Raw genomic sequence first — 57,671 nt, forward strand, 5'->3', positions numbered from 1 at the left:
CTGTTGCCGGACCAATCCGCGTAAAATATTGAGATAATTTAATCATCATATAACAGTTATGTCAATACTTCACTAAAAAATTACCGAAGTATTGTTATGGTGGACTGTCGGCTGAAAAAAGGCTCTCCGGCTAATTACTTTATAATTGAGGCGGTACAGTGTTGGATGAATAAAGAGGGCAAGACAGAAACGCTGTCTTTGCTGCGAGGCATGTCTATATTTTATTATGATGCATGGATATATGGAAGTTCTTTGGAATTGCGTAAGCGGAATGTGCATCATGACCGTATTTATGATATTTGCCCGGCGGTTATCTATCCGAGAATGAAAGTGATACCCGAACTTACGAGGAATGGATTTAAGGGTGCCTTTTATGATATTTGTCCGAGTTCCTTCTTTATGACATTATTAACTGATAATCGGATGGAGATATTATATAAGGCAGGGCAAATGAATTTGTTCTTGAGATTTTTAGAGAGAAAATACGGTATGGATAAGTATTGGACATATATAAAAATCTGTTTAAGGCATAACTATGTGATACATGATGCGGACTTGTGGCTGGACTATGTGGATATGCTGATAGAAAATAAATTAGATGCGAGAAATCCTCATTATTTGTGTCCGTTAAATGTAGAAGAAGCGCATGATTGGGTGATGGGGAAATGTAAGAAAAAATATTCTGAAAAGGATGAAAAAGACTATATTGCTGCCAAATCACGTTTCTTTAATCTTTCGTTTGCGGATGGAAATATTATGGTTCGGGTATTGGAAAGCCTTTCGGACTTTTATAAAGAGGGAAAGTTGCTGCATCATTGTGTATTCAGCAACGCCTATTATAAGAGAGAAGATTCGTTGATAATGTCGGCAATGGTGGATGGAAGGCGCATGGAAACGGTGGAGTTTTCACTTAGCAGGATGGAGGTGTGCCAGTGCCGTGGAAAGTCTAACCAATTATCAGCCTATCATGATCGGATTCTGAATTTGGTACGGGATAATATACCGTTGATAAGAGAAAGGATGGTAGTGTAATGAATAGCCCACACATTTAAATGTGTGGGAGTTCTTTTTGGGAATACGCCCCAAAAAGAACCCAAAAAACGTTGTCGCTACAACACATCGTTACGCTCGGATTATTTGCTTGCCGACTTTAGTTTTCCGATACATTTTTCCTTGTCGGGGGACAATAGGAAAGAAGCCGTCTTTTTCTGCTGCACCCCTGAGTGTGGCTGGATGATGGCATACCTGCATTTTAATATCTTGCCGATAACTTCCGTACTGTCACGGTGCAGGTAGTTGGCTTTCATGGCATCCGTTGCTTTCAGGCTTTTTTCGGCTTCCATATAGGCGGAAAAGGACGGTTTGAATAGGGCACGGGGACTTTCCGCTTTCTGTATGACAGCGGATAATTGTGCGCTTTTGTTGTTCAGATAGCGCAGGCTGTCCGATACGGTGACATCTTCTGTTTCCAGCACTTCCAGTAGTTCGAACTTTAAATCCGTCCAGGTACCGTGAGAATCTGTCTGAATCCATTCTGCAATGGCTTTCTCATAGCCGGGTTTGCTGCATGAGGAAAAGGCAATGAGCAGCATATAAAAAAATAAGTGCTTGATATTCATATTGACCTGATTTTATTGGTTGTTGTATTTATGTGATTGAGCAAATCTATGAGGTTACTGGCCGCCATCCGTGGAGGTATAGATACCACACGAGACTTTCAAATCATCGTTCCAATCCTTGTTTTCCGAAAGTTCGACGTTCTTCAGTTCCTGTACCTTGTTGCGGAGTTCATCGTTGCTCAGGCTTTCGACATCAGTCGTATCGCCATGAAAGTAACGATGCAGCCATAGGGTGTATTTGTGTCCTTGCTTGTCGTTGTCAAAGATGCTCCGAAGCTCCTTTACCTGGTTTTTGTCAAGAATCAGGCGTAATAGCCTCATTTGTCCTTCCGTGAATGTCCCTTCCGTAGATACATATACGAGATTGAGGTCGCTTCCGGAATGGCATAGCTGATAGTGGGAGATACAGTCGATAAATGACTCCCCGATGTATAGAATGTCTATCGGGCGGCTTTTGTCATGGTTGCTGGTCGCCAGACAGTCGAACTTGCCACCGAGAATACCCTTGAACGCCTCATTCCGCTGTGAAATGGCTTGTACACCGTTTTCATTGTACATCTTGATACACACGTTTCGGTAAACACTCCCTTTGTTCTTTACTTCACGGATAAAGAAAGTGTCTTTGAAGAACCGGCTTTCGATGCTTTCTTTCAAGATACCTCTTTTTGAGAGATAGTTTCCTTTGTAAGTTTGCAGTTGGCGTAGGTAGAAATGCAGTTCGTCCGTTCCCATGCTTGTGTTACCGACTTCATACCGGCTTTTTTCGGGTGTCGTGATGCGGTTGGTGTTGATGTAGTTCTGAAGGATCTCTCCCACCTCGCGCAAGGTCGGCATTTTTCCGGTTGTTTCAAATAGATGTTCCTGCATCAGATCCATGATGCTTCGGCCACGCACGCTGTCGCTATGCACGTCCCAATAGGTATATTGGTTCTGTGAGTTCCGCTTGATGACGATGGTATGCGTTCCGTTGCTCATTTTGGGACAAGAGTTGGAAGAGCCTTCCACGATTTTCCATCCCAGCTCCAGCAGGAAATCGGGCAGAGAAATGGTTGTTTTTATCTGATTGAAATCGACTTTCATACGATTGACTGGATTAGTTGAATCTCATTTTATCTGAGTTTAGATTATAAATGAGAAAGATTATCTTTCATAAAGATAATAAATATCATCTAAATACGAAAGAGAAAATATATGTTTTTTTGATTTTATTTCACGGTACTGTAAACCAAATCTACCGTGTTGTCTATACTGGGAACGGCCTCTAGCTGTTTACTCTGGTTGAACACGCTTTCACCGTCTTTCTTTACTTGCAGGGTGATGGTTGCGTTCTCTTTGGAATAGAGGATGCCTTGGACGGTAATTTGGCTGACTGGCTTTTCCGTACTGTATTCCACTTTATCGGTGAAGGTCTGATCTACGGAAAATGCGGAGGTGCCGGTGCGTTTGTTCCTGAATTTCACGCCGTCAAGATTGTATATATGTACACTGCCTTTGGGTGAGGTGCCGGTTACGGCTACGGTGATGTGATACATACCGGCTTTGTCTGTTTCCGGTTGGATTTCCTCTCTGTTGCATGAAGCCGCCAATAAGCAGGCTGCCACTAATAATGAATGGATTTTTCTCATGGTAGGATTCTTTTGTTGAATGTTATCGGATGATTTTTTGTTCTGTCTTATGTGTCCCGGCTGCCGGAACTGCTGACTTTTCTTTTAATTTGTCCTCTATCTTTTTAAGGATAGCGTTGACATCTTCAATGATTTTAATGTAGTTCTGCTGGATAATCTCTTCCAGGATTTCCAGTTCCATCTCTTCTTTGCCGTTGCCTAGTTTGACCGGCAAGGAGAAACGGGGTATCTCCTTCTCTTCAAAACGGCACATATCCATCTGCACGTTGAAGAATGGCGGCTTGCCTCCGGCAATCTTGCCGATGAAGTGCCCGGCTGCTTGCCCGGCAATGTCCCTTGCCTTTAAGACCTTTTCTTTTTGCAGGCTTTCCGTTACGCTGCCGCTTCCACTTGTCTGGTGGGAATAGGATTCCTGTGCCTCTTTTTTCTCGCCAAGCAGGTTCTCAATGTCCTTGGCCGTCTTCTCGTTTCCGGTCATGCCGTAGGCTTGTGTTCCGCAAGAGGCTTTCAGGATGTTGGCACTCTTCTCTCCATAGTCCCTGACCGCTTGGTTGAAGTCCTGGACGGCAAGGATGGTGGCGACATTGTGTTTTCGGGCGGTACCGATGAAGGTGTCGATGCCTTGTAACAGGATGGTCGGAAATTCATCTACCATGAATACGCTGGTTGCTTTGCCGGGATTGTTCATCTGCGACATCAGTACGCTGCCGATGCAGGAAATGGCGGGAGATACGGCCTCCTTGATGGTGGGCGCATTGCCTACGCATAACAGCGTTGGGTGTTCCTTGTTGGTTATATCCAAAGAGAACTCTTCTTCGGGAAGTGGTGACAACACCCAGAAGATGTATTTGTTGTTCAGGAGTACCAGCGGAGTCTGTGCGGATGATACGGCTCCGGCTGTCTGCTGTTGTGCGCCCAACTTCCAGGCGGTCAGCATCGAGGACATGTTCAATGCGATTTCAGGATCTTCCGACAGCCAATGGAATACCAGGTTGCTGTCCGAAAGGGCAAGGGCTATCACATGGGGCAACGTACAGATGCCAAGCTCCCTCTCCTTGAAACATTTGTAGGCGATTGAATAGACGTAGTTAATGGCATTGTTGGCCCAAAAGTCTGTTTTTTCTTTCCAACTGGCTTCCAGATTTTTCATCAGCGTGATGATGATGTTACGGATGAATAGCGATTCGTTGCCCTTTGACATATATTTCGGAGAGAGTACGTTTACCCTGACCGTGCGTGACATATCCACGAAATTGATATAGGCGAAACGGGGTGTATCCACTCCTTTAGCCCGGAAGTATTCAATGCTTCCGTAGGCGATACGTGAGAGGATGGGTGACTTGTCCTTGGTGGGATCACCCTCCCAGTCGTACACGAATCCGGCATAGTTGCGCTCGGCGCACTGGTAGATGATTCCCTTGATCCAGCTTTCCGATTTACCGCTTCCCGGACCGCCGTCAATATAGACATTCTGCTGCGGCTTATGGATGACCAACGGCCCGGAGGCGGTCTCAAAGCGGAAGTAGAAAGCTGATTCTTCCCGGCTTAACCCGAAAATGCTGTCATCGGATTGGGCATGGCGCCGGATGAAATAAGGCAGAGTCTTGATGACAAGCAGCGTGTACGCCACAAACACAGTAGGAAACACAAATAGGTTATACCACGCTGATAACCGGCTGAATCCGATAACCAGCATGGATGCCGAAACCAATGTCATACTGGTGTAACCCCATTTCTTGTTTTCGTCTTTCACCTTGCCTACCGGGAAGAGAAAAGCAAGACCGCCGATCAGGATGACGTAGAGAAACCGGAATAGGGCATCCTTTTCCATCAGCCTTTCCCACATGGCCGGATTACGTAGTGGAGCGTATAATCCCGTAACGATAGCCCACTGAAACAGTACGGCTGTCCCGATGAGCGTGGATAGCAGGATCAGGATGAATGACAGGTCTTTCTTTTCTCTTTCCATGGCCGTTGCAGTTATTGGGGTTGTCCGGTTGCCGTTCCGTCACCGTTCTCTTTTTTCTCAGCCTTTCCCAGTAGCTCAATGCGTGAGACGGTCAGGCTGACGGATGGGATGTGGCTACCGTCATCCTTCTGGAATACATCGGCATACACATCGCCGCAGACATATACCTGTGTCCCTTTTTTCAGATACTCAAAGACCTTACTCTCGTAATTTACGAAGCAGCATACCCATAGGGTCTGTTCCTCGTTGTTCACGTTCTTGTACTTGGTGGATACATGGAAGTTGAATCCTTTTCCGTTCTTGTTCTGCCGGGCATCCGCACCGACATAACCGATAATTTGTCCTGTAAACATAATGATGGTTTTTAAAAGTTTATAATCCGAGCTGTGGCTCATTCGTATTTTTCATGGCCGGTTCCGCTTCCATGACAGGCAGCGAAATGCCGAAAGTGCCGTATAGTGTTTCAAGGTTGCTTGCCGTGGGATGGTTGGCGGCGAGGCTTTCCAATTGTCGGGATGAAGGAATAAAACCTTCATTCTTCATCTGCTCCAATACCGGACGGTTGTCTTGCAGGACGGCCAGCGTAAACCGTTCCTCCGGTGTGAGGTACTGTTCCATCCGTGAGGCGTGTTCCTGAATCATATTACTGGCTTTGCCTACATCGGCAAGGATGTTATAGATGAATTTGGGATCTTCTTTCAAGGCTCCCAGCCAGTGCTTCAGATACATGGCATTCTCTTCCCGGATATAGGTGGATATGCCCAGGCTTTGCCCGACGGTAGCGGAGGTGAGTTCGGCAACCAGTTCCTCTTTGGCATATTGCGTGTCTCCGAAAATCACGCCTTTTTCCCGGTTCAGATGCTCAGGCTCTCCAGTCGAGTGCGCCATCTCATGAAGTAGTGTGGAGTAAAAATTCTCTCCGTCCTTAAACTGCCCCTTCAGGGGTACGACAATATGGTTTTCTTCTCCCCTTGCATGGTAAGCACTATTTCCTTCCTTGGAATAAATGGGGCAGATCCATTGCTGTTCCCGTACCATCGCATCGATCAGAGGCACGGTGAGCATCCCTTGCTCATCCTTGATGGCCGGTATCTTGAATTGCTCCTTCAATGCTTCCCATTTCTCCGGTTTCGTTTCCTGAAGATTGGTCTGCTGTACGTTGAACACATTGTATGTCTTCAGAAACGGCGTGACCTTATATTCCTGCTGCTCGTTTTTATCCAGGTTCTTATATACGTCGAAAGGTATTTTCTTTCCGTTCTTGTCTCTTACTGAGAAATTCCAGTAAATGACCGGGAATGACTTTTCTCCTTTCAGTATGTTAAGGCCGCTGTCCTTGGCTTGCATGAAGGTCATATAGACCGGCAGGCTGTACTGCTCTTTTTCCGAAAGTAGAAACAACATGAAGGAATTTACTCCGTTGTAGGTTCTTCCCTCGATATTTTGCGGAAGTCCCCCACCCTTTATCCCGAACCAAGGCTTCTGCCAGTTATCTTCCACCTGCTTTATCTTCTCGATCATCAGTTCGGCGAAACGCTGTAATGCTTTGTCATTTGCTGTATCCATGATTTATTGGTATAGATTTCTGTTCTCGTAATCAAGCAGCCATTCTCTGGCCGTTTGGTTGTTTGTCTCTTGATGCTTGGCGGCCATCTCTTCTTGATAGGCCTGTGCAAGCTCTTCCTGTGTAAGTAGAAACTCTAAGTCACTGATTTCTCCTGCAATGTTTTTCTGTACTAATTCATCGTAATCCATAATTCCTGATTTTTTAGGTTATAAGTCATTGAAAGCCCGGTTGATGGTGCTGGCTATCGGACGGGCCATTTCCTTGCTGTTGTCGGGTTTGGGTGTGCTGGCCAGTTTGACATCTCCCAGTGTCTTTGTGCTGCCTTCCATCCCGAAAATCTTTTGTACGGCTATCAGCGTGTTGGCTTGCACACCCGTTTCACGCATCCGGGTAAGGTCTTGTTGGGTGAGCCGGTACTCTTCTTTCTGTATCTCTTGGATGACATGAAAGTTGTCGGTCTGTGCGGCATCCAACAGACGTGCGGCCTGCCTTTCATGTTCGCCCTGTTCTTCCGGCTTGGTGCCGAACAGCTGGATGACTTCATGGGTTTGCCTTTCATCCAGACCGTGTTCCTTACCGATTCCTTTGATAAACTCTTCACTGGGTTTATATCCTTCCTCTTTGAGCTTCCCGATTTTTTCAAAGTCATGTTTGCCCACCGCTTCCTTAAACTCGGCTTCCATATTGCGCCCCTCTTCGTGTTTTTGCTCTTTTGCAGCCTCTATGTTGGCCGCATGGGCTTCCAGTTTGGGGGGCATGGCCTTGATCAGCTCTTGTGCCTTGCCGGGAGTGATACTCTGTATGTTCTGTATCATGACTCCTTTCCTGTCATCCGTCAGTTGGATGTCGGCAATGAAGTAGCCTTCCGGACTGTGCAGCAGCTTGTTCTCCAGTGCATGGCCGTTGGCGAGCAGGTATTTGTCGGCTTTGGTTAACTTGTAGCCGCCATATTCGCTGGTCTGCCCGATGATGTCGGGAATCTTGATTTCCTGGTTGGTGCGCAGGATGACGGAGTTCAGATCCCGGTCAACTTGCAGCAGGATGTCCTTCTTATTTACGGTGATGGGTACGATGTCACCGGCAAGCAGCTGTTCTTTCTCTTTCTTGCCCAACTTCTTTCCCAGCACCTTGTCCGGGATAATCAACGCCTCTTTGCGGTAGAATACGGAGATTCCGTCATCGTTGAAACGGAGCTTCCCCGGTTTGCCGTGTATCTCCATCAAATCAGACATGACACCCTTTTCCTGCTTGGTGCCTTTCCCGTCGAAGATGTTCCCTTGCTTGTAGGCGTATTCATAGAGCGACTGTCCGGTGTAGCATACCTTCAGGCGATGGTCGATGACGGTAAAGCCGTCCTTGTCATGTCCCTTCAGGTTCTCCCACCGCTTGATGCTGATGCCCTCCTTCTCCAGCTCGGCGACATATTTAGGATCATTGGCACGTTCCTTGTCAAAAAGGGCGGATACACGTTCTTTTGATTGGTCACGAAGGCTTTCATCGTACTTTGCTCCGGCTTTTTCCCTGATTTCGCTTACGCTCATGCTCAGCTCTTCCCCGTCTTTGCGGAACCGGAAATATCCGTCCCGGTATTCGGTCTGATAGCCCAGTGATTCGGCGATGCCGCCGAACTGTCCCACGTTGTCGAACATATAGGTGTCTAATGCTTCTCTCAGTTTCATGGCTGTGGCTTGTATAAGGGTTCTGCGGAAAGGATGTATTCGTTCAACACGGCCAGCTTGATGTGCCGCCCCCCGTTTCGCTCGTAAATCTCGATCTCGAATACCTTATCATCGGGTATCGTGAATTTGTCGAAACCAAGTATCAGCCGGTTCTGGCTCTTGCCCTTGATTTTCGTGTCAAAATCTTTCTGATAGATAGGTTCGATGGTCGTTTCTTGCTGGATGACGTTCTTGCTCTTCTTCTGGTCACGCTGGAAACATTTGACAAACTCGATGTCGTAGTCGATGTATGATTTGTTTTTCAGGTCAAAGATGAAAAACATGAAGCCCTCATGCACATACAGATTGGCCATTGACAACTCAAACTTGTTCTCGATGACCCCCAGGCTGTAGATGTTGCGCTTCTTGGTGCGCAGCTCTTGGATGCATCTTTCCATTTCCTCACTGTTCACATCCACATGGGCGGTATATTTGCGCTGGTCATCGAAATTGTAGGTGAATACGGAGGTGTTGCCCCGTTTGATGGTGATGTGGTAAGTGTTCATGGCCTTATCCACCACAAACAGGTTGGAATATGCCACGGCATCTTTGGCGGTTGATACTTTCAACTGGTTGTTGTAGGTGGCCAGAGTGAAGGACACCTCGTTGCCGGGCGTTCCGTAAGCGATGTCCTCCGGAAAGAAGAACTCGGCCAGATGGAGGTCGCTGACTTCTGCTTGATAGTCATGGTGCTGCCATTTCCTGTTGTCCTCGTAAATGTTCGGGTGTGAATCCGTGCCGCTTTCGGGAAGGTAGCGGATGTGATAGGTGTAAACGCTTCCGTCGATGCAGACTACGGTCAGGTTGGTCTCTTCGGTGAATCCTTCCGCTTGCGCCGAGAGCCTGACGATATGGGGTGCCTCTTCTACCCGGCTGGCCATGACAAGCTCCTGCTCGCCAATGGCGATGTCCGAGACCTGTGCGGGAAAGACCAGGTGCTTCACGCAATCGAAAGTGATGTGTATCTCTTTCTGGCTGATGGCTTGTTGCCGGGGTTTGACGCTTTCCTGAGCGGAGAGCGACAGGCTGCACGCAAGGCAGCAGAACAATAGGCGAATGTATTTCTTCATGTTGTCGATATGTTAAACGGTTCTTGAAAAAAAGGCTGTGAATACGGTGATGCACCATAACAGAAGCAGGGTGATACCGAAAGAAACGGTCAACGGACGTATCTCCTTGAAGGATTTCCCGCTACAGCGCGATACATAGATGCGATAGCCGAAAAAGACCGCAGACAAGGCAAGCAGGTAATTGAGAATGTCTATCATAATTTGTCTATCAATGTTTGAAGGGGATGATTTTTCTTGTTCGTTTTCTCTTGTTCCATTTGCTCATAGAGCTTCTGTAACTCCGCTTGCACGGCTTGCCTGCGCAACTTCGATTCCTGACTCTCTTCCTGGATATACATTTCGTAGTTGGACTTGAGATGTACCTTCACTTGTGAGAGGCTCATGTTCAGGATTTGCTTGGCTACCTGGGTGGTGGCGTTGACTACGCTGGTCACTTCGCTGGCCATCGTGCCGATGGAAGAGAGCGGCATGTCGATGTTCTGTACAAGACCTTGTTCCATACGCTTGGCTGCACTGGCCTTCAGGTTATTGGGCAGGTTCAAACCTTCCATGGCATCATTGTCGAAGACAACCACCGATACGGGATTAAGGTTGTCTCCTACCTTCAGGTTGCTGACCACCACATCTAGGCGGTTGGCTCCCAAAGTGGCGACACCGTAAAACAGCGTGTTGGCCGGTATCTTCATGCCGGATAGGGTTACGTCCTGAAGCAACCGCATCCGTACCGTACTGCCCGTGACTACGGTCTGGTCGCCGTGGATGCAAGCCCTGAAGAGGTTGCTGTTTCCCGGTGCGGAGGTCGGTTGGCGGCGTACACGCTTGCCGTTTTCGGCACGGTAGATCGGGCCTTTTTGCATCAGGCTGTCGGTGGATGGATGGCCGGAAGGGTTGGAGGCGGCTTTCTCCGTTTTTCCCTCTTGGTCATAATTGACAATCCGTTCATACATGCGCTTGCGGTATTTGTCGGATTCTTCCAGCTCTTTACGGATGCGTGAGTTCTTCTTGGCTTCCCGGATAATCTCGTTGAGCGCCTGCTCGTCCTCCAGTCCGTCCAGTTGGCTTTCCAGCTGATGAGAGAAGCGTCCGTTCCGGCCACCTCCGTATTCTGCCATGACTTCGCTGTACGGATCGTTCTGCATACGGCGGATGCGCTCCAGTGTGGCACGGTCATACCGTTCCTGCTGGTTTTGTAGCTCGAAGTAAAAATCAGATCCTTTGACCTGAGACTCTTTCAAGATGCGTGCCTTCTCCTGCTCTTCCAGTTTGTCCTGCTTATAGGCTTCCATCTTGTCGTTCACCTTGTCGGCCATTTCCGACTGTGGCTCCAGAAAGGCTTGCGAGGCGGCCTGTTTGTCACTCCCTGACATCCCGTTCCCGTTCTCACGGATGAAGAATACATAAAGGAAGAGGATGCCCAGGATTACCGGGATGGCCATCAACAGCTTGTTCTTGTCTTTGATAAGTTTATTCGGTTCCATGGTCGGTTGGTTTAGAGGTTTCTGACTGGTTTTCATTCTTGCCCGGAGAAGTTGCCTGCGATGTGTTGGCGCCGTTGTTTTCCACGGGTTCGGAATAGCGGACAATCCAATCTTCTATCTTGGCTCCGTGCACATTTTCCTCGCTGCGGGACAGCATATCATAGATGGTGAACTCCGCTTCGATATTACGTGAGATGCTTCCCCGTGCCCGGTACCCGGTTTGCGTGAAGATTATCTTTCCGGAAACGGGTATCGTTTGGGTGTTAATCTTTACATCCTTGATGCGTACCCCGTAACGGATATTCTTTTGTATGAGTGAGTTCAGCATATTCACATCGTTGTACTCATTCAACAGCTCCTTCCCCTTGTTGCCTATGAGGTTGAGCGCAAGCGAAATGTTCTTCTCGTAGCTGCTCTCGTCAAAGGCATACCAGTGGGTTACGAAGGTCTTTACATGGTTCATGTATTCGTATTGCCGCATATCGCTGGCAGACAGGCTGCTTGCCTCATAGACTTCTCCCTGCCTGTCGATGACGAGAGCCTGGCCGTATGCTTTTTCTATTTTGTTGATAAGGAAGATGATACTGCAGGCAAAAGCGATAGTCAGGATGATGCAGTACCCGGCTGAAAGCCGGATAGTCAGCTTGACCGCATCATCTGCTCCTTTGAATTTCATCAGATTCATAGTTCTATTTTTTATTGTTGTCGTTTATGAAACTTGCCCCGATAGAGGCGGCACCGCCTACGTTGGTCAGCTTGTCGCCTGCCGCTGTGCCTCCCATCAGGGCGATGGTGGCCGCCGTGGTGACAATTGACACGGTTTTCGAAATGATTTTCCCGGCATCGTTGTGTCCTACGATTTTGGAGGATAGCCAGAAACAGCTGCAATAAGCACCGATCAGGGCGAGATCCATTCCTAAATATTGTATCTGCTGCGTAGCTGCGTCCACCATGTCGGCACTTTCCGTATAGATGGCCTTGAAGGTCTGCCACATGATTTGGTTCAGGATATTGATGACGGTGAATACCATACAGGCGGAGCAGAGCGTACCGAACCAGATACTCAACTGTTTCTGAAAGACCGGCAGCATGCTCACGGCAAATACGAACGGGCCGAGAATGACCAGTAGCTTGACAATGACCACGCCGATACCTAAGATGACTACTTGTATGATTCCTACCAGTAGGGCGGAAATGCCATGAAGTACAAGGGTGGCGAGGTTGGCGGGATTGAGCAGCTGCACAATCTTCTCCACGCTGGAGCGTACACCGGTCATTTCGTCCTCTTCCATCTTTTTATCCAGTTCGTACTGCATGGCGCCGGTGTTGTCTTCTCCGGCTGCTACCTCCGACTGGAGGCTGTGTTTGTCGTATTCGGCAATCATCTCTCCTTGTTCGGTGGCTGATTGTGCCATGAACTGGGCAAATTCCTGCGCACGCTCGGAGGTCAGCGAGGTGGCTTCGTTAATTACTTCCATCGTGCCTACGATGGTTTGGGCGATGGGGGTGTACATACTCAGGCAGAAGAACAGTACCAGGCAACGGGTGATTTCCATCATGTCGGGAAATTTGTCCTCATTCGGGCTTAACAGCTGGCTGGCTCCGTGATAGAGATAGTTGTATGCCAGGTTACAGATAAAACATATGACACCAACACCGAAGGCGATGACCGTCATTTGCGAAACGAGTTCCATTGTCAGGCCGTCCGTGATCTGGAGTCCCCAGAGAAAATTGTCTTGATTCATAACGCTTTAATTGGTGTGTCGTGTGAAAGCGGCCAGCCGTCCCTGATAGTAGGTCTTCCGGTTATGCCCTTTCATGGATTTGTAAATGACCGTGGAACGCACGGATTCGTTAAACTCTCGCATTTCTTCAGCTGCCTTCTCTACCGATTCCTTCACTTGCTCGATGAATGACATGCGTCCTTCCGAGTTCATCGAGAAGTAACTGGTCACGGTGGCTACCTTGAACAGCAAATCGGTACTCAGGCTCAGGTTGACGGTTACACGCTGAAAATTAAGAAATTTCAAACAGTGGTAATTTGAACCTACATTCAGGTAAAAACTGTAGTCACTGCTTAGGCAGGCTACATCGTCAAGTAAATCGGCCAGTTCTTTCAGTGACTTGAGTTCCTTCAGCTGGTCGATTTTTTGCAGGCCAAGCCTCAGTTCCTGGGCGTCTATCATTTCATTGATTTGTGCGACCCATTTATTGACATTGGTGATCCATTCCGTTGAATTCAGCAGGGTGTGTCCGGGATCATGCACGACAAACTGGGCATGAACGCTGCCGGTTCCCATCAACCCCATCGAGACGGAAAGTCCGAGTATGAGAATGATTCTTTTCATGACGGTTATTTGTTGATGATGAATAATAGGGTGAATATGACACATACCAGCCAGGCTATCAGATAGCTTTTGGCGTTCTCTTTTTTCATGGCCAGTGCCCATACCACGAAAATGAGCGCAACGCCTAAAAGTGCGGCGGCAATGCTTCCGGCAAGATTGTATGCGCTGCCGTTGAAGTCGGTTGACCAGCTTAGAAGGGCGGTCAGCCCTTGGGTGGCGTCATCCATACTTTTTCCTCCTTTCCTCCAGATAGCGGTTGATGGCCGTATAGGTCGAGCCGCTTTCGTTGAACAACTGCTTCAGCCGTACTACCGTCGCTTGGCGCGAATCGAAGGCTACGGCGGCGAAGTCGGACACCTCGTTGCGGAAGATGAAGGCATCGTTCGACATCTTGATGAAAAACTCTCTCCAGCGTTCCGTGCGTTGCAACGACTCGATCATATAGGCCTCTTCGTCCGTGATGGAAAGCACGGCTTTCACTTCCGGCAGGTTCTGCCGGTGTTCCGAATGGTCGAGGATAATCTTGGTTGCGCAGTTGATGATGATGGAGTCCTTGATACTGGACGGCATGTTTTTCAAAAACAGGATGTTCTGTGCGGCCAGCGTGATGCTTCCCTCCTTTTTACGGAAGGTACGGTACAGGTAGGCGATGAAGTCTCCGAATTTCTCGTCTTGCAGGAAGTCGAGCGCTTCGTCGATGATCAGTTCTTTGGCAAATCCCTGGCGTTTCTTGATTTTATCCACGATCATTTGCAGGGTGATGATGGCAACGAGTGGAAAGTACTCTTTCTTAGAGGCATCTTCCATATCGAAGGCTATCAGCCGGTCATGCACGATATCCACGTTCTCGGTGGCGTTCAGCAGGAATGACAGCTCTCCGTCCGTATAGGGTTCCAGCAAAAGCAACAGCTCCTCTATCTCGAATTTCTGTTTCTCAAACTCGGTCATCCGTTTGCTGAACACTTCCTTCAGATAAGCCCGGTAAGTTATCAGCGTTGGGAAGATACGCTCATGCTTCTCTCCTATTGAAGAGTTGTTCACATAGTCGTAAAATCCGATGACGGATTTCCTGAGAATGGCGTTCTCGGCAGGCAGCATGGGTTCACGTACCTTCCAAATGTAGCTGATAATGGCGACGATGGTCTTTATCTGGTCATCGGCGGACTCGGCATCCGTGGTGTCGATGTATAGGTATTTGCCGTTCTTGTCACGGTCACACAAGAAGGGGTTGAACGCAAATTTCTTCTGCTCGGTAGAGTCGAAGTATTTGCCCCGGTTCAAGGCTATCATCGAGCGGTAAGAGCCGCCGATGTCGATGATCATCACATCCCGGCCCAGTTCATAGCTTTGCAGGATGTAATTGTTCAGCCAGAAAGATTTACCGGAACCGGACGGGCCGATAACGATGCGGTTCTTGTTGTTCAGCGCCGGATAATCCCAGAGGTTTATCTTGGCGGGAGTACCGAAACGGTCATGGTAGATATGTCCTTTCTCGTCCGAAAGGTACATCCCCTCTTTTTGCAGATAACAGATGGCCTGCTTGGTCGTGTTGACGAGGCCCCGGTAATTGGCCCTGGCATTGCCGGGTATGTTGCAGAAGAACAGGTTGCACAGCTCGGCGTTCTCCACATAGCACGAACTTTGGTTCATAAAACTGAAGCCTTGCTGTACCAGTGCGGTTTTCCGCATGAGCGAGGTACGGTCTGTATCGTTCAGCACGACATTGAAGGCGGTATAGGCGGTCTGGTAGTCGAACTGGGTAATCTCATCGCAGAAAGCTGCCTGCTCGCGTTGCTTCTCCGCTGCGGGCGGATAAAAGTTGGTGATGTAGTTCAGCGCGTCTTTCTCCGCACCGATGGCCGTTACGGTGGCATCGGGATCGGTTATCTCTATCACGATGTTTACGATGTGGTTGAACGGCAGACCAAGTCCTACGGGGTACAGCATCGAGCATTTGCTCCGTATGCTGTCCGGTATCTCTATGTTTCCCCCGTATGCCTTCGACTTGCCGGTGTGCGGCACGGCCAGTTCTTGAAGATGCTCGCCTTCATTGGTCAGCGAAAGGATGGAAACGTGCTGTTGCCCTACTTTCATGCTTCCGCTTTCACTGACGGCCATAGGGTTGACGCTCTTCTGCGTGGCATCGTTTTCCGGTGTCTCGTAAGAGAGGTTGACGTAGTCGTAGATGGCGTTGTTCAGTTCCGTATCATCCATCTTGCGTATCTCAAACTGCTGGATGGATGACAAGCCGTTCTCAAAGTTCATCAGAAAGGCTTCCATTTCTGTCAGCCGTTGCTGATATTCCTTATAAGGTTGCTTGAACGGGTAGTGCAGCTTTCGCATCAGCGAGGTGCCCGATGCGCTTTTGCGTATCTTACCGTTTCGGTTGCCGTTCGTGAACGTCACATACAGGTTGGTGTAGCTGTTCAGTATCTCCTTGCCGTTGAAATGACGGTTGTTCTCCGCTATCAGGGCATTGGAAGAGTATTCTGCATGATGGTATCGCCCCGTATAGTAGAAATTCTGCTGATGGATGACCGTGCCTGCCGGAAGCATCTTCAAAAGAGCCTCCAACCGCTCATGGATGTATTGCGCCTCGCTTTCCGACAAGGTGAACACTTCGGGCAGAAGCAGCCGGTAGCCGACGGTGATGTCACCGTTCCCGTTGATGACGGCGTTCTCCGTGATGGTCTGGATAGGCAAGACACTTTCCAGATCCACGGATTTGTCCTTCACCTCTATCTCTGTCTGCCGGATATACAGCAGAGCAATCAGCAGGCACAGCGCACAGATTAGCAGTGATATGAGTATGATGATTCCTATCATGGTTGCTGTTTTAGGATGAATTTGAAAATCTGCCGTTTGTCCGTTATCTGCCGGGGGGTGGCGTTCTTGATCTGGAGGCCGGTCAGGTAGTCCGGGTTACCGGCCTTGTGTTCCTTTTTCAAGGTTTGGAACAGCAGACCGGATAGAAACAGAATGGCGGAAATGATTCCGATGATGAGTATCGGGTGCAGCTGCTTGAATATGCTCACGATGATGATGATGGCCGTCAGCAGCATGAAGATGGCGAACTGTCCCGATGACAGACCGAAGAACTTGATCGGCTTGTTGATTTTACGCATGGTTCTCATGGCTCTTCGTTTTTAGATAATCAGGAAGGCCACCATGATGACTACCACGGCGATGATCCAGCCGAGCAGGTATTCCTTGGCATGGGGATTGTTCGTGGCAAGCGAATAGATGACAAAGACCAGGGCGATGCCGAGTACCGCCGCCAAAATGTATTTGGCTACGTCCAGAATGGTGTCCGTACCCTCTTTGGCTTTGTCTGTCACTTCGGATAGGCTGTTGATCTTCAGGCCGCTTTGTGCCTCCGCCACTTGTGCCGTTCCCAACAGCGTGAAGAATATGAGAAAGGTGAAGATAACCTTTCCGTAGCGGTTAATGACTTGGTTCGCTTTTTCTTTTACATTTTCGATTGCTTTCATTTTGTTCCTATTTTTTAATTAAACATGAATCGTTTTCAGTCTCTCCCATTGCACATCCTTATACTTGATGGATATGGGCTCTTCTTTCGGCTGTTCCGGCAGGGGTTTGCCTGAGTAGTAGTAGGCTCTTCCATGCAGATACATATCGGCTATCTCGGCGGCCAGTTCCTCTTCTTCCAGCTCAGGCTGAAATACCACGCAGATGACCGGATAGGCTCTCTCCTGCCCTTCCTTGCGCACCGCCCCCCTTATCGGCTTCTCTTTCTCCTTTCCGGAAGAAAGGGCTTTCTTCTTTTTCCGGAAGTAAAAGTGAAGCGTGACACAGGCGAGTATGGCAACCAGTATCAAATCCACTACGTTCATAAGAGTTGCCAGATAATGAGCCAAGTGACCAATGCCGTGATATAGGTGATGATGGCCTCTTTGGTGCGCTCGTGGTTGCTTATCAGCTTTTTAAGTACCGCTAGTCCGGCACATAGAAAGCCTACCCCTATCAGCATGGCGCCTATTTCACGGTATAAGGAGATCAGGCCGGATACATTTGTATCGGCTAACAATATGATAATAAGCATGGTGATATGATTTGTCGGTTAGTAGAGCAGTATCTTTATTCCTACGTTCCAGACAGTGTTCCACTTGTCAATGGATAGGGGATTCCAATGTTGTTGTATGCGGGCAAGCAATGCCGTTCGGGGCAGGATGAATATTTCCAGTTCCGTTTCCAGTTTCGGGCCGATGATGAAGTTGTATTCCTTATCGGGGTGGCGGACGTATTCTGTACCGATGAATCCTCCCAGGGCGATGCCCCAGTAAACGGATTTCAGGTTGCTGGCCAGGGTTCTGTAATAACCGCCGTCCACATAAAAGTCCTTACCCTTATCATGTATCGTTTCGGGAATCGTTTCTTCCGGGTTCAAGGTAGAGACTTGCGGTAGGTTGGGTGTGTATTCGTAAGGCTTCTCAAAATAGCTAAGCCCGGCTTTCCAATAGCTTGTCCGGTTGATGTATCTGGAAAAGGACAGGTTGTAATAGTTGCCTGCATTGCCGAACAGGTTAGTGCCGTAGTTCAATTCAAGTGCCGGGATGTTCTCATAATGGCGTTGCGCAAAAGCGCTTACGGTGCATAACAGCAGGCTAAGGCTGATAGCAGTCAGTCTGATGTGTTCCATGGGAATTACTCTTTAGGTTATTAATGTTATATATTTTTCTATTTGTCTCATACGGTGTTTCCAATTTACGCGGATTCCTGTCGCCAGAACCGAATCAAGGTGCTTATCGCGTTGTTTTCGCTCCAAACATATAGATTATATACGGGAGAGCAAATTTTATGAAGGGCTTTTAAAGGGCCTTTCGTGTTTATTTAATGTGCATTAAAAAATACATGTGCCGTAAACCGGCAGGTGTGGAATAATTCTACAGAAAAAAGCCGGATAGGATTAGTTGTGTAAAACTGTCCTGCCCGGCTTATAGGGTTTGGTTTATATGCGCTTTCGGATGTTGCTCAATGCTTGTGGCGTGATGCCGATATAACTTGCTATGTCTTTTAAGGGTATTGAACGTAACAGCCATTTTTCATTGGCCAAAAGCGCTTTGTAACGCGCTTCGGCATCCAGTGTGTAAAACTCCTCTTCCCTTATTATTTTGCGGTTGATGGATCTTACCAAATGTATTCTGGCCAGCTTGTTGAAGTTGATGGATAACTCATATAGCTGATGAAGGTCTTTTTTGGGCAATCTCCAGATCTTGCATGGCTCCAATGCCTTGATATTGTAGTGGGCATGGTGTTCTTCATGTGAAAGGAAAAAATTGATGAACTCTTTGGCTTGGATAAACCGTGCTGAAATCTCTCTATTCTCTTTGTCCGGAAACCATAACCGGACGATGCCGGATTCCAGATAATAGAGGTAGCATACTTCCTCGCCCCTAGTGACGAGGTGTTCTCCCTTCTTGATATGGATAAGTTCGAAATGAGCATCAAGATACGCCTTTTCTTCGTCTGTCATCCGCACGTGAAGATGGGCGTCCATTACCATGAGCGTCTCATCTATCAGGGTGGCAATTGTTTGAACCATTGAATTTGTTTTATGTTTATATAAGGGTACGGAAACGTACCCTCTAACATGGACGTGGCGTTTCAACAACAAAGGCACGCCCCGTACCAGTTTCATACTGGTACAGGCATGCGCCTGTTGTTGTTAATTCCTTAACGATAGATGCCACTCTTTTGTTAGACAGACGGACGTATGTAAAAAGCAGACTGCCAATTTCCTGACAATCCGCTGCAAAGATACTATTTTATGATTTTTGTTCCAACTTTTAGGGATTTAAGTTGACGGCAAGGTCTTCTGGACGAATGCCTACTACCTTTATATAGATATCCCGGTAGATGTTCTCCTTAATCTCCTTGTCCTCTTCAGAATAAAGCCATGCGGTAAATTCATGATAATATTCGCCGGTTCCCAATTTAAAGAAATCCTTATATTGATAATGTCTGCTCACGGGAATGCCTTTCTTGTTTAACAAGAAGGATGATTTGAGCGCATCGTAATATTGCGAGGTCAATATCGCCTTTATCTTTTCATCGAAATATTCCAATGTTTCCTTGTCAAAGAAAAACTGTACGGTGTAGGGCCACTTCTCCCCTTTTCCTTTGATGTACTGGTATTGGAATTTGGTTCTTTCCAGCTTTTTGTTGATACCGTTTAAGATGCTGGTCACCTTCTTCTTCCGGTCATGGTTGTCCTTTACCATTACATCAAATTCCTTGGCAAGTTGGTCAACCGTAACGGTGAAATAAGGTGCTTGTCCTTGGTCAATCTTATACTTGATCAGGTAAATCATTTTCGCCAGGTTCAGATAAAACTTGCGGTAGCCTTTGCGGTTGGGCAGGTTACGGTAGTCTTTCAGTTCCAGCAGATTGTATTCGGTAAGCAAAGTATTCATCAGATCTTTGCTCAGATGCACGTTGTAATTCCGCTTGGTGCGCTTTTTCGTGCTGAAGTCATCCTTTATCTCAAAGCGATCCAGTATTTGAATGAACTTATATTGCGTCTTGCCGTTCATGGCGTATGCTACACTGAGGTTGGATGTCCCTAAACGGTATAACGCCGCTTCAAAGGTGTTCTCTATCGGATGCTCTATCTTTTGCCCGTTCTGTTCGGTGATATATACCGGACGTTGGTTGCTGAACAGGAAATCAAGCTGCTTCTCGGTCAGTTTCCGTTGCAGCTTGGTTCGCTCATACCCCATGACCTCACAAAAATCGTTGATGGAGAACCAGCAGTCACCGAACAGGTCTTTCATTTGTGAAGATGCCACGTAAATGATAATGTCAGACATGACAGTGCCGCCTGCATCAAATAGAGCTTCCAATACTTTCGTGTTGGAAGACTCGCTGAGAGTCCTGGGGACTCTGCTCAACTCTTTTTGCGTATTGCTTTCCTTCATAGGCGGACACTTGTTGTTTAAGTCTGCAAAGTTACTACAAAAAAGTGAAATGCGGAAAGATATAGTGATAGAATTGAGTTACAAGGGTTTTGGTTGAAGTGGCGATAATCCGTGAAGCCATTACAATCCCTGCCGAAGCCAAATCCTGACGCCGCTACGTTACTTGTTCGTAACCATGCCCGAAAATGCGACAAACGGGTACGAATAGCGAAACAAGGCTCTAAGGAATAGTGAGTTATCCATAACTCATGCGAAAAATCAGGTTACGGAAAAAGATTGCGCCGTTCCTCCCCGTTTTGCGTACCAACACCGGACTCTTCACCAACTAATTTTGAAACCCCAAAATTAAGGACAATGAAGAGTACATTTTCAGTAATCTACTACCTCAAGCGTCAGGTAGTGAAAAAGGACGGGACAGTTCCCGTCATGGGACGCATCACGGTGGACGGCAGCCAGACGCAGTTCAGCTGCAAACTGACTGTCGATCCGAAACTGTGGGACACCAAAGGTGGACGTGTCACGGGCAGAAGCACGGCGGCACTCGAAACGAACCGTATGCTTGACAAGATGCGGGTACGCATCAACAGGCATTATCAGGAAATCATGGAGCGTGACAACTTCGTCACGGCGGAGAAGGTGAAGAACGCCTTTCTCGGACTGGAACACCGCTACCACACGCTGATGCAGGTGTTCCGCCAGCACAACGAGGACTACGAGAAGCAGGTGGAGGCAGGCATGAAAGCCAAAGGCACGCTGCTGAAGTACCGCACCGTTTACAAGCACATGCAAGAGTTCCTCGACATCCGCTACCATGTGAAGGACATCGCCCTAAAAGAGCTTACCCCGGCTTTCATCTCCGACTTCGAGATGTTCCTGCGCACGGACAAGCACTGCTGCACCAATACCGTGTGGCTGTACGTCTGCCCGTTACGGACGATGGTATTCATCGCCATCAACAACGAGTGGCTGACGCGCGACCCGTTCCGCGAGTATGAAATCAAGAAGGAGGAAACAACACGCAGTTTCCTGACCAAAGATGAGATCCGCCTGCTGATGGAGGGGAAACTGAAAAACGCCAAACAGGAATTGTACCGCGACCTCTACCTGTTCTGCGCCTTCACGGGGCTGTCGTTCGCGGATATGCGCAACCTTACGGAAGAGAATATCCGCACCTACTTCGACGAACACGAGTGGATAAACATCAACCGCCAGAAAACGGGCGTGGTGTCCAACATCCGCCTGCTCGACATCGCCAACCGCATAATCGGCAAATACCGGGGACTGTGCGGGGACGGCAGGATATTTCCCGTTCCGCATTATAACACGTGCCTTGCCGGTATCCGTGCCGTCGCCAAGCGTTGCGGCATCACCAAGCATATCACGTGGCATCAGAGCCGCCACACGGCAGCCACGACGATATTCCTCTCCAACGGTGTTCCCATCGAAACGGTCAGCTCCATGCTCGGACACAAGAGCATAAAGACGACGCAGATTTACGCAAAGATAACCAAAGAGAAGCTCAATCAGGACATGGAGAACCTTGCCGCAAGATTGAACGGCGTCGAGGAATTTGCAGGTTGCACCATCTAAAAAGAAAAGCCATGAAACGTGACACAATCATCATCGAGGACAAGGCAGTCAGCGTAACCGGTAACGACGTGTGGATGACCGCCACCGAAATAGCCGGATTGTTCCATACGACCGTCCCGGCAGTGAACGCCGCCATCAGAGCCGTCCGCAAGTCGGACGTGCTGAACGACTACGAGGTGTGCCGCTACATGCAGCTTGAAAACGGGCTGCACGCGGACGTGTACGCCCTTGAAATCATCATCCCGGTCGCTTTCAGGGTGAATACCTACAACACCCACCTGTTCCGCACATGGCTGGTGGGAAAGGCACTCTCACAAGAGAAACGGCAGACATACGTGATGTTCATACAGAACGGAAAAGCCGGGTATTGCTGATTGCACATACCCCATAAGACAAGTAAACGGGTAGCACCACAAAAGGTGTCACCCGTTTACTTTTTCATGAAACCGCCTCACTCCAGCGGCTTGCGGTAGTTCGCTTCCAGTACCCCGCGCAGCCCCGTTTCCGGGTAAAGCACCTTCCCTCCCAAAAGTATGAAGGGCAACACGCGGTTGTTGCGGTATTCCTGCAAGGTGCGCCGGCTCACACGGAGCAGTTCCGACACCTCGCCGTCCGTCAGGTAACGTTCCCCGTCCAGCGGAGGACGGTAGCTTTCCAGAAATGCGGACAGCCATTTCGAGCCTTTGCGCATATCCTGCACCACAGAGGCTATCGGCTCGTCTTCCATCGTAAAAACATCGTTGTTCTCGTTCATCATAACTTCGGATTCAGTGGGTGAATAAATCAAATCATCTGCCGTGCGGATAGAGCGTGCCGACAAGCGGTATCAGCCGCTTCACCTCCTCTGGCTTGTAATAGAACCTGCGGTTTATCTGCGAGTAGCCGATAAGCCGCCTGTCACGCAGCGTCTGCAACGTGCGCGGGCTTATTCTCAACTGCCCGCAGACCTCCTCGCCCGTGAGCCATCTTTCCATGCGCCCCGTGTCGCTTTTGCGCCTCAGGGCGGCGACCTTCTCCGAGAGTGCGCCGAATGCCGCCACCATCATCTCGAAAGTCTTTTTCTCGATAGATACTATTTCCATATTCATGTCATTTAGAGTTTGCCGCAAAGGTAACGAAACGGCATACAAGACGTATCGTTTTCCGCTGAAAGGCTGCCTGTTGCGCCGTTTGACCGGGTTACGGAGCCATCTTCCGCAAAAATCTTACGTGAGTCACGTAGTGAGTTGTTAAAGCCCCTTTTGTTTATTGCCGAATTTTGTCGCAGAAACAAAAAGAAAGGACTGAACATGAAAGTGATAACAATGGAAAGTTCCGCCTACAAGGAGATGATGGCGCAGATTGCGAACATCGCAGGGTACATCCGCGAGGCAAGGGACGAGAAGAAACGGAAGCGGGAAACCGAAGACAAGCTGCTTGACACGGCACAGGCGGCGAAGATGCTCAACGTGAGCAAGCGCACCATGCAGCGTATGCGCACCGACCACCGTATCGAGTATGTGGTGGTACGCGGAAGCTGCCGCTACCGCCTTTCCGAGATACTGCGGCTATTGGAGGACAACACAGTAAGGAACGAGGAAGGGACAATAGACACCCTGTTCCACAACCACACGCTGCGCACGGGCGGCAAACCAAAAGGAAGGAGGACATAGGTCATGGAACTGCTCACACGAAACAACTTCGAGGGCTGGATGCAGAAGCTGATGGAACGGCTCGACCGTCAGGACGAACTGCTGCTGGCGATGAAGGCTGAGGGGAAACAGCCCACTATCACGGAAAGCATCCGCCTTTTCGACAATCAGGATTTGTGCATGTTGCTCCAGATAAGCAAACGCACCCTCCAACGCTACCGCAGCGTAGGCGCATTGCCCTACAAGACGCTGGGCAAGAAGACCTATTACAGCGAGGAGGACGTGCTGACATTCCTTTCCAACCATATCAAGGACTTCAAAAAGGAAGATATAGCCTTCTACAAGGCTCGTATCCATAATTTCTTTCATAAATAACCCATTAAAACATTTTTCAGATGGCAAAGAAAAAAGACGAAAAGGACGTGCTGGTAGTCCGTGACGAGAAGACAGGCGAGATCAGCGTGGTAGCCGGGCTGAACGCGGACGGCACACCCAAGCGCACCCCCGCAAAAGCGGAGAACGCGCAGAGTTTCCTGCAATTCGACCGACATGGCGACGTGCTGGACAACTTCTTCAAGAACTTCTTCCGGCAGTGCAAGGAACCCAGCCGCTTCGGTTTCTACCGCATTGCGGCAGACCAAGCTGAAAATCTCTTAGAGGTGATGAAGCAACTGCTGAAAGACCCCGAAGCGAACAAGGAGCTGCTCGCCCCTCACAAGGTGGACACCTCCGACTATGAGAAGAAGGTGCAGGAAGAGATGGCAGCACAACAGACAGAGAAACAAGAACCTCAAAAACAGGAGAACATGGAACAACGGAAAGAACAGCAACAGGACAAATCCGAACAGATGCAGGGCAAACGTGGCTACCAGCCCATCGACGAGAGTAAAATCAACTGGCAGGAGCTGGAGGACAGATGGGGCGTAAAGCGGGACAACCTTGAAAAGTCCGGCGACCTTACGAAGATGCTCAACTATGGCAAGTCCGACTTGGTAAAGGTCAAACCGACCTTCGGCGGCGAATCATTCGAGCTGGACGCCCGCCTCTCCTTCAAGAAGGACGGTGAGGGAAACATCAGCCTCGTGCCGCACTTCATCCGCAAGGAGCAGAAGCTGGATGAGTACAAGGAACACAAATTCTCCGACAATGACCGGAAGAACCTCCGCGAAACGGGCAATCTCGGTAGGGTCGTGGACATTGTGGACAGGGAAACGGGCGAGATCATCCCCTCCTACATCAGCATCGACCGCAAGACGAATGAAATCACGGACATTCCGGCAAGCAGGGTGCGCATCCCGGAGCGCATCGGCAAGACGGAAATCACCACGCAGGAGCGGGACATGCTCCGCGCCGGACTGCCCGTGCGCGACAAGCTCATCGAGCGCAACGACGGCAGAAAGTTCGTCACCACCCTGCAAGTGAACGTGGAGCAGCGCGGCGTGGAGTTCGTGCCGGGAACCGGCAAGTCGCCCCGTACCGCACAGACACAGGAAACCAAAGGCGACACATCGAAAAGTCAGGCGCAGGGCGGGGAAAATGCCGCACAGACCAAGAAGGAGCAACGCCGCAACACGTGGACGAACGAGGACGGCAGCATCCGCCCCATCAGCAAATGGAGCGGCGTGAGCTTCACCGACCAGCAGAAAGCCGACTATGTGGCGGGTAAAGCCGTGAAGCTGGAGAACGTGACCGACAAGCAGGGCTTCCATGCCACGATGTATATCAAGTTCAACCCGGAGAAGGGACGCCCGTACCGCTACGACACGAACCCTGACAATGCACAGCAGGTTGCTCCGTCCAACGAGAGCCGCACGCAGGTGGCGGTGAACAACGATGGCAAGACCAACGAGGCTACAAAGAATCTGAGAGAGCCGTTGCAGAAAGGTCAGACCAACCCGAAGGACGCCCGCCAGCAACAGCAGCAGGAGAAGCCGCAGAAGAAAACGGGCAAGGGCATGAAAATGTAATCCCGTGTCCGCCACTGAATCCAAAATAAAATCCAAAGTATCAACAAAAAAGAAGAAGACATGAAGACAATCATTGCAGAAAAGCCCTCCGTGGCACGTGAAATCGCCCGCATCGTGGGCGCGACAAAGAGAGAGGAAGGATATTTCGAGGGAGGCGGTTATGCCGTGACATGGGCATTCGGACACCTCGTCCAGCCCGCCATGCCCGACGGCTACGGCGTACGCGGATTCGTCCGTGACAACCTTCCGATTATCCCCGACACCTTCACGCTCGTCCCCCGTCAGGTCAGGACGGAGAAGGGCTACAAGCCCGACAACGGAGTGGTGTCGCAGATAAAAGTTATCAAAAAACTGTTCGACGCAAGTGAACAGATCATCGTGGCAACCGATGCCGGGCGCGAGGGTGAGCTTATCTTCCGATACCTCTACCACTACACGGGCAGTACCACCCCGTTCGTGCGCCTGTGGATAAGCTCGCTCACCGACAAGGCTATCCGCGAGGGACTGCGGAAGCTCGAAGACGGCAGCAAGTACGACAACCTCTATCTCGCCGCCAAAGCGCGGAGCGAATCCGACTGGCTCGTGGGCATCAACGGCACGCAGGCTCTCTCCATCGCCGCCGGACACGGTACGTATTCAGTCGGACGGGTGCAGACACCCACGCTGGCGATGGTGTGTGAACGCTATTGGGAGAACCGCCGTTTCACACCCGAAGCCTTCTGGCAGCTCCATATCGCGACAGACGGTTGCGACGGCGAGGTCGTGAAGTTCTCTTCCTCCGTGAAATGGAAAGAGAAAGATCCGGCGATGGAACTATACAATAAGGTAAAGGCGGCAGGGTGTGCCACCGTCACGAAAGCCGAGCGCAAGGAGAAGACGGAAGAAATTCCGTTACTGTACGACCTGACCACGCTCCAGAAGGAAGCCAACGCCAAGCACGGTTTCACGGCGGAACAGACGCTTGAAATTGTACAGAAACTCTACGAGAAGAAGCTGATAACCTATCCGAGAACGGGTAGCCGCTACATCCCCGAAGACGTGTTCGCTGAAATACCCAAGCTGCTCGCCTTTATCGGCACGCAGCCCGAATGGAAAGACAAGGTGCGGGCGAAAGCCGCCCCAACACGCCGCAGCGTGGACGACGGCAAGGTGACGGACCACCATGCCCTGCTCGTCACGGGCGAGAAGCCGCTGTTCCTTTCCAAAGAGGACGGCATCATCTACCACATGATCGCTGGGCGCATTATAGAGGCATTCTCTGAAAAATGCGTCAAGAACGTGACCGCTGTCACGGCGGAATGTGCCGGAGTGGAGTTCACCGTGAAAGGCAGCGTCATCAGGCAAGCCGGATGGCGTGCCGTCTATGGCGAGGAAAACAAGGAGGAAACCACCATTCCCGGCTGGCAGGAAGGCGACACGCTGACACTGAAAGCCTCTTCCATCACGGAAGGGAAGACCAAGCCCAAACCGCTGCATACCGAAGCCACCCTGCTGTCCGCAATGGAAACAGCGGGCAAGGAAATCGAGGACGACGCGCTGCGTCAGGCGATGAAGGACTGCGGCATCGGCACTCCCGCCACACGAGCGTCCATCATCGAGACGCTATTCAAGCGCGGTTACATGGAACGCTGCAAGAAATCGCTTGTCCCCACCGAAAAGGGGCTTGCCCTCAATTCCGTGGTGAAGACGATGCGCATCGCCGATGTCGCCATGACAGGCGAATGGGAGAAGGAACTGGCACGCATCGAGCGCGGGGAACTGTCCGCCAATACCTTCCGCAAGAAGATAGAGGCATACACGCGGGAGATTACCTCCGAACTGCTTTCGTGCGACAAACTCTTCGGCAGCCGTGATTCCGGTTGCGCGTGTCCCAAGTGCGGCACGGGCAGGATGCGGTTCTACGGCAAGGTGGTACGATGCGACAATACGGAGTGCGGACTGCCCGTGTTCCGGCTGAAAGCGGGACGCACCCTATCCGACGATGAAATCAAGGAACTGCTCACAGAAGGACACACCAAGCTGCTCAAAGGCTTCAAGAGCAAACAGGGCAAGAACTTCGATGCCGTCGTCGCCTTTGACGGAGAATATAACACGACGTTCGTGTTCCCGGAGGCTAAAAAGGGTAAAAAATTTTCAGGACGGAAGAAATAGTATTAACTTTGCCACTTGTTCAGAGTAATGAATTGTTTTTCGATACAGGATTACACTCATACTTTGGATTTAGTGGCGGCACTCGGAGGGATACCGAGTGCCTTTTTCTTCCTTTTTACATCCATTATCCCGTTAATTATCAATCCACTAAACTCCAAAGTGATGAACAACAAGAAGAACAACGAGGGGCAGGCCGACTTTTCCTATTACGGTCTGTACCTGCTGGACTACCTCCGCACGAACAAGTTTGAACAGGCGACTGACACCGCTTTCATACGGGAACGGGCCGACCGTGCCGCCGAAACGTATGAAAAGGCGCGGCTCGAAGGCTATCCCGCCAATGGCGCGCAGGAGCAGGCGATGGACACGCTGCTGCGCGGGCTGCGCTATTCCCGGTACGCCATTCTCCGCGAAGTCGTGGAGAGCGAGTTTTTCGACGAAGTGCCGGAAGAGAAACAAGAAGCCTTTATTCTGAAACTCATGCCGCTTGTCGGCAACGTGTTCTCTGTCTATGACCTTTCGGACGACAACTTCGCCCTGTCTTCCGATTACGACCTGCTCTACACGGAGCTGACGGGGGCAACCGTCCTTTACATCGGGGAATATGGCGTTTAACCGCAAACAGAAACTGCGGGACAACATCGAGGCGATACGGACGGCATTCATCCTTGACAGTGAACGGAGAACGGCGACAACCGAAGAGCGTGCCATACTTCAAAGGTACTGCGGTTTCGGCGGTCTGAAATGTATCCTGAACCCTGCAAAGGAACTGACGGATGCCGTCCTGTGGGCGAAATCCGACCTCGAACTGTTCGCCCCGACGGTGGAGCTGCACAGGCTCATCCGTGAGAACAGCAAGGACGAAACGGAGTACAAGCGGTTTGTGGATTCGCTGAAAGCATCCGTGCTGACCGCTTTCTACACCCCCAAAGAGATAACCGACACCCTCGCGGACGTGCTGGCGGATTACAGTGTCCGCCCCGCCCGTATACTCGAACCGTCGGCAGGTGTCGGCGTGTTCGTGGATTCCATGCTGCGGCACAGTCCTGATGCGGACGTGATGGCTTTCGAGAAGGATCTGCTCACGGGTACAATCCTGAGGCATCTCTATCCCGACAAGAAAACGCGCACCTGTGGTTTTGAGAAAATCGAAAAGCCTTTCAACAATTATTTCGACTTGGCGGTGTCCAACATCCCGTTCGGTGACATCGCCGTGTTCGACGCGGAGTTTCAGCGGAGCGATTCCTTCGGCAGACGCTCCGCCCAGAACGCCATACACAACTATTTTTTCCTCAAAGGGCTTGATACCGTGCGTGACGGCGGTATCATGGCGTTCATCACCTCGCAGGGGGTATTGAACAGCACCAAGACCTCCGTGCGTAACGAACTGTTCAAACAGGCTAATCTGGTATCTGCGGTACGTCTGCCCAACAACCTGTTCACGGACAACGCGGGCACGGAGGTGGGCAGCGACCTGATTGTCTTGCAAAAGCACCTGAACAAGAAGGAAATGTCGCAGGACGAGCGGCTGATGACCGTGATACAGACGGACACGGCAACCGGACTGACAGATAACGCCTATTTCATCCACCACCCGGAGCGCATCGTGCATACAACTGCGAAACTTGACACCGACCCCTACGGGAAACCCGCTATGGTCTATCTGCACGAGGGCAAGGCAGCAGGCATAGCCGGGGACTTGCGCCGTATGCTTGACGAGGATTTCCATTACAGGCTCGCCATGCGCCTATATTCGGGAACAATCCGGCAGGTGGGAACGGAAGAAAAAGTTGCCGTACAAAAGGAAATGGAGCGTCCTGCCATAAAATTGGAAACGGCACCTCCGGCACAGGCGGTGGAAACTCCGACGGAGAAACCGCAATCCGCAGAGGAAAAGCCGGAGATAGAACTGCGTCCGAAATATTCCGCCGGAGTGCAGCTCACGTTGCTAGACCTTTGGGGCATGACGGAAGAAGTCAGCCAGCCGAAAACCGCCAAAAAGAAAAAAGCGGCTAAAAAGGAAAGCCCGGCAAGGCGCGTTACGCCCAAGCTGCAAGTACAGACCACACAGAATGTTACGGCTGTGCCGACGGCTACCACCCCTAAGACCATCACTGAAAACAAGGAAGCGAAAGCGGACAGTGCCACCAAGCCTGCCGACCCAGACGACATCTATGCAAAGCTGGACTGGGAAACCAATCCTCCCATCAACGGCTTCTACGAGATGATGATGGAACTCACACCGGAGCGCAGGAAGGAACTTCGGGAGCTGGCAAGGCAGCATAATGAGAAGCAGGAAAACAGAACGGTTGCGACGGTCACGCCGGAAGTCCCCGGTGAACAACCCCGGCAGGAGGAAACACAGCCGGAGGTTGCCGCCACACCTGCCGATGCCGATGTTCCACCGGAAACGGTGGCGACTTCCCTTTTTCCCGACATCGAACCTGAAAAGCCGAAGGAGGAAACAATCGACCTTTCGCCCCGTCCTTACCACCGCACGCCGGAGATGCACCTGCGCGAAGGGTCGTTAGTGACAGATTGGGGACGTCATAACATCGGCTATCTGAAGGACATCACGCCTTACGGGGCTACATTCCAGCCGCTTGACCTGAAAGGATACCAGAAGGAGAAGGCGTTACAGTATGTTTTACTCCGTGACGCCTACGAGCGGCTGTACCGCTATGAATCGAACCTGCACGAAGCAAATGTACCGTGGCGTGAACATCTGAACACTTGTTACGATGAGTTCGTCATGCGTTACGGCAACCTCAACGCCAAGCAGAACGTGAAGCTGGTGATGATGGACGCGGGCGGGCGTGACATCCTTTCGCTGGAACGGGCGGAGAACGGGAAGTTTATCAAGGCAGACATCTTCGAGCGTCCCGTTTCCTTCTCCGTGGAGAGCCATGCCAACGTAGGCTCTCCCGAAGAAGCCCTGTCCGCGTCGCTCAACAAGTTCGGCACGGTCGATCTCGACTATATGCGGGAGATAACCGACAGTACGGCGGAGGAGTTGCTTACAGCCCTGCAAGGACGCATCTATTACAATCCGCTCGTAACCGGTTACGAAATCAAAGACCGCTTCATAGCCGGGAACGTGATAGAGAAGGCGGAACGCATAGAGGCTTGGATTGGTGACAATCCCGAAAATGAGCGTATGCCGGAGGTGAAACAGGCGTTGGAAGCCTTGAAAGATGCCGAACCGCCGCGCATCGCCTTCGAAGACCTTGATTTCAACTTTGGGGAACGATGGATTCCGACGGGTGTCTATGCCGCCTACATGAGCCGTCTGTTCGACACGGAAGTGAAAATCGCCTACTCCGCAAGCATGGACGAGTTTTCGGTGGCGTGCAGCCACAAGAACTTCAAGATATGGGACGAGTTCTGCGTAAAAGGCTATTACCGCAGTTATGACGGTATGCACCTCCTGAAACATGCCCTGCACAACACCTGCCCCGACATGATGAAGTCCATCGGCAAGGACGAGCATGGCAACGACATCAAGGTGCGCGACAGCGAGGGAATACAGCTCGCCAACGCCAAGATTGACGAGATACGCAACGGCTTCTCCGAATGGCTGGAAGAGCAGTCGCCGCAGTTCAAGGAGCGGCTGACGACGATGTATAACCGAAAGTTCAACTGTTTCGTGCGCCCGAAGTATGACGGCTCGCACCAGACCTTCCCCGACCTCAACCTGAAAGGGCTGGCAAGCCGTGGCATCAAGAGCGTCTATCCCTCGCAGATGGATTGCGTATGGATGCTGAAACAGAATGGCGGCGGAATATGCGACCATGAAGTGGGAACCGGCAAGACGCTGATAATGTGTATCGCCGCGCATGAGATGAAGCGTCTGAACTTGGCGCACAAGCCGATGATTATCGGACTGAAAGCCAACGTCGCGGAGATTGCGGCCACCTATCAGGCGGCATATCCCAACGCACGTATCCTGTACGCATCGGAAAAGGACTTTTCGACCGCCAACCGCGTGCGTTTCTTCAACAACATCAAGAACAACGAATACGATTGTGTCATCATGTCGCACGACCAGTTCGGCAAGATACCGCAGTCGCCGGAGTTGCAGCAGCGCATCCTGCAAGCGGAACTTGACACGGTGGAGGAAAACCTCGAAGTGTTGCGCCAGCAGGGACGGAACGTGTCGCGGGCGATGCTGAAAGGGCTGGAGAAGCGCAAGTACAACCTCGTGGCGAAGCTGGAAAAGGTGGAACACGCCATAAAGTCACGCACGGACGACGTGGTGGATTTCAAGCAGATGTGCATTGACCACATCTTCATAGATGAGAGCCACCAGTTCAAAAATCTGACGTTCAACACGCGCCATGACCGTGTGGCGGGACTGGGCAACAGCGAGGGAAGCCAGAAGGCACTGAACATGCTCTTTGCCATCCGCACCATACAGGAGCGCACGGGCAGGGATTTGGGAGCGACCTTCCTTTCGGGTACTACCATCAGCAACTCGCTGACGGAATTATACCTGCTGTTCAAGTATTTGCGTCCGAAAGAGCTGGAACGGCAGGACATCAGGTGTTTCGATGCGTGGGCGGCGATATTCGCCAAAAAGACGACCAACTTCGAGTTCAACGTTACGAACAACGTGGTTCAGAAGGAGCGTTTCCGCTACTTTATCAAAGTGCCGGAGCTTGCCGCCTTCTATAATGAAATCACGGACTACCGCACGGCGGAGGATGTGGGCGTGGATCGTCCCAACAAGAATGAGATACTGCACCACATACCGCCCACGCCGGAGCAGGAGGACTTCATACAAAAGCTGATGCAGTTCGCCAAGACGGGTGACGCCACCCTGTTAGGTAGGCTGCCGCTTTCGGAAACGGAGGAAAAGGCGAAGATGCTCATCGCCACGGACTACGCCCGGAAAATGGCACTCGACATGCGCATGATAGACCCGCATTACGAAGACCACCCCGATAACAAGGCAAGCCATTGTGCCAAGATGATTGCGGAGTATTACCAAAAATACGACGCGCAGAAAGGCACACAGTTCGTTTTCTCGGACTTGGGGACATATCAGCCGGGCGACGGGTGGAACGTCTATTCGGAAATCAAGCGCAAGATGACGGAGGATTACGGCATACCGCCAAGCGAGGTACGATTCATTCAGGAGTGCAAGACCGACAAGGCGCGGAAGGCGGTGATAGATGCCATGAACGCCGGGACGGTGCGCGTGCTGTTCGGCTCCACCTCCATGCTCGGCACGGGTGTGAACGCGCAGAAAAGGTGTGTCGCAATCCATCATTTGGACACGCCGTGGCGACCGTCCGACCTGCAACAGCGTGACGGACGCGGAGTTAGAGCCGGAAATGAGATTGCCAAGCATTTCGCCGGGAACAACGTGGATGTAATCATCTATGCGGTGGAAAAGTCACTGGACAGCTACAAGTTCAACCTCCTGCACTGCAAGCAGACTTTCATCTCGCAGCTCAAAAGCGGCGCGATGGGTGCGCGTACCATCGACGAGGGGGCTATGGACGAAAAATCGGGCATGAATTTCTCGGAATACATGGCGTTGCTCTCCGGTAACACCGACCTGTTGGACAAGGCGAAACTTGAAAAGCGCATCGCATCACTCGAAGGGGAACGCAAGTCGTTCAACAAAGGCAAGCGTGATTCGGAGTTCAAGCTGGAGTCGAAGACCGGTGAGCTGCGTAACAACACGGCTTTTATAGATGCCATGACGGAGGACTGGAACCGTTTCCTGTCGGTGATGCAGACCGATAAGGAGGGCAACCGCCTTAATATAATAAAGGTGGACGGAGTGGATTCCGCCGATGAGAAGGTCATCGGAAAGCGTTTGCAGGAGATAGCCAAGAATGCCACGACCGGAGGGTTGTACACGCAGGTCGGTGAACTTTACGGTTTTCCGATAAAGGTGGTGAGCGAAAGGATACTCAAAGAGGGATTGGAGTTCACCGACAACCGCTTCGTGGTCGAGGGGAACTACAAGTACACCTACAACAACGGGCATCTGGCGATGGCTGACCCGTTGGCCGCCGCCCGCAACTTCCTCAACGCGATGGAGAGGATACCCTCCATCATCGACCAGTACAAGGCGAAGAACGAGGTGCTGGAGATGGAGATACCGCAGTTACAGGAGATAGCGGGTAAGGTGTGGAAGAAGGAGGATGAGCTGAAGCAGTTGAAGTCCGAACTTGCCGCCCTTGACCGAAAAATTCAGCTGGAGCTTGCGCCACCCACGCCCGAAGTCGCAGAAAAGGAGAATGAAGGGCAACAGCTCAAGCCGGAAGCGGAAGATGTGAGGAACAGGCAGGCGCAATATCCCGAAAATGCACCGCCGCAGATACGCAGTCCGGCGGATAGTATCGTTGCCAACCATGTCATAATCGGGCGTCCGGGACTGTATGCCAAGGAGGAAACCCGGTCCAAAGGATTGAAAATATAACCTAAGGAATTTTATCTGAAGTATTAATAAGGGCTATCCCAAAAGGTCTAAAAGTAAATTTTATCCTTTCTGCAAGTATCTATAGGATGGCAACTGCATTTTTTTCTTTTTGGGCAGCCCTTATTAAAATTTATTCTTATTTTAGGTTATATACATTCATGTCCATTTATGTAAAAAATTCCTGCTGACCTTGTTTATGTCTTGTCAGTCACCATTTGCAAAACCATATTTGACCCTCAAAGAGGCTGAATTTGATAAGTAACTTGCTACATACTCATAATAAGGAGCTAAATAGAACACGAATGGGAAATACACAAATGCTAAACTAAAGAAGATATTGGCCAAAATAAACGCTATACCGAGAGAGAAACTTGATTTTTCAACTTCCTAAAACGGTGTTGTTCAAACATTTCTACTTATTTGTACTTGCCAGTTGAACCTACGCTTCCCTAATAAAATGTCTATGGTAAAAAGTTAAAAAATCCTCCCACTTTTGTTAGATATATTTTTTTGTGTAATTTTGTAATCGTTATGCGGCAGTAATAATATACATATTAATACGAGTTAGTAATCCTGTAGTTCTCATATGCTACGAGGAGGTATTAAAAGGTGCGTTTCGACAATGCATCTACTGTAGTATATTATTGCTTAATCCAAATGAATATTATAAATTTAGGAATTCTTGCTCACATTGATGCAGGAAAAACTTCCGTAACCGAGAATCTGCTGTTTGCCAGTGGAGCAACGGAAAAGTGCGGCCGTGTGGATAATGGTGACACCATAACGGACTCTATGGATATAGAGAAACGTAGAGGAATTACTGTCCGGGCTTCTACGACATCTATTATCTGGAATGGAGTGAAATGCAATATCATTGACACTCCGGGACACATGGATTTTATTGCGGAAGTGGAGCGGACATTCAAAATGCTTGATGGAGCAGTCCTCATCTTATCCGCAAAGGAAGGCATACAAGCGCAGACAAAGTTGCTGTTCAGTACTTTACAAAAGCTGCAAATCCCGACAATTATATTTATCAATAAGATTGACCGTGCCGGTGTGAATTTGGAGCGTTTGTATATGGATATAAAAACAAATCTGTCGCAAGATGTCCTGTTTATGCAAACTGTTGTCGATGGATCGGTTTATCCGGTTTGCTCCCAAACATATATAAAGGAAGAATACAAAGAATTTGTATGCAACCATGACGACGATATATTAGAACGATATTTGGCGGATAGCGAAATTTCACCGGCTGATTATTGGAATACGATAATCGCTCTTGTGGCAAAAGCCAAAGTCTATCCGGTGCTACATGGATCAGCAATGTTCAATATCGGTATCAATGAGTTGTTGGACGCCATTTCTTCTTTTATACTTCCTCCGGCATCAGTCTCAAACAGACTTTCAGCTTATCTCTATAAGATAGAGCATGACCCCAAAGGGCATAAAAGAAGTTTTCTTAAAATAATTGACGGAAGTCTGAGACTTCGAGACGTTGTAAGAATCAACGATTCGGAAAAATTCATCAAGATTAAAAATCTAAAGACTATTTATCAGGGCAGAGAGATAAATGTTGATGAAGTGGGTGCCAATGATATCGCGATTGTAGAAGATATAGAAGATTTTCGAATCGGAGATTATTTAGGTGCTAAACCTTGTTTGATTCAAGGATTATCTCATCAGCATCCCGCTCTCAAATCCTCCGTCCGGCCAAATAAGCCCGAAGAGAGAAGCAAGGTGATATCCGCTCTGAATACATTGTGGATTGAAGACCCGTCTTTGTCCTTTTCCATAAACTCATATAGTGATGAATTGGAAATCTCGTTATATGGTTTGACCCAAAAGGAAATCATACAGACATTGCTGGAAGAACGATTTTCCGTAAAGGTCCATTTTGATGAGATCAAGACTATCTACAAAGAACGACCTATAAAAAAGGTCAATAAGATTATTCAGATCGAAGTACCACCCAACCCTTACTGGGCCACAATAGGGCTGACTCTTGAACCCTTACCGTTAGGGGCAGGGTTGCAAATCGAAAGTGACATCTCCTATGGTTATCTGAACCATTCTTTTCAAAATGCCGTTTTTGAAGGGATTCGTATGTCTTGCCAATCTGGTTTACATGGATGGGAAGTGACAGATCTGAAAGTAACTTTTACTCAAGCCGAGTATTATAGCCCGGTAAGTACACCTGCTGATTTCAGACAGCTGACCCCTTATGTCTTCAGGCTGGCTTTGCAACAGTCAGGTGTGGACATTCTCGAACCGATGCTCTGTTTTGAGTTGCAGATACCCCAAGTAGCGAGTTCCAAAGCTATTACAGATTTGCAAAAACTGATGTCTGAGATTGAAGACATCAGTTGTAATAATGAGTGGTGTCATATTAAAGGGAAAGTTCCATTAAATACAAGTAAAGACTATGCCTCAGAAGTAAGTTCGTACACTAAGGGCTTAGGCATTTTTATGGTTAAGCCATGTGGGTATCAAATAACAAAAGACGGTTATTCTGATAATATCCGCATGAACGAAAAAGATAAACTTTTATTCATGTTCCAAAAATCAATGTCATTAAAATAATGGAGCGGTCAGGAAATTTCTATAAGGCAATACGGTTGGGATATATACTTATCTCCATTCTTATCGGATGTATGGCATATAATAGCCTCTATGAATGGCAGGAGATAGAAGCATTAGAACTTGGCAATAAAAAAATAGACGAGCTCCGAAAAGAAATAAACAATATCAATATTCAAATGATAAAATTTTCTCTATTGGGTGAAACAATACTGGAATGGAACGATAAAGATATCGAGCATTACCATGCACGGCGTATGGCAATGGACAGTATGCTCTGCCGTTTCAAGGCCACCTATCCAGCAGAGCGCATCGATAGTGTGCGCAGTCTTTTAGAGGATAAGGAACGACAGATGTTCCAGATAGTCCGGTTAATGGATGAACAACAATCTATTAACAAGAAGATAGCCAATCAAATTCCGGTTATTGTACAGAAAAGTGTGCAGGAACAGTCCAAAAAGCCAAAACGAAAAGGTTTCTTAGGCATATTCGGCAAAAAAAAGGAAGTAACTCCAGCAGTATCAACCACTATCCTTCATTCGGTCAATAGAAACGTAATCAGCGAACAGAAAGTGCAGGATCGCCAATTGTCGGAACAAGCCGACAGCCTTGCAGCTCGTAATGCAGAACTTAACAGACAACTGCAAGAATTGATTTGCCAAATAGAAGAAAAGGTACAAACCGAACTGCAAAGCCGGGAAAACGAAATAGTTGCCATGCGTGAAAAGTCATTTATGCAAGTAGGCGGTTTAATGGGATTCGTTCTTCTATTGTTGTTAATTTCCTACATCATCATACATCGTGATGCAAAAAGCATTAAACAATACAAGCACAAGACAACTGATTTGATAAGGCAACTGGAACAATCCGTACAACGGAACGAGGCACTGATAACGTCAAGGAAGAAGGCGGTACATACTATCACCCATGAACTGCGCACACCGCTGACAGCAATAACAGGCTATGCCGGACTGATACGGAAAGAACAGTGTGAGGATAAGTCCGGGCAGTATATCCAAAACATACTGCAATCCTCCGACCGTATGCGGGATATGCTTAACACTTTGCTTGACTTCTTCCGCCTGGACAACGGCAAGGAACAGCCCCGTCTGTCACCCTGCCGGATTTCAGCAATCACGCACACACTTGAAACGGAGTTCATGCCTGTTGCCGTGAACAAAGGGCTGTCCTTGTCCGTGAAGACTGGACACGATGCCATTGTATTGACCGACAAAGAGCGAATAATACAAATCGGGAATAACCTGCTGTCAAACGCTGTCAAGTTCACAGAAGAAGGCGGTGTTTCTTTGATTACTGAATATGATAATGGAGTTCTGACACTGGTCGTTGAAGATACAGGTACAGGCATGACAGAAGAGGAACAGAAACAAGCGTTCGGTGCGTTTGAACGTCTATCAAATGCCGCCGCAAAGGAGGGTTTCGGGCTTGGGCTTGCCATAATGCGTAATATTGTGTCGATGCTTGGCGGAACAATCCGTTTAGACAGCAAGAAAGGGAAAGGCAGTCGTTTCACAGTTGAAATTTCTATGCAGGAAGCTGAAGAACAGCTTGGATATACAAGCAATACACCTGTTTATCATAACAATAAATTCCATGATGTTGTCGCCATTGACAATGATGAGGTATTACTTCTGATGCTGAAAGAGATGTATTCCCAAGAAGGAATACACTGCGACACTTGCACCGATGCTGCGGCACTGATGGAAATGATACGCCAGAAAGAATACAGCCTGTTGCTGACAGACTTGAATATGCCCGATATAAACGGTTTCGAATTGCTGGAACTGTTGCGTTCGTCCAACGTGGGCAATTCACCAACAATCCCGGTGGTTGTGGCAACCGCTTCGGGCAGTTGTAACAAAGGGGAACTATTGGCAAAAGGCTTTGCCGGATGCCTGTTCAAACCGTTCTCCATATCGGAACTGATGGAGGTTTCCGACAGGTGTGCCATAAAAGCGACACCGGACGGGAAACCGGACTTTTCCGCCTTATTGTCCTATGGCAATGAAGCCGTCATGCTGGAAAAGTTGATAACTGAAACAGAAAAGGAAATGCAGGCGGTACGGGATGCAGCAAAAGAAAAAGACCTGCAAAAGCTGGATTCCCTGATCCACCACCTGCGCAGTTCGTGGGAGGTGCTCCGTGCCGACCAACCGCTGAATGTACTTTACGGATTGCTTCGTGGCGATGCTCTCCCGGATGGTGAAGCGTTAAGCCATGCCGTGACTGCCGTGCTGGATAAGGGAGTGGAAATAATACGGTTGGCAGAAGAGGAAAGGAGAAAATACGAAGATGAATAAGACAAAAATAATTGTGGTGGAAGACAACATCGTGTATTGCGAATATGTCTGCAATATGCTGTCACGGGAGGGCTACCGCAATATGAAGGCTTACCACCTCTCAACCGCGAAGAAACATCTGCAACAGGCAACAGATAATGATATCGTGGTTGCCGACCTGCGTCTGCCTGACGGCAGTGGCATAGACCTTTTGTGCTGGATGCGAAAGGAGGGAAAGATGCAGCCCTTCATCATTATGACCGACTACGCCGAAGTTAATACCGCCGTGGAAAGTATGAAACTCGGCTCGATAGACTATATTCCCAAACAGCTTGTGGAGGATAAACTTGTCCCCCTGATCCGTTCCATACTGAAAGAACGTCAGGCAGGACAACGCCGTATGCCTATATTCGCCCGTGAAGGTTCCGCCTTTCAGAAAATCATGCACCGCATAAGGCTGGTAGCCGCCACCGATATGAGCGTGATGATATTTGGTGAGAACGGCACGGGCAAGGAGCATATTGCCCACCTGTTGCATGACAAGAGCAAACGTGCAGGCAAGCCATTTGTGGCGGTGGACTGCGGTTCACTCTCCAAAGAGCTTGCACCGTCGGCTTTCTTCGGACACGTCAAAGGTGCATTTACAGGTGCGGACAATGCCAAGAAAGGATATTTCCATGAGGCGGAAGGCGGCACGTTGTTTCTGGACGAGGTAGGAAACCTCGCGTTGGAAACCCAACAGATGTTGCTCCGTGCCATACAGGAGAGGCGGTATCGCCCGGTCGGAGACAAGGCAGACCGGAATTTCAATGTCCGCATCATCGCTGCTACCAATGAAGATTTGGAGGTATCGGTGAATGAAAAGCGTTTTCGGCAGGATCTTCTGTACCGCCTGCACGACTTCGGGATAACCGTTCCTCCGTTGCGTGACTGTCAAGAAGACATTATGCCGCTGGCAGAGTTCTTCCGTGATATGGCAAACAGAGAGCTGGAGTGTAGCGTGAGCGGGTTCAGTTCCGAAGCACGTAAAGCGTTGCTGACACACGCATGGCCGGGCAACGTGCGGGAACTTCGGCAGAAAGTTATGGGTGCTGTATTGCAGGCGCAGGAAGGTGTTGTCATGAAAGAGCATCTGGAACTTGCCGTGACGAAACCGACCTCTACTGTCAGCTTCGCCTTGCGCAATGACGCGGAGGATAAGGAGCGGATATTGCGTGCGTTGAAACAGGCAAACGGCAACCGGAGTGTCGCCGCAGAACTGCTCGGCATAGGCAGGACAACACTATACAGCAAACTTGAAGAGTATGGACTTAAATATAAATTCAAGCAATCATAGCCCGTAATTCACTGAATTTGGCTATCTTTGCATAACATTTGAGAAAAACGGCGATTGGCAGGAGCTTTTCGCCGCCAACATATTAGGATAAGACCGCAAGGCGTTTCAAGCGAAAATCTGGTAAATTGGAACTACGGAGACGATTGCGTGATGCTTATGCTATGCTTACGCATAGCGTGCATTCACGTACTCTCCGTAAAGGCTTTACCAGAGCCATCGCTTGAAGGTAGTGTGAATTGCACGCTACTTTTTTACCCTTGCCTAACGAAAGGAAACGATTATGGGTAAAGTTCAGATTCTCGCCGTACTGACGATGGACGGATGTCTTTCTTCAGAGTTATATGATAAAGCACATCAGGATTTGTGCCTTGACCGTTGCGGTCTTGATGAAATCAGGAAGAAAGCCTTTTACCGTGTGACACCGGACTATTCCATTTCAATGCTGCACGAATGGAGAAAAGACTGCACAAACATCCGTTACCTCGCGGAAGCCACACCGGACACGGCAGACTATATAAACGGACTGCTGCGGATGCACGCTGTGGATGAAATCATACTATACACCGTTCCTTTCATATCCGGAAGCGGACGACATTTTTTTAAGTCGGCTCTGCCAGAGCAACACTGGACGCTTTCCTCTTTGAAAAGCTATCCCAACGGTGTATGTCGCATTATCTATATCCTTGATAAAAAGCAAGATAGCCAAAATGTGCGGCAAGCATACATTTCTATTTTCAGGAATAGAATAAATGTTCCGATTACAAACAATTTAAGTCGGAGATAATTTGTCCTTGTGAAAAAATACTGAATTTTATACCTCTGAAATCCAGCACTTTGTAAAATTGAGTGTTGGATTTTTTATTTTCTGCCGCGTTTTTTGCCAATTATATTCATGTGCGCACGCAGAAAACAAAGTGTAATTTTCAAAATTGACAGAACCATGAATTATTTCTTGCTGGCGGAAACCGACTTTTTCCGCCTGATAAACGAAGCCGGCGACTGCAATATGGAAACGGCATACACGGCTTTCGCCACCCAAGTGATCGAACTGTGCAACGGCGGCATGGACATGAACCTTACCGTCATCGCGCTTGCCTACATCGAAATCGAGTTGCAGCACCATCCCGTACGTAATCTGTCAGAAGAAAAAAGAGAGATTGCCGCCTACGTCAGCAAGGCTCTGTCTTTCGTAAGAAAGATGCAGAAATTCCTTGCCACGCCCCAAGTGCCACCACTAATATCCGCCAACAACGCAACAGAAACCACCGCCAGCCTTCTTCAATGGACGGGCAATGCCATCGACCTCGTGGAACTTATCTACGGCATAGACGTGATGGGCTGCATCAACAACGGCAATATGCCGCTCAAACAGCTCGCCCCACTTCTCTATAAGATATTCGGGGTTGATTCTAAAGACTGCTACCGCTTCTACACTGATATCAAACGCCGGAAGAACGAAAGCCGCACCTATTTCATTGACAGGATGCAGGAAAAACTGAACGAGAGAATGTTGCGTGATGAGGAGTTGGAGCGGATGAGAAAATAAAAAAATATCCATTACATATGAGAAGACAGGAATACTCGTATCCTGTCTTTTTATTTTCATTTAATTATATATTAATTAGCACAATATATGTGAGTTTTTCATTCCTATAAGGACAAATTTCAGAAACGTATGTCTGGTAAATTATTGAGTCATCATAGTATGAACATATATCATTACTAAAAACAATGAAACAACTTCCATAAGATTGTGGTTGTAAAAATCGCCATTTAACAGCCCGTTTTTTTTGTAAAATTCGCCAATTAAAAAAATATGATTATCTTTGCATTATATTTTATAAGGTATGGAAACAGTAAATAGAATACTTCAAGAGAAGATTACAGCACGAATCGCGCCCAATAAAGCAGTACTGATTTTTGGTGCTCGCCGTGTTGGTAAAACGGTAATGATGCGTAAAATTGTGGACAACTATTCAGGTAGGACGATGATGCTCAACGGCGAAGACTACGACACATTAGCACTATTGGAGAATCGCTCAATAGCCAATTATCGGCATTTATTGGATGGTATTGATTTGCTGGCTATTGATGAGGCACAGAACATACCACAAATCGGTAGTATTCTGAAGTTGATAGTTGATGAAATACCGGGAATAAGTGTCTTGGCAAGTGGTTCTTCGTCATTCGATTTGCTGAATAAGACTGGTGAACCGTTGGTCGGCCGCAGTACGCAATTTCTCCTTACACCATTCTCGCAACGGGAAATCGCACAGACGGAAACGGCACTTGAAACCCGCCAGAACCTCGAAGCGCGCTTGATTTACGGTTCCTATCCCGAAGTAGTAATGATGGAGAACTATGAACGTAAAACAGACTACCTACGTGATATTGTCGGTGCATACCTGCTTAAAGATATCTTAGCAATTGACGGCTTAAAAAATTCGAGCAAGATGCGCGATCTACTGCGATTGATAGCTTTTCAGTTGGGCAGCGAAGTTTCTTACGAAGAGTTAGGTAAACAACTCGGCATGAGCAAGACGACCGTTGAAAAATACCTCGACCTATTGGAAAAGGTCTTCGTTATCTATCGTCTGGGGGCTTATTCGCGTAACCTACGCAAGGAGGTTACAAAAGCTGGCAAGTGGTACTTCTACGACAACGGCATTCGCAATGCCATTATCGGGGCTTTCTCACCGCTGGCCATTCGGCAGGATGTCGGTGCGCTGTGGGAGAACTACATCATCGGAGAGCGGCGCAAAGCGAACTTCAATGAGGGACTGCACAGGGAGTTCTATTTCTGGCGCACCTACGACAAACAGGAAATCGACCTGATTGAGGAGAGTGCCGACAGTCTTACCGCCTTGGAGTTCAAGTGGGGAAATAAAATGCCGGCCGCACCGAAAGCCTTCCAAGAAGCCTATCCCTATGCCGAGTTTCATGTGGTAAATCGGGAGAATTATTTGGAGTTCGTATAATCAATAAATTACGTATATGGAAACAAAACTACAATCCAAACAGCAATATCCGCGGTTTATCCAAAATAAACCGTGTGGTATTGACAAATTCGATGGAGGTTCGCAAGAAAGGTTGGCAAAAACTATTGCTCGCCATTTTTGTCAGAATGATTCATTGGATGAGGAATGTACTTTACCTCGAATTATCGGCATCGAAGGTATTTGGGGATCTGGAAAATCCAACGTGGTTAAAATGTTGGAACGTGAATTATCAGACGACTATTACTTTTTTGAGTATGACGCATGGGGACATCAAGAGGACTTGCAACGCCGCTCTATATTGGAATTGCTTACAAGCAAACTTATTGATGATGGTATCCTATCTGGAAATGCAACAATAAAAGTCAAAGGTGGAGGTACGAAAACCGTATCATGGTCTGAAAAGCTGAAATATTTATTAGCCCGTAAAACGGAGACCGTAACCGAAAAATATCCCCTTATCAGTAATGGTATGGTTGCGGCATTTTTGGTTGCAGTTTTAACTCCGATATTTACATTTATTGCGTATGCAGTAAAACCTACACCCACAACATGGTGGTTTTCTTTATTGTCTATTATCATAGCTGCACTGCCAGTTCTTATTGCATTGTGCGTTTGGAAATGGGCATATAGCAAAGATCATAAATATGGATGGAGTTATATGTTAGCTATTTATCAAGATAAAGTCGAAAAGGACGTTTGCTATGAGACTTTGAGCGAAGACGAACCAACGGTTTACGAGTTCAAAACATGGATGCAAGACATTTCTGATTTTATCAAGGAAAAAGGACAACGTAAATTAGTCCTTGTTTTTGACAACATGGATCGTCTCCCCGCTGAAAAAGTAAAAGAATTATGGTCTTCTATCCATACGTTCTTCGCCGATAGCGGTTTTGAAAATGTTTGGGCTGTTATTCCTTTCGATGAAACACATTTAGCTTGTGCATTCGGAGATGAGACCGACGAACAAACGAAACAACTGACCAAGTATTTTATCAATAAAACTTTCCCTATTGTTTATCGTGTCGCTCCTCCTGTTATTACCGACTATCGAAGTATATTCAACAAACTGTTTGTTGAAGCATTTGGAGAAACAGAAAATGAAGCGAAAGAAACTATAAATCGGATATTCAGATTGGTAAATCCTAATGCCAATGTTAGGGAAATTATATCATATATCAATGAGATGGTCGCTCTTAAACAAGAGTGGTGTAACGAAATTTTGATGATAAACATAGCATTGTTCTGTTTGAAGAAGACGGATATTCTGGCAAATCCAGTAGAACAAATATTGTCCGGCGACTATCTGAATGGCATTCAAACAATAATTAACAATGATCTGCAAACACAACGCGAAATTGCAGCTTTGGTATATGGTGTCGATGTTGAAGATGCTCGACAAATTCCATTGAAAAAATATATTGAAGGCTGCATCAACGGAGAAGAAGACCACGACATAAATCAATATGCAGAGACTAATAAACAATTTGACACTGTATTAGAAGAAGTTATACAATGTATGGACAATGCGCTTATCGATAAGATTATACATTGTTTGCATAAATTAACTCGAAAGAGCGATGTTATTCTGCGTGTATGGCAAAGAATAGCACAATTGAAATTAAAAGAATCCATAGAGAAGCAGGTGTTCCCTGTCGAATACCAAGAACTGCTGTTGCATTTAGACACGGAAAGCCAAAACCATGTGATTGCTCAATTATATAAGAAGATAGTTCGGTTCAATGACTTCAATGGCGGCGACTATTTCAAAACGTTAGATGCAATAGACAGGTTTATTGCGCAAAATAAGTTGGCGTGCGATTTTACGTCATTGATTGAAGCAAAAACAGTCAAGCCAAATACATTTATCGATTATATTCAAGCTGCAAATGCAACAGATGCTGCCTATCGGGATAACGCGACAACTAAAGCATATAAATATTATCAAGTAGCAACAAATTCGGAGGCGCTCGATAATTATTTGGCAAACTTACTACCCGATAATTTCGACCATGCAGATATTGTAAAAACGTTAAAAGATAATTCTACCTATACGTTTCCAACGCTTTTGCAAGCGATCACGAATTGCATTGATGAACAGAATGTAAATAAAGATAATATAGGGGCTATATTTACAACCTATCGTTTATTGGCATCTGACGAAGAAAGACCTTTACCTGTAACGTTAGATTCAACCTACATAAATCAGTTGCATTCTGAATTAGAAACTGATGGCCGAAACATTAAAGAGTCTGGATATTACGATTTAGTCGCCATGCAATTGGCACATGGTCATTCCGTTTCCTTAATAGAGGGTGGAGATATAAAATATGTTGCAGAACTCATGGACTATTATGTGGATCATGGAGACTTATTAGTAAATAGTGTGGGATGGAATATACCGCTATTAAATGAAACACTACAATACATGGTAAATCATAAACTTGGCTATAAATTATTGCTCTCAGACATATTGCCCCAATTTGAAGATATTAAGAACAGAATAGGTGTAACGGATGAGGTATTTATCGAGCATTTAGCAGAGTGGAATACCGATTTGGATAAGTATATCACTAAGAACAATATTAAAGATGTAATTCCTGACGCATCTTTTTACGATTTGACCACTAAAATAAGCAATGTCCTGACCGATCATATCAATAAAATAGCGTTCGAAGCGTTGTCTGAAATAAGTGTTGATACATTATACGCCCAAAGAACAGCACATACATCATATTATTGGTTTGTCGCAATAAAACATTTACTGGCTAAAATCAAATCCTTGCCAGATAACTTGACTGAATTTGGCAAAAAGATTCTGATGGATATTGCTTCTGGAACTCAAAGTTTGAATCCTTTCCCTAATTGTTTCAAGAATATAGTTGAAAGATTGGATAAACGAAAAATTAAATCGACAGTTACCGATATAAGAAATGATTTCTGCATCGGTAAAAAGACTATCAATGCAATAAAGTTTCAATTTTTCGAAACATGGCTTAGATCGCATGGTAATTTGAAAAGTCAAGCTGGAGACGTTATTGATAAAATAGTGAAACCTGTAATTTCCGATGGGGCATGCCGTTCATTGATTCTGCAAAACAAAGATTTTTATATGGATTTAATAAATACAGCAGGGGATGATGCTTATGAATTGAAAAAGAGTCTCCGAAACCTCATACAAAAAGATTCAGATCCGCAATTGGTTAAATTTGTCAATTCGATAGATTCAGTACCTGAGGTTGAAACCGCGTAAGTATTTGTCTAACAAGTCCGAATTTTACGATTTTACCCGTCAGAACTGAAGTGCCCCCCAAAAAAATTGTATCCAACTTTTGGGGGTCACTTCAAACTTCGATAGGGATAATTTTCAATTTTGGGGACTTGTTAGACAGTCTCATTATCTGGTAGCAGTTTACACAGCACCGGATCGTTTTTGATACGCTCCAGTTCCTCCTGCACAATCTGCTTCACCTCTTCCTTGATGCGCCGGTAGTTCGCCTGCACCGTTTCCTTCATGCGGTCGTTGCCGTCCTCGTCCGTGAAGTTTGTAATGACGGGAATTTTCTTGTAGGCACTTTCTTCCCGTTTCACCTTTTCGGCATCCACCACAATCTCGCAATGAAAAATCTTCTGCTCGATACGCTCGTTGAAGTTGTCGGATACAGAACCGACAAACATTCCCTGCGTAAGCCCGGAAATCTTACTCGGTGGAATGAGCGCGTCCATCTGCGTGTTGATGGAGGTGGAAACATCCTGCCGGTTGATGGAGATGGACTGCCGTTTCTGCAACACCTTACCGAACCGCTCGGAGAGCGTCTTGGCTGTTTCCCCCACCACCTGACCGGAGAAAATATTGCCGACAGTGTTCATCACCACTTTCGCCTCTTTGTCCCCGTAGTCACGCACTAACTGGCTGAAATCCTGAAAGCCCAGACACACGGCAACCTTGTTGCTTCGGGCGGTAGCTATAAGATTGTCCAACCCTTTGAAGTATATTGTGGGCAACTCGTCGATGATGACCGATGACTTCAGCATCCCCTTCTTGTTGATGAGCTTCACGATACGGGAATTATACAGACCGAGTGCCGCACCGTAGATATTCTGACGGTCGGGATTGTTACCCACGCAGAGGATTTTCGGCTCTTCGGGATTGTTGATGTCCAGCGTAAACTCGCTGTCTGACATCACCCAGTAGAGCTGCGGTGAAATCATCCTCGAAAGCGGGATTTTTGCCGACGCTATCTGACCCATGAGCTGCTCCGCAGCCCCTCCAAGCCACGCATCCATGAACGGCGAAAGGTAGTTCTCCAGCTCCGGATAAGAGGTCAGTATCGGAAATATATCCTCGTAACGGCGGTTCAGAAACTCGATAGCATGGGGAAACGTGCAAAACTTCCCGTTCTGATAGATTTTGAGATACCAGATAATACTGGCAAACAGAATGATAGGTGACTCCACGAAGAAGTCGCCCTGCTTTTGCACCCACGTTTTATTGAGGTTGAGCATTATTGTGTAGGCACTCTCATAGGCATCCGTAATATCTTCCATAAAATCCGGGTGAATGGGATTGCACCGATGAGAGCGTCGCGGGTCGTCGAAGTTGATCACATAGAACTTCGGCTTTACCTTGTAGCCGTCCGGGTGGTTCAGCAAATGGTTGTAGGCAATAGTAGATAGGTCGGGATACTTGAAATCGTAGATGTATTGACTAAAGCCCTTTTCAATCTGTTGCTTGATAAAATTGTTTACCACGGCATAGGACTTGCCGCTGCCCGGCGTACCCAACACGATGGACGCACGGAAGGGATTAACTACATTGATCCAACCGTTGTTCCAGCGTTTCCTGTAATAGAAACGTGTCGGCAGATTGACCGAATACTCGCTTTCGATAAGCCTCGTTTCCTGCATGAAACTCTCGTTCTCGTTGTTGAAAACATCCTCCATCAAATTGTGTTTCAACAGGCGGCTCATCCACAGACCACCCATCAACAGGCAGACATAGCCCGTTCCAATGGTAAGGACATACAGTCCCGTCACCGCTTCAAGCGGCAGCGGCAGGGGCAGCAACCACCAGTTCAGGAAAAACAGCACGAACCCGACGGCAAATGCTGTCCAGATTCTCCCCCAAGTGATTTTCTCACCCTTGACACCCTTCGTACCCAGACAGGACAAGGCAAGCAAAAGGACGGAAAACAGCTTCGTGTAGAGAATGGAATGGAACAGCCCCGCCGTGCGGTCGAAGTTCAGAAGGATTTTGTCCACCACGCCGATGTTCACGCCCCACAGCCGGATGGCTTCGTAGCAGAACCAGTACACGTTCATGACCACTAAAATGATACTCACGGCACGCAGAAAATCCATGATTTTCGCCAATGCCCTCAAATCGTCTTCTTGTTGTGACATACATTGATTTTTTAATTGTTGATACTCTGATTACATACCCAAGCCCTTGCGTTTTTTCTTCTTTTTGCGCTTCATCGCCCGGATGAAAGCCTCTTCCTCGGCATCTACCGCCGGACCTTCGGGAGTGAGCAAGCCCATACCGCCCGATATATCTTCACTGTCGTAGGCGGTCTGCCCGTGTGCCTTGTCCGCAGCATCCACAGGGATGGATAGCGGTATCGGCGGTTGTCCGGCGTATGGCAGGGTGAAGTGTTCCTGCAAGGCATTCGCCGAAAGCTCCTTACCCATGCGCGAACCGTTCAGCACGCATCCCGTGCGGTGGTCGATGAAGGTAGCCCCATAGATGCGCCCTTCCTCTGTGTAGCGCAGTACGGTGTCGATGCCCTTCTCTTTGAGTTGGGATACAAATTTGTCCTTGTCATAAGTGCCTTGCAGCACGGAAAGGACGGTGCGTTTCGTCATGTCTGCCAGTTTCCTATCCTTGATTTCCGATTTGGAACGGACAAACTTCTTCTGTACGGCTTCATAGCCTGCGGACTTCCCGAAAAGCGAGGATTTGAACGGGTTGCCCACCTTGTTACCCTTGTCGTCCGTGACGGAATAGACCAGCCCGTGATACTCCCGTCCGCGCACGTTGCCCCTCGCTTCCTCCACCGTCATATTATATAAGGAAAGGAGCGCACGGTATTCGCCCATCGTCTGGAAACGGTACTGCCCATTCAGAGCCTTCACGGTGTTGCCTACCTGCTTCTTCACATCACCTGCCGATGCGGCCACCTTGCGCAACGGATTATCCAATCTCTGATTTTTACGTTCTGCCGGATGCAATCCGTACTTCTGTTCCAGTTCCCTGCGGATACGGTCGCTGCGGCGGTAGAGAAAATCCCGGTTGAGCCTTTTCCCGTTCTCGTCCACGTTGACCGTCACGATGTGCAGGTGGTGGCGGTCGATGTCCTCGTGCTTGAATACAAGATAAGGCTGGTTTCCGAAACCGAGTTTTTCCAGATACTCGCGGGCGATATTCTGCAACTCAATATCGGTCAGCACATCCTCCGGGTGCGGGTTGAGAGAGATATGCACCACCGGCTTCTCGATCTTCATCTGCGGTGGCAGGAAGGTGAGAAAACCCTCCATCGCCTTGCCTATGTCCACCGTTCCCGAACCGTCATTGTAGATGCGGTTGGTGGTGAGAAGCCGCCCCTGCGCCTCGTTAATCTTCTCCCCGTTGTAGGCAATCGCGCCGTACAACGAACTTCCTACACTGATTTTTGCGACCATTTTGCCTCCATTTCCCTTGAAAGTTCCACAATCCGGCGGCTCAGTTTCACGAGTTCGACGGTGTGTTGCTCTAATTTGTAGAGCAACGCCATCGCCTTTTTCTCTGAAAAATGCAGCCTCAGTTCCTTCACGACTTGGTTGTAATTCGTACCCACGGCACGGAATTGTGCATGAAAATCCGACAGTTTGGTGTAATAGTCCACCAACGTCTTGTCCACCTTCAGCACCTTGAACGGTTGCCCGAAGAAGTGCGCTTTGAGGAAAACAGACCGTGCATAGACACCCGATTTTCCGAACATGGCGAGGAAACGGTTGTGTTCCTCCTCGTTGAAACGGACGGTGTACCGGTACACCGCCGGATCAAGTTTGGGATTTCTCCCTGATTTGCTTTTCCTTTTCTCTTTCATATTACTTTGGATTTAGCGGATTGACGGCATAAGCCGCCGCTTCGGATTACAGCACCGCAGTTCTGAAAGGCTTCCCGACTTCGGAGGGAAAGCCCGCCCCCTGCAAGGGCAAGTGCTTTTCGTGGCTGCTCAAAATATTTTGAGCGGCTGAAAAGACATCTTGCTATGTTCCGGCGAACATAAAAATCCGTCGGGGACGGATTGGGGGAATGCCTTTCAAACTCCGGGCTGCGCCACCTGCGGCGAACCCTGCCGTTCGGGTGCAAAGTTACGCCCTTAAAGCGGTATCGGACAGAGGCTTGACCCGGACAGTCAGTGCCAACCGGCGCAACATGCCGCCACTTGCCGGGGAAGTGGTACGGATTCAAAAATATCCTTGTTTATTTGCAGCATGATTCAAGAAACGAACGATTTGAAGATATGAAAAATGAGGCTTTCAAATACCCGGCAAACCGCTTTGGCGGCTATTTGCCTGACCGGATACCCGAACCTTCGGATACCCGGCTTTCCAATGACGCGGTGATTCACGGATTCAATGACTTCATGACGCAATGTCGTCATTCACCAGTTATCCGAATCCCTGCCTCACCGTTGAAGCGGATACGTGACGAACCGGACAGGCGGAGATTCGCTGACGCGGATATACATGTCACCGATTCCGTATCGGAGCAGGAAAACAATTCATCAACCATTAAAACCAACAGAACCATGAGTAATGAAACATTCGTTGCATTCGCAACACAGAAAGGGGGCATCGGCAAATCCACCGTCACGGCACTTGCCGCCAACTACCTCCACAACGTGAAAGGACACAATGTCGCCGTCATGGACTGCGACGCCCCGCAACACAGCATACACGGGTTGCGTGAACGTGAAACGGGACTTATCGGCGGAAGCCTCTATTTCAAGGCACTCGCGTGTGACCACTTCCGCAAGATAAGGAAGAACGCCTACCCGGTCATCGCAAGCGACGCCCTTAACGCCCTCGATGATGCCGAAAGGATGCTTGCCGCAGAAGAGGTGAAACCCGACGTCGTGTTCTTCGACATGCCGGGAACCCTGAAAAGCAACGGCGTGGTCAAGACCCTCTCGCAGATGGACTACATCTTCGCGCCCATGAGTGCCGACCGTTTTGTCGTGGAAAGCACCCTGCAATTCGCCGTGATGTTCCGTGACAACCTCATGACGACGGGACAGGCGAAAACAAAAGGGCTGTACCTGTTCTGGACGATGGTGGACGGCAGGGAGAAGAACGGGCTTTACGACCTGTATGAGGATGTGATCGCCGAGATGGGGCTGCCGGTGCTGTCCACCCGCCTGCCCGACAGCAAGAAGTTCCGGCGCGACCTTTCGGAAGAGCGCAAGAGCGTGTTCCGCTCGACCATCTTCCCGATGGATGCGTCCCTGCTGAAAGGGAGCGGCATCCGTGAGTTCTCGGAAGAGATAAGCCGTATCATCAGACCTCAATAATCATGGGCAGCAGGAAAGTGAACACCGAAGGCATCGACGAGGAACTGTTGATAGCCTCCATCGGCAGACGCAGGCAGGACGGGATCCTGTACCACGCGCAGGAGCCGCCCGCGCCTGCTCCCGAAGAAGAAAGCGTCCCGGAAACGGAACCGCCGCCCGTGCAATCCACGGCAAAAGAAAAACCGCAGAGGGACACCGTCCGCCGCAAACGGCAGGAGGACGACTATTCCGGGCTGTTCCTCCGCCGCAACGAGATAAAGACGCGCCAGTGCGTCTATATCAGCCGCGATGTCCACAGCAAGATTCTCAAAATCGTGAACGACATCGCCGGACGTGAAATCTCGGTAGGCGGCTACGTGGACACCGTGCTGCGCCAACATCTGGAACAGCACAAGGAGAAAATAAACGAACTGTACAAGAAACAACGTGAAGACTTGATTTGAATATGGAAAAGAACCAGAAAAACAGAAGTCCGCAGCATGACGGCGGCGGTATGCTTGCCCAAGTGCAGGCGAGTGTGGAAATCCTCTCTCCCGTGCCGTTAGGCGGCAAATGCGGTGAGAAGGACTATGAACGGCTGTTCATCCGTGAAGCCGAAGTGAAGGCACGCGAGGGAAAGATGGCGTATGTGCGCCCGGAGTATCACGACCGCATCATGCGTATCACCCGTGTGATCGGGCATGACCGGCTGTCGCTGTCCGCCTACATCGACCATGTGCTTACGCACCACTTCAACCAGTGCGAGGAGGCGATAAAAAGCCTTTACGCCCGGAATTACGACGCAGTATTTTAATCCTCAAAAAGTAACAGACATGAAAGGAAAGAAGAATGATTATCGCGCCTTCCTGAAAAAATCAGGAATCAAGGCGAGAGAGGGAAAGCAAGTGTACATCAGTTTGGCAAACCACAGCGTGATAACCGAAATCACCTATTTATTAGGTAAGGGAAACCTGACCATCGCCGACTATCTGGACAATGTGCTTAACGAACATTTCCAGACACACCGTGCCGAAATCAACCGTATGTTGGATTCAGTCCCCAAAGTAGAGCTATGAACATGACTATGATTCTGCTGACCGTATCGGTCGGCTGCAACCTGTGGTTCCTGTTCCTGCTCCTTTATGACAGGATCATGGAAACCAGACTTGTCCGCTTCCTAAGAAGCATAGCCGGACTGTGGCGGTCGTTGGGCGGCACGGCTGCAAAGCCCGAAACGGCAAGGGTAACACCGCCCGCAGAGACCCCAGCGGACATCATCGGCAAGAGCCGTTTCAGGATGGCATCGACCCGGACAACCGCTGCCATACCGACGCAAGAAGCCGCCACTTCGGAAAAAGGCATTGAGCTGACGGAGGAAGAGGCTACTTTTGACGACGGAAACACGGAAACCGTATCCCGTCCCGCCCAAGTCCCGGAGGATAAACTCGACGAAACCTTCACGAGCCTCACGCCTTCGGAACTGGAGTTCGGGGAGGACGAGCCGGAGGAAGAAACGTCCGACGCACCGAGGGCATCCGGAAGCAGCTTCGACGAGATAGACGATGCGGTCAGAACCGCCAAGAACCCGGAAGCGACAACGACGGAACGGGAGCGGGCGGCAAAAGTCTTCACCGACATGGAAGGGACGGAGCTGTACGAGAAGCTGATGACCGGCTCGTCTGAAATGAGCATCCGCATCAAGGGGCTTATCGAAATCCGGCTGAAGAAACCGAAAAAGGATTTTGTAGTCCCGGACAATATTGAGGACTTCGACATCCGCAACTATGTATAACGAGTAAAAAAGAATGAAAATGAAAACGTAAGACGGCATCACCCACGCGCACGGCAGTACAAGGTACAGCCGGTCCGCAACGGACACACCCAAGTCCGTAGAAACAAACGGGCAATCCACTAAACCAAAGTAAAGTAACCGAGTATCAACTGCCCGACAAAGGACCATCCACTCTTTTGACGGCAAAAACAAGAACAGTTTATGAACAAGAACATCAGACAAAAGTTTATCCTCTCTGCGGCACTTATGATTGCCGCAACCGCCTCCGCCTTCGCACAGGGAAACGGCATCGCGGGCATCAACGAAGCCACCTCTATGGTGAGTTCGTACTTCGACCCCGGCACGAAACTCATCTACGCCATCGGCGCGGTAGTCGGGCTTATCGGGGGCGTGAAAGTATATGGGAAATTCTCGTCCGGCGACCCCGACACCTCCAAGACTGCCGCCTCGTGGTTCGGGGCGTGCATCTTCCTGATTGTCGCCGCCACCATCCTGCGCTCATTCTTCCTTTAATAAACGATGTATGGCTGAATACCCGATAAACAAGGGTATCGGCCGTCCGGTAGAATTCAAGGGCTTGAAGGCTCAGTACCTCTTCATCTTCTGCGGAGGTCTGCTGGCTCTCTTCGTCCTGTTCGTCATCCTCTACATGGTCGGCATCGACCAGTGGGTATGTATCGGCTTCGGCGTGGCATCGTCCTCCGTCCTCGTATGGCAGACCTTCGCGCTGAACGCCCGGTACGGCGAACACGGGCTTATGAAATTAGGGGCAACAAGGAGCCATCCCCGATACCTTATCAACCGGCGGCGGATCACCCGATTATTCAAACGGAAACGAAAGGAAGAAACGACATGAGGAATACATCCAAAATGACAACACTGGAAAACAAGTTCCCGCTATTGGCGGTGGAACAAGGCTGCATCATCTCCAAAGACGCCGACATCACGGTGGCTTTCGAGGTGGAGCTGCCGGAGCTTTACACCGTGACGGGCGCGGAGTACGAGGCGATACACGGCTGCTGGTGCAAGGCAATCAAGGTGCTGCCGGACTTCTCCGTCGTCCACAAGCAGGACTGGTTCATCAAGGAGAAGTACACGCCGGAACTTCACAAGGACGACATGAGCTTTTTAAGCCGCTCTTTCGAGCGTCACTTCAACGAGCGTCCGTACCTGAAGCACACGTGCTACCTCTACCTGACCAAGACGACGAAGGAGCGTAACCGGATGCAGAGCAATTTCAGCACGCTGTGCCGTGGGCATATCATCCCGAAGGAGCTGGACAAGGAAACCGCCGCGAAGTTCATGGAGGCTGCGGAACAGTTCGAGCGTATCATCAACGACAGCGGCTTTGTCAGGCTGCGCCGCCTCTCCACCGACGAGATTGTGGGGACGGACGGCAAAGCCGGACTGATAGAGCGTTACTTCTCGCTCATGCCCGAAGGCGACGCCACGTTGCAGGACATCGACCTCTCGGCACGGGAAATGCGCATCGGCGACAACCGCCTGTGCCTGCACACCCTGTCCGACGCGGAGGATCTGCCCGGCACGGTGGCTACCGACACCCGGTATGAGAAACTCTCCACCGACCGCTCGGACTGCCGCCTCTCCTTCGCATCCCCGGTGGGGCTGCTGCTCTCCTGCAACCACATCTACAACCAGTACGTGATTATCGACAACAGCGAGGAGAACCTCCAAAAATTCGAGAAGTCCGCAAGGAATATGCAGTCGCTCTCGCGCTATTCGAGGAGCAACAGCATCAACCGCGAGTGGATAGACCGCTACCTGAACGAGGCGCACTCCTACGGGCTGACCTCGGTGCGGGCGCACTTCAACGTCATGGCGTGGAGCGACGACGCGGAAGAGCTGAAACACATAAAGAACGACGTGGGCAGCCAGCTGGCAAGCATGGAGTGCGTGCCTCGCCACAACACCATCGACTGCCCGACACTCTATTGGGCGGCTATGCCCGGCAACGCGGCGGACTTTCCGGCGGAAGAGAGTTTCCATACCTTCATCGAACAGGCGGTGTGCCTCTTCACGGAGGAAACCAACTACCGCAGTTCGCTCTCGCCCTTCGGCATCAAGATGGTGGACAGGCTCACGGGAAAACCGCTGCACCTCGACATCAGTGACCTGCCGATGAAGCGGGACATCACCACCAACCGTAACAAGTTCGTATTAGGTCCTTCGGGCAGTGGCAAGTCGTTCTTCATGAACCACCTCGTGCGACAATATTACGAGCAGGGCGCGCATGTGGTATTGGTGGACACGGGAAACTCCTATCAGGGATTGTGCGAGATGATACGGCGCAAGACGGGCGGCACGGACGGCGTGTATTTCACCTACACGGAGGAGAAGCCCATCAGCTTCAACCCGTTCTACACCGACGACTACGTGTTCGACGTGGAGAAGAAGGACAGCATCAAGACGCTGCTGCTGACGCTCTGGAAGTCGGAGGACGACAAGGTGACGAAAACCGAAAGCGGGGAATTGGGCAGTGCCGTGAGTGCCTACATCGAGCGCATCAGGGCAGACCGGAGCATCGTCCCCTCGTTCAACACCTTCTACGAGTACATGCGCGACGACTACCGCCGGGAACTGGCGGAGCGTGACATCAAGGTGGAGAAGGAGGACTTCAACATCGACAACATGCTCACCACCATGCGGCAGTATTACCGGGGCGGACGCTATGACTTCCTGCTCAACTCGGCGGAGAACATCGACCTGCTGGGCAAACGGTTCATCGTCTTCGAGATTGACTCCATCAAGGACAACCGCGAACTGTTCCCGGTAGTGACCATCATCATCATGGAAGCCTTCATCAACAAGATGCGGCGTCTGAAAGGGGTGCGGAAGCAGCTTATCGTGGAGGAGGCTTGGAAGGCTCTTTCTTCGGCAAATATGGCTGACTACCTGCGCTATATGTACAAGACGGTGCGTAAGTATTTCGGTGAGGCAATCGTGGTGACGCAGGAGGTGGACGACATCATTTCCTCGCCCGTCGTCAAGGAGAGCATCATCAACAACTCGGACTGTAAAATCCTGCTCGACCAGCGCAAGTACATGAACAAGTTCGACCAGATTCAGGCGTTGCTCGGACTGACGGAGAAGGAGAAGTCGCAGATACTCTCCATCAACATGGCGAACAACCCCTCACGGCTCTACAAGGAGGTGTGGATAGGCTTGGGCGGCACGCAGTCGGCGGTCTATGCCACCGAGGTCAGTGCTGAAGAGTATCTGGCGTACACCACCGAGGAAACGGAAAAGGTGGAGGTGTACCGTCTGGCAGAGCAATTGGGCGGTGACATCGAAGCCGCCATCCGGCAACTTGCCGAAAGGCGGAGAAACAAGCAATAAGTAATCAATAATCAGTAAAACAGATTTATCAACAAAAAAAGAAAAGCGTATGAGCATATCAAGAATGAAGATGCTGCAAGTCAGCAAGTGTTTAATCGGGCTGGCGGTCATGGTGCTGCAATCCTGCGACGTGGCGGAGAACCGCCGCGACCTGCTGTGCGGAAACTGGGAAAGCGTGGAGGGCAAACCCGACGTGCTTATCTACAAGGAGGGAGAAGCCTACAAGGTGACGGTTTTCAAGCGGAGCGGCATCCGCCGCAGGCTGAAGCCGGAAACCTACCTCTTGCAGGAGGAGAACGGCAACCTGTTCATGAACACGGGATTCCGCATCGACGTGGCGTATAACGAGGCTACCGACGTGCTGACCTTCTCACCCAACGGGGACTACGTGCGTGTGAAGCCGCAGCCGGAAACTCCGGCAGAAAAATAAGAACCGCTAAAATCCAAAGAAACATGAGAACAAGAATAACATTCGTCATCTGCCTGTGCCTGCTTTTCGCGGGCAGGGCTTCCGCCCAATGGGTCGTGAGCGATCCGGGCAATCTGGCGCAGGGCATCATCAACGCCTCGAAGAACATCATCCATACCTCGAAGACCGCCACGAACATGGTGAACAACTTTCAGGAAACGGTGAAAATCTACGAGCAGGGCAAGAAGTATTACGAC

General features: G+C 49.2%; 53 protein-coding genes and 1 pseudogene (1 of these 54 running past the window's edge). 26 read left to right on the plus strand and 28 right to left on the minus strand.

Annotated elements, in window-relative coordinates:
- The first annotated feature begins 96 nt into the window (after positions 1-96).
- Positions 97-1,032, plus strand: a complete 936-nt coding sequence (locus HMPREF0999_RS20800; protein WP_008781142.1) for a PcfJ domain-containing protein — start codon at positions 97-99, stop codon at positions 1,030-1,032.
- A gap of 101 nt (positions 1,033-1,133) precedes the next feature.
- Here HMPREF0999_RS20800 and HMPREF0999_RS20805 read toward each other — a convergent pair whose 3' ends face one another.
- The 23 genes from HMPREF0999_RS20805 to HMPREF0999_RS20915 form a co-directional block, all read right to left on the minus strand.
- On the minus strand, positions 1,134-1,619 hold the full coding sequence (locus tag HMPREF0999_RS20805; RefSeq protein ID WP_009276834.1) for a hypothetical protein: 486 nt from the start codon (positions 1,617-1,619) through the stop codon (positions 1,134-1,136).
- A 54-nt stretch (positions 1,620-1,673) separates the two neighbouring features.
- Positions 1,674-2,699: a toprim domain-containing protein gene (locus tag HMPREF0999_RS20810; RefSeq protein ID WP_007844620.1), complete on the minus strand. Its 1,026-nt coding sequence runs from the start codon at positions 2,697-2,699 to the stop codon at positions 1,674-1,676.
- Positions 2,700-2,824: 125 nt separating this feature from the next.
- Positions 2,825-3,244, minus strand: coding sequence for a hypothetical protein (locus HMPREF0999_RS20815; RefSeq protein ID WP_009276835.1), 420 nt, complete (start codon positions 3,242-3,244; stop codon positions 2,825-2,827).
- Positions 3,245-3,266: 22 nt separating this feature from the next.
- Positions 3,267-5,213, minus strand: coding sequence for a type IV secretory system conjugative DNA transfer family protein (locus HMPREF0999_RS20820; RefSeq protein ID WP_009276836.1), 1,947 nt, complete (start codon positions 5,211-5,213; stop codon positions 3,267-3,269).
- Between the two features lie 11 nt (positions 5,214-5,224).
- Positions 5,225-5,608, minus strand: coding sequence for a single-stranded DNA-binding protein (locus HMPREF0999_RS20825; RefSeq protein WP_008771429.1), 384 nt, complete (start codon positions 5,606-5,608; stop codon positions 5,225-5,227).
- Positions 5,586-6,779 carry an ArdC family protein gene (locus HMPREF0999_RS20830; protein WP_009276837.1) on the minus strand — a complete coding sequence of 398 codons (1,194 nt, stop codon included), beginning with the start codon at positions 6,777-6,779 and terminating at the stop codon, positions 5,586-5,588. Before HMPREF0999_RS20830 ends, HMPREF0999_RS20825 begins: the two co-directional genes overlap by 23 nt.
- Positions 6,780-6,782: 3 nt before the next feature.
- Positions 6,783-6,968 (minus strand): hypothetical protein, encoded by a 186-nt coding sequence (locus tag HMPREF0999_RS20835; protein ID WP_009276838.1) that lies wholly within the window; start codon positions 6,966-6,968, stop codon positions 6,783-6,785.
- An 18-nt stretch (positions 6,969-6,986) separates the two neighbouring features.
- Positions 6,987-8,459, minus strand: a complete 1,473-nt coding sequence (locus tag HMPREF0999_RS20840) for a DUF3945 domain-containing protein (RefSeq protein WP_009276839.1) — start codon at positions 8,457-8,459, stop codon at positions 6,987-6,989.
- Positions 8,456-9,568, minus strand: a complete 1,113-nt coding sequence (locus HMPREF0999_RS20845; RefSeq protein WP_009276840.1) for a DUF4138 domain-containing protein — start codon at positions 9,566-9,568, stop codon at positions 8,456-8,458. The genes HMPREF0999_RS20840 and HMPREF0999_RS20845 overlap by 4 nt, the downstream gene beginning before the upstream one ends.
- Positions 9,569-9,580: 12 nt before the next feature.
- The gene (locus HMPREF0999_RS20850) at positions 9,581-9,766 is read right to left on the minus strand and encodes a hypothetical protein (RefSeq protein ID WP_009276841.1); all 186 of its coding nucleotides are present in this window, start codon (positions 9,764-9,766) and stop codon (positions 9,581-9,583) included.
- Complete coding sequence (traM, locus tag HMPREF0999_RS20855; protein ID WP_009276842.1) at positions 9,763-11,046, minus strand: conjugative transposon protein TraM; 1,284 nt, start codon at positions 11,044-11,046, stop codon at positions 9,763-9,765. Before traM ends, HMPREF0999_RS20850 begins: the two co-directional genes overlap by 4 nt.
- A complete protein-coding gene (locus HMPREF0999_RS20860; RefSeq protein WP_009276843.1) occupies positions 11,033-11,731 on the minus strand; it encodes a hypothetical protein in 699 nt (232 codons plus the stop codon). Before HMPREF0999_RS20860 ends, traM begins: the two co-directional genes overlap by 14 nt.
- A gap of 4 nt (positions 11,732-11,735) precedes the next feature.
- Positions 11,736-12,791, minus strand: coding sequence for a hypothetical protein (locus HMPREF0999_RS20865; RefSeq protein ID WP_009276844.1), 1,056 nt, complete (start codon positions 12,789-12,791; stop codon positions 11,736-11,738).
- Between the two features lie 6 nt (positions 12,792-12,797).
- Entirely contained in the window at positions 12,798-13,394 is a 597-nt protein-coding gene (locus tag HMPREF0999_RS20870; RefSeq protein WP_009276845.1) for a hypothetical protein, read from the minus strand.
- Between the two features lie 5 nt (positions 13,395-13,399).
- Entirely contained in the window at positions 13,400-13,621 is a 222-nt protein-coding gene (locus tag HMPREF0999_RS20875) for a hypothetical protein (protein WP_009276846.1), read from the minus strand.
- Positions 13,614-16,220, minus strand: coding sequence for a TraG family conjugative transposon ATPase (locus HMPREF0999_RS20880; RefSeq protein ID WP_009276847.1), 2,607 nt, complete (start codon positions 16,218-16,220; stop codon positions 13,614-13,616). Before HMPREF0999_RS20880 ends, HMPREF0999_RS20875 begins: the two co-directional genes overlap by 8 nt.
- Positions 16,217-16,528: a hypothetical protein gene (locus tag HMPREF0999_RS20885; protein WP_009276848.1), complete on the minus strand. Its 312-nt coding sequence runs from the start codon at positions 16,526-16,528 to the stop codon at positions 16,217-16,219. The genes HMPREF0999_RS20880 and HMPREF0999_RS20885 overlap by 4 nt, the downstream gene beginning before the upstream one ends.
- Positions 16,529-16,540: 12 nt before the next feature.
- A complete protein-coding gene (locus tag HMPREF0999_RS20890) occupies positions 16,541-16,885 on the minus strand; it encodes a hypothetical protein (RefSeq protein ID WP_009276849.1) in 345 nt (114 codons plus the stop codon).
- A gap of 18 nt (positions 16,886-16,903) precedes the next feature.
- A complete protein-coding gene (locus HMPREF0999_RS20895; protein WP_009276850.1) occupies positions 16,904-17,248 on the minus strand; it encodes a hypothetical protein in 345 nt (114 codons plus the stop codon).
- Positions 17,245-17,457 carry a hypothetical protein gene (locus tag HMPREF0999_RS20900; protein WP_005868879.1) on the minus strand — a complete coding sequence of 71 codons (213 nt, stop codon included), beginning with the start codon at positions 17,455-17,457 and terminating at the stop codon, positions 17,245-17,247. Before HMPREF0999_RS20900 ends, HMPREF0999_RS20895 begins: the two co-directional genes overlap by 4 nt.
- Before the next feature lie 18 nt (positions 17,458-17,475).
- Positions 17,476-18,054: a conjugal transfer protein TraO gene (locus HMPREF0999_RS20905; RefSeq protein ID WP_009276851.1), complete on the minus strand. Its 579-nt coding sequence runs from the start codon at positions 18,052-18,054 to the stop codon at positions 17,476-17,478.
- A 309-nt stretch (positions 18,055-18,363) separates the two neighbouring features.
- A complete protein-coding gene (locus tag HMPREF0999_RS20910; protein ID WP_009276852.1) occupies positions 18,364-18,957 on the minus strand; it encodes a Crp/Fnr family transcriptional regulator in 594 nt (197 codons plus the stop codon).
- Between the two features lie 244 nt (positions 18,958-19,201).
- Positions 19,202-20,332, minus strand: coding sequence for a hypothetical protein (locus HMPREF0999_RS20915; RefSeq protein ID WP_009276853.1), 1,131 nt, complete (start codon positions 20,330-20,332; stop codon positions 19,202-19,204).
- A 354-nt stretch (positions 20,333-20,686) separates the two neighbouring features.
- On the opposite strand from HMPREF0999_RS20915, the gene HMPREF0999_RS20920 reads away from it, so the two are divergent.
- Positions 20,687-21,922: a site-specific integrase gene (locus HMPREF0999_RS20920; RefSeq protein ID WP_004291422.1), complete on the plus strand. Its 1,236-nt coding sequence runs from the start codon at positions 20,687-20,689 to the stop codon at positions 21,920-21,922.
- An 11-nt stretch (positions 21,923-21,933) separates the two neighbouring features.
- Entirely contained in the window at positions 21,934-22,296 is a 363-nt protein-coding gene (locus HMPREF0999_RS20925; RefSeq protein WP_004291423.1) for a hypothetical protein, read from the plus strand.
- 77 nt (positions 22,297-22,373) lie between these two features.
- Here HMPREF0999_RS20925 and HMPREF0999_RS20930 read toward each other — a convergent pair whose 3' ends face one another.
- Entirely contained in the window at positions 22,374-22,679 is a 306-nt protein-coding gene (locus HMPREF0999_RS20930; RefSeq protein ID WP_004291424.1) for a helix-turn-helix domain-containing protein, read from the minus strand.
- A 31-nt stretch (positions 22,680-22,710) separates the two neighbouring features.
- Positions 22,711-23,010, minus strand: coding sequence for a helix-turn-helix domain-containing protein (locus HMPREF0999_RS20935; RefSeq protein ID WP_004291426.1), 300 nt, complete (start codon positions 23,008-23,010; stop codon positions 22,711-22,713).
- Between the two features lie 201 nt (positions 23,011-23,211).
- Between HMPREF0999_RS20935 and HMPREF0999_RS20940 the strand changes: the two genes are divergently transcribed.
- The 13 genes and pseudogenes from HMPREF0999_RS20940 (at position 23,212) to HMPREF0999_RS21000 (ending at position 46,572) form a co-directional block, all read left to right on the plus strand.
- The gene (locus tag HMPREF0999_RS20940; protein ID WP_004304264.1) at positions 23,212-23,574 is read left to right on the plus strand and encodes a helix-turn-helix domain-containing protein; all 363 of its coding nucleotides are present in this window, start codon (positions 23,212-23,214) and stop codon (positions 23,572-23,574) included.
- Positions 23,575-23,577: 3 nt separating this feature from the next.
- Entirely contained in the window at positions 23,578-23,928 is a 351-nt protein-coding gene (locus HMPREF0999_RS20945; RefSeq protein ID WP_004291454.1) for a helix-turn-helix domain-containing protein, read from the plus strand.
- A gap of 20 nt (positions 23,929-23,948) precedes the next feature.
- Entirely contained in the window at positions 23,949-25,520 is a 1,572-nt protein-coding gene (locus HMPREF0999_RS20950) for a DUF3945 domain-containing protein (protein WP_004291455.1), read from the plus strand.
- Positions 25,521-25,580: 60 nt separating this feature from the next.
- A complete protein-coding gene (locus HMPREF0999_RS20955; protein ID WP_008782576.1) occupies positions 25,581-27,671 on the plus strand; it encodes a type IA DNA topoisomerase in 2,091 nt (696 codons plus the stop codon).
- Positions 27,672-27,833: 162 nt separating this feature from the next.
- Positions 27,834-28,286 carry a DUF1896 family protein gene (locus HMPREF0999_RS20960; RefSeq protein WP_009276854.1) on the plus strand — a complete coding sequence of 151 codons (453 nt, stop codon included), beginning with the start codon at positions 27,834-27,836 and terminating at the stop codon, positions 28,284-28,286.
- Positions 28,276-34,107 carry an N-6 DNA methylase gene (locus tag HMPREF0999_RS20965; protein WP_008782574.1) on the plus strand — a complete coding sequence of 1,944 codons (5,832 nt, stop codon included), beginning with the start codon at positions 28,276-28,278 and terminating at the stop codon, positions 34,105-34,107. The genes HMPREF0999_RS20960 and HMPREF0999_RS20965 overlap by 11 nt, the downstream gene beginning before the upstream one ends.
- 657 nt (positions 34,108-34,764) lie before the next feature.
- Positions 34,765-36,690, plus strand: a complete 1,926-nt coding sequence (tet(Q), locus tag HMPREF0999_RS20970) for a tetracycline resistance ribosomal protection protein Tet(Q) (protein ID WP_004291466.1) — start codon at positions 34,765-34,767, stop codon at positions 36,688-36,690.
- The gene (locus tag HMPREF0999_RS20975; protein ID WP_004291467.1) at positions 36,690-39,008 is read left to right on the plus strand and encodes an ATP-binding protein; all 2,319 of its coding nucleotides are present in this window, start codon (positions 36,690-36,692) and stop codon (positions 39,006-39,008) included. The genes tet(Q) and HMPREF0999_RS20975 overlap by 1 nt, the downstream gene beginning before the upstream one ends.
- Positions 39,001-40,323 carry a sigma-54-dependent transcriptional regulator gene (locus HMPREF0999_RS20980; RefSeq protein WP_004291471.1) on the plus strand — a complete coding sequence of 441 codons (1,323 nt, stop codon included), beginning with the start codon at positions 39,001-39,003 and terminating at the stop codon, positions 40,321-40,323. The genes HMPREF0999_RS20975 and HMPREF0999_RS20980 overlap by 8 nt, the downstream gene beginning before the upstream one ends.
- 280 nt (positions 40,324-40,603) lie before the next feature.
- Positions 40,604-41,017 (plus strand): annotated as a pseudogene (locus HMPREF0999_RS20985) (deaminase); the annotation flags it as partial.
- A 246-nt stretch (positions 41,018-41,263) separates the two neighbouring features.
- Positions 41,264-41,869: an RteC domain-containing protein gene (locus tag HMPREF0999_RS20990; protein ID WP_004304269.1), complete on the plus strand. Its 606-nt coding sequence runs from the start codon at positions 41,264-41,266 to the stop codon at positions 41,867-41,869.
- A 301-nt stretch (positions 41,870-42,170) separates the two neighbouring features.
- A complete protein-coding gene (locus HMPREF0999_RS20995; protein WP_004291480.1) occupies positions 42,171-43,301 on the plus strand; it encodes an ATP-binding protein in 1,131 nt (376 codons plus the stop codon).
- A 16-nt stretch (positions 43,302-43,317) separates the two neighbouring features.
- Positions 43,318-46,572, plus strand: a complete 3,255-nt coding sequence (locus HMPREF0999_RS21000; protein WP_004291481.1) for a P-loop NTPase fold protein — start codon at positions 43,318-43,320, stop codon at positions 46,570-46,572.
- A gap of 131 nt (positions 46,573-46,703) precedes the next feature.
- Here the strand turns inward: HMPREF0999_RS21000 and mobC are convergent, their stop codons facing one another.
- Genes mobC through mobA form a run of 3 tightly spaced genes read right to left on the minus strand, consistent with a single transcriptional unit; the run spans position 46,704 to position 50,407 of the window.
- Entirely contained in the window at positions 46,704-48,722 is a 2,019-nt protein-coding gene (gene mobC / locus HMPREF0999_RS21005) for a conjugal transfer protein MobC (protein WP_004291482.1), read from the minus strand.
- Positions 48,723-48,752: 30 nt separating this feature from the next.
- Positions 48,753-50,000 carry a conjugal transfer protein MobB gene (gene mobB, locus HMPREF0999_RS21010; protein WP_004291483.1) on the minus strand — a complete coding sequence of 416 codons (1,248 nt, stop codon included), beginning with the start codon at positions 49,998-50,000 and terminating at the stop codon, positions 48,753-48,755.
- Entirely contained in the window at positions 49,979-50,407 is a 429-nt protein-coding gene (gene mobA, locus HMPREF0999_RS21015; protein WP_004291488.1) for a conjugal transfer protein MobA, read from the minus strand. Before mobA ends, mobB begins: the two co-directional genes overlap by 22 nt.
- A gap of 420 nt (positions 50,408-50,827) precedes the next feature.
- On the opposite strand from mobA, the gene HMPREF0999_RS21020 reads away from it, so the two are divergent.
- From HMPREF0999_RS21020 to HMPREF0999_RS21065, 10 genes are all read left to right on the plus strand, one after another.
- Positions 50,828-51,877: a ParA family protein gene (locus HMPREF0999_RS21020; RefSeq protein ID WP_010185906.1), complete on the plus strand. Its 1,050-nt coding sequence runs from the start codon at positions 50,828-50,830 to the stop codon at positions 51,875-51,877.
- A gap of 2 nt (positions 51,878-51,879) precedes the next feature.
- On the plus strand, positions 51,880-52,320 hold the full coding sequence (locus HMPREF0999_RS21025) for a DUF3408 domain-containing protein (protein WP_005850519.1): 441 nt from the start codon (positions 51,880-51,882) through the stop codon (positions 52,318-52,320).
- Between the two features lie 2 nt (positions 52,321-52,322).
- Positions 52,323-52,670, plus strand: a complete 348-nt coding sequence (locus tag HMPREF0999_RS21030; protein WP_005850496.1) for a DUF3408 domain-containing protein — start codon at positions 52,323-52,325, stop codon at positions 52,668-52,670.
- Between the two features lie 19 nt (positions 52,671-52,689).
- Complete coding sequence (locus HMPREF0999_RS21035) at positions 52,690-52,932, plus strand: DUF3408 domain-containing protein (protein ID WP_005850494.1); 243 nt, start codon at positions 52,690-52,692, stop codon at positions 52,930-52,932.
- Positions 52,929-53,648 carry a hypothetical protein gene (locus HMPREF0999_RS21040; RefSeq protein ID WP_005850492.1) on the plus strand — a complete coding sequence of 240 codons (720 nt, stop codon included), beginning with the start codon at positions 52,929-52,931 and terminating at the stop codon, positions 53,646-53,648. Before HMPREF0999_RS21035 ends, HMPREF0999_RS21040 begins: the two co-directional genes overlap by 4 nt.
- 201 nt (positions 53,649-53,849) lie before the next feature.
- Entirely contained in the window at positions 53,850-54,161 is a 312-nt protein-coding gene (locus HMPREF0999_RS21045; protein ID WP_005850490.1) for a DUF4134 domain-containing protein, read from the plus strand.
- A 10-nt stretch (positions 54,162-54,171) separates the two neighbouring features.
- Complete coding sequence (locus tag HMPREF0999_RS21050; protein ID WP_005944155.1) at positions 54,172-54,504, plus strand: DUF4133 domain-containing protein; 333 nt, start codon at positions 54,172-54,174, stop codon at positions 54,502-54,504.
- Positions 54,501-57,005: a TraG family conjugative transposon ATPase gene (locus tag HMPREF0999_RS21055; RefSeq protein WP_009276857.1), complete on the plus strand. Its 2,505-nt coding sequence runs from the start codon at positions 54,501-54,503 to the stop codon at positions 57,003-57,005. Before HMPREF0999_RS21050 ends, HMPREF0999_RS21055 begins: the two co-directional genes overlap by 4 nt.
- Before the next feature lie 49 nt (positions 57,006-57,054).
- A complete protein-coding gene (locus HMPREF0999_RS21060) occupies positions 57,055-57,435 on the plus strand; it encodes a DUF3876 domain-containing protein (protein ID WP_005850486.1) in 381 nt (126 codons plus the stop codon).
- 23 nt (positions 57,436-57,458) lie between these two features.
- Positions 57,459-57,671 carry the start of a DUF4141 domain-containing protein gene (locus HMPREF0999_RS21065; protein ID WP_005850484.1) on the plus strand. 417 nt of this gene lie beyond the right edge of the window, so 213 of the gene's 630 nt are visible here — the first part of the coding sequence; it begins with the start codon at positions 57,459-57,461; its stop codon lies beyond the right edge, outside the window.

Source organism: Parabacteroides sp. D25 (assembly GCF_000307475.1).
GTDB lineage: Bacteria > Bacteroidota > Bacteroidia > Bacteroidales > Tannerellaceae > Parabacteroides > Parabacteroides distasonis.

What these genes read in the sequence shown, in the direction of transcription:
- HMPREF0999_RS20925 (WP_004291423.1), top strand. Translation starts at nt 21,934, where the DNA reads ATGAAACGTGACACAATCATCATCGAGGACAAGGCAGTCAGCGTAACC.
- HMPREF0999_RS20805 (WP_009276834.1), bottom strand. Translation starts at nt 1,619, where the DNA reads ATGAATATCAAGCACTTATTTTTTTATATGCTGCTCATTGCCTTTTCC.
- HMPREF0999_RS20945 (WP_004291454.1), top strand. Translation starts at nt 23,578, where the DNA reads ATGGAACTGCTCACACGAAACAACTTCGAGGGCTGGATGCAGAAGCTG.
- HMPREF0999_RS20935 (WP_004291426.1), bottom strand. Translation starts at nt 23,010, where the DNA reads ATGAATATGGAAATAGTATCTATCGAGAAAAAGACTTTCGAGATGATG.
- HMPREF0999_RS20830 (WP_009276837.1), bottom strand. Translation starts at nt 6,779, where the DNA reads ATGGATACAGCAAATGACAAAGCATTACAGCGTTTCGCCGAACTGATG.
- HMPREF0999_RS20840 (WP_009276839.1), bottom strand. Translation starts at nt 8,459, where the DNA reads ATGAAACTGAGAGAAGCATTAGACACCTATATGTTCGACAACGTGGGA.
- HMPREF0999_RS20850 (WP_009276841.1), bottom strand. Translation starts at nt 9,766, where the DNA reads ATGATAGACATTCTCAATTACCTGCTTGCCTTGTCTGCGGTCTTTTTC.
- HMPREF0999_RS20980 (WP_004291471.1), top strand. Translation starts at nt 39,001, where the DNA reads ATGAATAAGACAAAAATAATTGTGGTGGAAGACAACATCGTGTATTGC.
- HMPREF0999_RS20910 (WP_009276852.1), bottom strand. Translation starts at nt 18,957, where the DNA reads ATGGTTCAAACAATTGCCACCCTGATAGATGAGACGCTCATGGTAATG.
- HMPREF0999_RS20810 (WP_007844620.1), bottom strand. Translation starts at nt 2,699, where the DNA reads ATGAAAGTCGATTTCAATCAGATAAAAACAACCATTTCTCTGCCCGAT.
- HMPREF0999_RS20800 (WP_008781142.1), top strand. Translation starts at nt 97, where the DNA reads ATGGTGGACTGTCGGCTGAAAAAAGGCTCTCCGGCTAATTACTTTATA.
- HMPREF0999_RS20835 (WP_009276838.1), bottom strand. Translation starts at nt 6,968, where the DNA reads ATGGATTACGATGAATTAGTACAGAAAAACATTGCAGGAGAAATCAGT.
- HMPREF0999_RS20885 (WP_009276848.1), bottom strand. Translation starts at nt 16,528, where the DNA reads ATGAGAACCATGCGTAAAATCAACAAGCCGATCAAGTTCTTCGGTCTG.
- HMPREF0999_RS21020 (WP_010185906.1), top strand. Translation starts at nt 50,828, where the DNA reads ATGAAAAATGAGGCTTTCAAATACCCGGCAAACCGCTTTGGCGGCTAT.
- HMPREF0999_RS20815 (WP_009276835.1), bottom strand. Translation starts at nt 3,244, where the DNA reads ATGAGAAAAATCCATTCATTATTAGTGGCAGCCTGCTTATTGGCGGCT.
- HMPREF0999_RS21030 (WP_005850496.1), top strand. Translation starts at nt 52,323, where the DNA reads ATGGAAAAGAACCAGAAAAACAGAAGTCCGCAGCATGACGGCGGCGGT.
- HMPREF0999_RS20915 (WP_009276853.1), bottom strand. Translation starts at nt 20,332, where the DNA reads ATGAAGGAAAGCAATACGCAAAAAGAGTTGAGCAGAGTCCCCAGGACT.
- mobC (WP_004291482.1), bottom strand. Translation starts at nt 48,722, where the DNA reads ATGTCACAACAAGAAGACGATTTGAGGGCATTGGCGAAAATCATGGAT.
- HMPREF0999_RS20950 (WP_004291455.1), top strand. Translation starts at nt 23,949, where the DNA reads ATGGCAAAGAAAAAAGACGAAAAGGACGTGCTGGTAGTCCGTGACGAG.
- HMPREF0999_RS20845 (WP_009276840.1), bottom strand. Translation starts at nt 9,568, where the DNA reads ATGAAGAAATACATTCGCCTATTGTTCTGCTGCCTTGCGTGCAGCCTG.
- traM (WP_009276842.1), bottom strand. Translation starts at nt 11,046, where the DNA reads ATGGAACCGAATAAACTTATCAAAGACAAGAACAAGCTGTTGATGGCC.
- HMPREF0999_RS20955 (WP_008782576.1), top strand. Translation starts at nt 25,581, where the DNA reads ATGAAGACAATCATTGCAGAAAAGCCCTCCGTGGCACGTGAAATCGCC.
- HMPREF0999_RS20920 (WP_004291422.1), top strand. Translation starts at nt 20,687, where the DNA reads ATGAAGAGTACATTTTCAGTAATCTACTACCTCAAGCGTCAGGTAGTG.
- HMPREF0999_RS21060 (WP_005850486.1), top strand. Translation starts at nt 57,055, where the DNA reads ATGAGCATATCAAGAATGAAGATGCTGCAAGTCAGCAAGTGTTTAATC.
- HMPREF0999_RS20890 (WP_009276849.1), bottom strand. Translation starts at nt 16,885, where the DNA reads ATGAAAGCAATCGAAAATGTAAAAGAAAAAGCGAACCAAGTCATTAAC.
- HMPREF0999_RS21050 (WP_005944155.1), top strand. Translation starts at nt 54,172, where the DNA reads ATGGCTGAATACCCGATAAACAAGGGTATCGGCCGTCCGGTAGAATTC.
- HMPREF0999_RS20900 (WP_005868879.1), bottom strand. Translation starts at nt 17,457, where the DNA reads ATGCTTATTATCATATTGTTAGCCGATACAAATGTATCCGGCCTGATC.
- HMPREF0999_RS20820 (WP_009276836.1), bottom strand. Translation starts at nt 5,213, where the DNA reads ATGGAAAGAGAAAAGAAAGACCTGTCATTCATCCTGATCCTGCTATCC.
- HMPREF0999_RS20875 (WP_009276846.1), bottom strand. Translation starts at nt 13,621, where the DNA reads ATGGATGACGCCACCCAAGGGCTGACCGCCCTTCTAAGCTGGTCAACC.
- HMPREF0999_RS21035 (WP_005850494.1), top strand. Translation starts at nt 52,690, where the DNA reads ATGAAAGGAAAGAAGAATGATTATCGCGCCTTCCTGAAAAAATCAGGA.
- HMPREF0999_RS20965 (WP_008782574.1), top strand. Translation starts at nt 28,276, where the DNA reads ATGGCGTTTAACCGCAAACAGAAACTGCGGGACAACATCGAGGCGATA.
- HMPREF0999_RS20895 (WP_009276850.1), bottom strand. Translation starts at nt 17,248, where the DNA reads ATGAACGTAGTGGATTTGATACTGGTTGCCATACTCGCCTGTGTCACG.
- HMPREF0999_RS21045 (WP_005850490.1), top strand. Translation starts at nt 53,850, where the DNA reads ATGAACAAGAACATCAGACAAAAGTTTATCCTCTCTGCGGCACTTATG.
- HMPREF0999_RS21025 (WP_005850519.1), top strand. Translation starts at nt 51,880, where the DNA reads ATGGGCAGCAGGAAAGTGAACACCGAAGGCATCGACGAGGAACTGTTG.
- HMPREF0999_RS20825 (WP_008771429.1), bottom strand. Translation starts at nt 5,608, where the DNA reads ATGAGCCACAGCTCGGATTATAAACTTTTAAAAACCATCATTATGTTT.
- HMPREF0999_RS20880 (WP_009276847.1), bottom strand. Translation starts at nt 16,220, where the DNA reads ATGATAGGAATCATCATACTCATATCACTGCTAATCTGTGCGCTGTGC.
- HMPREF0999_RS20865 (WP_009276844.1), bottom strand. Translation starts at nt 12,791, where the DNA reads ATGAATCAAGACAATTTTCTCTGGGGACTCCAGATCACGGACGGCCTG.
- HMPREF0999_RS20930 (WP_004291424.1), bottom strand. Translation starts at nt 22,679, where the DNA reads ATGATGAACGAGAACAACGATGTTTTTACGATGGAAGACGAGCCGATA.
- HMPREF0999_RS21055 (WP_009276857.1), top strand. Translation starts at nt 54,501, where the DNA reads ATGAGGAATACATCCAAAATGACAACACTGGAAAACAAGTTCCCGCTA.
- HMPREF0999_RS20860 (WP_009276843.1), bottom strand. Translation starts at nt 11,731, where the DNA reads ATGAATCTGATGAAATTCAAAGGAGCAGATGATGCGGTCAAGCTGACT.
- mobB (WP_004291483.1), bottom strand. Translation starts at nt 50,000, where the DNA reads ATGGTCGCAAAAATCAGTGTAGGAAGTTCGTTGTACGGCGCGATTGCC.
- HMPREF0999_RS20940 (WP_004304264.1), top strand. Translation starts at nt 23,212, where the DNA reads ATGAAAGTGATAACAATGGAAAGTTCCGCCTACAAGGAGATGATGGCG.
- HMPREF0999_RS20995 (WP_004291480.1), top strand. Translation starts at nt 42,171, where the DNA reads ATGGAAACAGTAAATAGAATACTTCAAGAGAAGATTACAGCACGAATC.
- HMPREF0999_RS20975 (WP_004291467.1), top strand. Translation starts at nt 36,690, where the DNA reads ATGGAGCGGTCAGGAAATTTCTATAAGGCAATACGGTTGGGATATATA.
- HMPREF0999_RS20870 (WP_009276845.1), bottom strand. Translation starts at nt 13,394, where the DNA reads ATGAAAAGAATCATTCTCATACTCGGACTTTCCGTCTCGATGGGGTTG.
- mobA (WP_004291488.1), bottom strand. Translation starts at nt 50,407, where the DNA reads ATGAAAGAGAAAAGGAAAAGCAAATCAGGGAGAAATCCCAAACTTGAT.
- HMPREF0999_RS21040 (WP_005850492.1), top strand. Translation starts at nt 52,929, where the DNA reads ATGAACATGACTATGATTCTGCTGACCGTATCGGTCGGCTGCAACCTG.
- HMPREF0999_RS20905 (WP_009276851.1), bottom strand. Translation starts at nt 18,054, where the DNA reads ATGGAACACATCAGACTGACTGCTATCAGCCTTAGCCTGCTGTTATGC.
- HMPREF0999_RS20960 (WP_009276854.1), top strand. Translation starts at nt 27,834, where the DNA reads ATGAACAACAAGAAGAACAACGAGGGGCAGGCCGACTTTTCCTATTAC.
- HMPREF0999_RS20990 (WP_004304269.1), top strand. Translation starts at nt 41,264, where the DNA reads ATGAATTATTTCTTGCTGGCGGAAACCGACTTTTTCCGCCTGATAAAC.
- HMPREF0999_RS21000 (WP_004291481.1), top strand. Translation starts at nt 43,318, where the DNA reads ATGGAAACAAAACTACAATCCAAACAGCAATATCCGCGGTTTATCCAA.